We start from the raw sequence: 56,013 nt of genomic DNA on the forward strand, positions 1-56,013 counted from the left end.
CGCCACCGATTGTTCGACGTACTGCAAGGTTTTGCCGGTAAAAAGAGAACGGTCGGGGTCAGCGTGTTGAAAACAGGCCGACAAACCAATTTTGAGGCGAGAGTTGGCAGGCATCGTTTGTTTGTAACACCCTTGGCGCACGGCGTCTGTAGGAGGGTTTCTTTCTTGTCGTCTGGGGCTTCTTGCGCCTTGCCGCGGGGCTGATGCGTACTATTATCAGCAGAAAAAGGCCTGCGAAGCCTATGCCGGACTCCCGTTGCGGCATGATGTATGCCAGTGCCGTATCCATTTTCATTCCGGCCTCTGTGCCGGCCCATGCCAAAGGAGAATCCATGCAAGTTCAAGTACACACCGACGACAACATCCAGGGCGGCGAATCCCTGGCCCAATGGATTCAGGAAGAAGCCACTGCGCGCCTGGGACGTTTTCGCGAGCACCTCACCCGCATTGAAGTGTTTTTGACCGACACCGCAGCCGGTAAAGCCAGCGTGAACGACAAACGTTGCCGCGTCGAAGCACGTCCTGCCGGGCGCCAACCCGTGACCGTGACGGCAGACGCCGACAAAGTGGCCGACGCCTTCACTGGCGCACTAGAAAAACTGATGCGCGCTCTCGACGCTGACCTCGGTCGCCTCAAGGATCGCCACGCCCGCGAAACCATCCGCACGCAGGAACAGACCGAAGAGTAAAGCCCAGCGGTGCCGGTGGGCACGACACCGGCACCCCCGCTTCTCACTCACATTTCAAGAGCTGCCAGCACTTATCTCATAAGCCCTGGCAGCTTTTTTATGGGTGTTTTATGTAGGCAAAGCCGGGAGCACCACAAACTCCTGTCCAATGGCGCCATGGAATCCACCTCTGACACCGACCAGCGCCTTACCGAACTGGAAATCAAGGCCAGCTACAGCGAAGACTTGCTGGAGCAACTGAACATGGCCCTCTACCGCCAGCAGCTGCAAATCGACGCGCTGCTGCAAGAGTTGAAACAGATGCGCCAACAACAGTCCTACAGCAGCGGCGGCACGCCGCGCAACCTGCGCGACGAACTGCCGCCGCATTATTGACCCAGGTGTAGTGCCCCAGGCCCAGCCCTTGCGCAATGGCGGTCAGCGGCCACGCAGGTTGCCTTGGTCGTCGGCAATCACGATCTCGACGCGGCGGTTCATGGCGCGGCCATCCGCTGAGCCGTTATCGGCTACTGGATGGGCCTTGCCAAAGCCGCGTGCCGAGATGCGTGCGCTGTCCACACCACGCTGCACCAGGGCATCACGCACGGCTTGCGCACGGCGCTCGGACAGACTCAGGTTGTAGGCCTCATTGCCAACGCTGTCGGTATAGCCCTCGATCAGCATCTTGCGCTCTGGAAACTGCGTCAAAAAGCGCGCCAGCTTGTCCAGGCGCGGCGCTGCCTGGGCCGACAGCTCGGCCTTGTCAAAGGCAAACAGCACATCGCCCAGGGTGACCAGCAGACCGCGCTCGGTTTGCTGGGCTTCCATTTCCCGCAGCTGGGCTTCCAGAACGCCCACGCGCTCTTGCGCACTGCGCGCTGCCGCCTGCTGCTGCGCGGCGCGCTGCTCGGCGCTCATGGCCTGCTGCTGTGCCATCTGGGCGCGCTGCGTGGCCTGGTCGGCGCGCTGGGTGGCCTGGTCGGCGCGCTGGGTGGCCTGGTCGGCTTCTTGAGTGCGCGCCTGCAGGCGCAAGCGGTCAGTCTCGCTGCCCGATTGCTGGATTTGTGCATCGATCTGGCGGGCTCGCGCGGTGTTGCTGGCAATTTCTGCCCGCTGCTGCGCCAAATAGGCCAAGTGATTGACCTCGGACTCGTCCTTTTCATAAGCCCAGACATGGTCAGCGCGTGCCAGCGTGTCACGGGCGTCTTTCAATTCGATCTGTGCATACTGGCCCACGGCTGGGTCGCTGCTGGTGCGTTCAACGGTGCTGCGGGCCTCCTCGAGTGCGGGCAGCGGGCCGCGACTGGCACAGGCGGCCATCAAGCCGGCAGCGAGCAGGGCAGTGGCCAAAAGGGTGGTGCGACGAAAGGTCGGGTGCATGGTGCAAATTCCTTGAAAAAATAGAGAGAGCGGCTTAGCGGGGCGCGCGGCGTTTGATTTCTTCGTCCAGTGCGCGGATGCCGTCCTGCACCTGCTTGAGCGATGCGGCGCTGGTGGCGGCATCGGTCTTCGATTCAGCCAAGCGCGCATCGGCGGCGGCTTCGGTGGCCAAGCGGCGTGCCTGCACATAGTCCTTGTCGGTCATGGCTTTTTCTGCCTGCACCCACTTGTCGCGCGCCCGCTGCAGTTCGACTGGGGCGTCTGCGGCCACATTGGGCGCCGCCGAAATCCGTTGCAGGGTACTGCGCCCGACCGCCATTTCCTCTGTCGGCGGCGGTGTGGATGAACAGGCAGCCAGGGCGGCGGCTGTCAGCATGGCAAGGCAGGTACGGATCAGAGAAATGGTTTGCATGACAGGGGGTTCTTTCTGGAGTACATGGCTCCAAAAAGCAGAGCACATGCAGGTAGTAACAATCGCTTTCATTGTGGATAGCGCACCGCACCACGGGCGTAGGCTTTACCGACGCATGCGCGTGGGCCTTGTCTTACGGTCGCCGCTGGGGCGTGGGCCGTGACCGGCGCCAGCCCATCAACATGGCCTGCACCAAGACCACCAGTGACAGCACCATCACAGCCTGCCCCAGCACAGACGACGCCGCCAGTGCAGGGTTGGGGCCGGGGCAGGTAGGCGCCAACACGGCAGCGTCCGGGTGCGAGGCCGTAACGTCGGTGCCATCAGCCGCTACCTGTGCGCTGTGGTGCGTGGCAGCGACGGCCTCCACACCGCACTTGGAGCCGCGGTCATCGGCATAGACTTTGGTGAACTCGGCCCCCAGTAGAAAGATCTGCGCCGCGTAATACACCCAGGCCAGCAGCACGACCAACGAGCCAGCGGCAGCAAACGATTCGTTGACACCGCTTTTGCCCAGGTACAGGCCAATTAAAAATTTGCCCAGTTCAAACAACACGGCGGTAACGGCAGCACCCACCCAGACATCACGCCACGCAATCGGTACCGAGGGCATGAAACGAAAAATCATGGCAAACAGCACCGTGGTGATCGCCAGTGACAGCGCCATGTTGATGCCCTGCAGCAGCACCTCCCAACCCGGCAGCAGGCCGCTAGCCCAAGTGCCCATGGCCGAGATGCCGGCACTGACCGACAGCGACACCATCAGCAAAAATGCCACCCCCATGATCAGTCCGAACGACAACACGCGGGCGCGCAGCACGGCCCACAGGCCACTGGGCTTGGCCTTCTCGGGCACATGCCAGATACGGTCCAAAGCGCTTTGCAATTCAGCAAACACCGTGGTGGCGCCGATCAGCAGTACGCCGATACTGATCCCGCCCGCCCACAGCCCTTTGGCGGGCTCACTGGCACTCTTGATCAATCCTTGCACGGCCAGTGCACCATCGCGGCCAATCAAGCCCTGCAGCTGGCCGACGATCTCGCCCTGCACGGCTTCATGGCCAAACACGGCACCAGCCACGGCAATCACGATCACCAGCAACGGCGCCAGTGAAAACACGGTGTAGTAGGAAATGGCTGCACCCATGCTCGGTGCAAAATCATCCATCCAGGCCAGCACCGCTTTTTTGCAGAGCTCAAACAGGTGTTGGAAACGCATAGTGAAATAATTGAAAGAGGCCGCTAAAAAAGACACTTCCACTGTGCCCATCCTGGCCGCACCGGCCCATGCGCTGCGTGCGCCATCGCGTGTAGGCCAAAAGCTCCTTTCGGGCAGGCAAAAAAAAGCCGCCTGCGCAGGGCAGGCGGCTGGGACAGAGGCGAAGCTCAGAGCGTCAACACGCTCTTGCTCTTACTTGGCAGATACCACGCGCACCATGTCGAGGCACTTGTTCGAGTAGCCCCACTCGTTGTCATACCAGGCGATGACCTTCAGGAAGGTGTCGTCCAGGGCAAGGCCGGCGTCGGCGTCAAACACGCTGGTGCACGTCTCACCACGGAAGTCGGTGGCCACCACTTTGTCTTCGGTGTAGCCCAAGATGCCCTTCAGCGCGCCTTGCGACTGGGCCTTCATTTCGGCACAGATTTCGGCGTAGGTCGCGGGCTTGTCCAGTTCGACGGTCAAGTCCACCACCGACACGTCGGAGGTGGGCACGCGGAACGACATACCGGTCAACTTCTTGTTCAGCGCCGGAATCACCACGCCGACGGCCTTGGCAGCGCCGGTGCTGGACGGAATGATGTTTTCCAGAATGCCACGACCACCGCGCCAGTCCTTGTTGCTCGGGCTGTCCACGGTCTTTTGCGTGGCAGTCGCGGCGTGCACCGTGGTCATCAGACCGCGCTTGATGCCCCACTTGTCATTCAGCACCTTGGCGACGGGCGCTAGGCAGTTGGTAGTGCAGCTGGCATTGCTGATGATGGCTTGACCAGCGTAGGTTTTGCAGTTGACGCCATGCACAAACATCGGCGTATCGTCCTTGGACGGAGCCGACATGATGACCTTCTTGGCGCCGGCATCAATGTGCTTTTGCGCGGTTTCTTTGGTCAGGAACAGGCCCGTGGCCTCGATGACGACATCCGCACCGACCTCGTTCCACTTCAGCGCGGCGGGGTCGCGCTCTTGCGTCAGGCGGATCTTCTTGCCGTTGACGATGAGCATGTTGCCCTCGACCGACACGGTGCCCTTGAAGCGGCCATGCACCGAGTCGTACTGCAGCATGTACGCCAAATAATCGGGTTCCAGCAGGTCGTTGATGCCCACGACTTCGATGTCGCTGAAGTTTTGCACCGCAGCGCGAAACACCATGCGGCCAATGCGGCCGAAGCCGTTGATACCAATCTTGATCGTCATAACTGAAGTCTCTCCAAAGTTGATTACCAAAAACTCACTTGCACTTATTTGCGCTTGAGCGCTGCCTGCACGGTGGCAGCGACGTTTTCTGCGGTGAAGCCAAAGTGCTCAAACAGCACCGGCGCCGGCGCCGACTCGCCAAAGGTGTCGATGCCGATGACGGCAGCGCAGCCGTATTTCCACCAGCCGTCGGTCACACCCATTTCCACGGCCACACGCGGAATGCCGGCGGGCAAGACGGCTTTTTTGTATTTGACGTCTTCACGGTCAAAAGTGGTGGTACTCGGCATGGAAACTACGCGAACAGCTATCTTTTTAGCGGCCAGCAGGCGCTGTGCCTTCAGCGCCAGTTGCACTTCAGAGCCGGTGGCAATGAGGACGGCCTGGGCCTTGCCCTTGAGGCCAACGTCGCTCGGCTCGGACAGCACATAGGCGCCACGGCTGATGTCACCCAGGTCGCGCTTGGGGGCGTAGGGCAGGTTCTGGCGGCTCAGCAACATGGCGGTGGGCTTATTGCGGTTGGTCAGCGCTACCGACCAGGCGACGGCGGTTTCTGCCGTGTCCGCCGGGCGCCACACGTCCAAGCCCGGAATCAAGCGCAGGCTGGCAGCGTGCTCAATCGACTGGTGGGTCGGGCCGTCTTCGCCCAGGCCAATCGAGTCGTGCGTGAAAACGTGGATCACGCGCAGCTTCATCAGCGCGGCCATGCGGATGGCGTTGCGGCTGTAGTCGCTGAAGGTCAGGAAGGTGCCGCCGTAGGGGATGAAGCCGCCGTGCAGCGCCACGCCATTCATGATCGCCGCCATGCCAAACTCGCGCACGCCGTAGTTGATGTGGCGGCCGCCGACCATCTGGCCGTTGACATCGGTTTGCACCACGTCACCCGTTGGGTCAAAACGCAGCGCGGGGGTGCTTTTGGTGTTGGTCAGGTTCGACCCGGTCAGGTCGGCGCTGCCGCCCAACAGCTCGGGCAGCGCGGCGGTGAAGGCTTCCAGCGACAGCTGGCTGGCCTTGCGGCTGGCGACGGTGGCGCCTTCGGTGTGCGCGTGCACCACGGTATCGACCGCCGTCTGGGCAAATGCCGCCGGCAGGTCACCGTTCATGCGGCGCGTGAATTCAGCGGCCAATGCGGGGAAGGCTTTGCTGTAGGCGGCAAAGCGCTTGTCCCAGGCGGCTTCGGCCTTGGCGCCAGCAGTTTTGGCATCCCAGTCGCGGTAGACGTCGGCAGGAATTTCGAACGGGACATGCGTCCAGCCCAGCGCAGCGCGCGTCAGGCCGATTTCTTCCGCGCCCAGCGGCTCGCCGTGCGCCTTGGAGGTGCCAGCGCGGTTGGGTGAACCCTTGCCGATAGCCGTTTTGCAGACGATCAGCGTCGGGCGCTCGGACTGCGTCTTGGCCTGTGTCAGTGCGGCGGCAATGGCGCCGGCGTCGTGGCCATCGACGGCGTCGATGACGTTCCAGCCGCAGGCGGCAAAGCGCTGCGGTGTGTTGTCGATGAACCAGGGCGCGACCTGGCCGTCAATGCTGATGCCGTTGTCGTCGTACAGCGCAATCAGCTTGCCCAGCTTCCACGCGCCAGCCAGACTGATCGCCTCTTGGCTGATGCCTTCCATCAGGCAGCCGTCGCCCAGGAAGGTGTAGGTGTGGTGATCGACCACATTGTGGCGCGGGCGGTTGAATTCTTTGGCCAGCAGTTTTTCGGCCAGCGCAAAACCGACGGCGTTGGTGAGACCTTGACCGAGCGGGCCGGTGGTGGTTTCCACGCCCGGCGTGATGCCGAACTCGGGGTGACCAGCGGTCTTGCTGTGCAGTTGGCGGAAATTCTTCAGCTCTTGCATCGGCAGGTCGTAACCGCTCAGGTGCAGCACCGCGTACAACAGCATTGAGCTGTGGCCGTTGGAGAGCACAAAACGGTCGCGGTCAAACCACTGCGGGTTGACGGGGTTGTGCTTGAGGTTTTGACCCCACAGCGCCACCGCCATATCGGCCATGCCCATCGGGGCGCCGGGATGGCCGGAATTGGCTTGTTGAACAGCGTCCATTGCGAGTGCGCGGATCGCATTCGCCATTTGTTGTGAGTTGGCCATCAGGGCAGGTCCGGTGAGAAAGAAGAGAGAAAACCGCAGATTTTAACGGCGCCGTCACCAGCGCAGCCCAGCGCGCCCTCAACCGCCCCTGCGATCAACGCGATGTCCATCCGGTGCACTACAGTGCCGCCCATGCATCACCCGCCCACCGCCCCCCCTTTGCACGACGCGCCAGCGCCCACCACTATTGTCCCGGCCACTCTCCCCGCGTTACTGTTGGCCGCAGGGCGGGGCGAGCGGATGCGCCCCTTGACTGACACCACGCCCAAGCCTTTATTGCAGGTGCAAGGGCAGCCGCTGCTGCAATGGCATTTGCAGGCCTTGGCCCGTGCCGGGGTGACGCAAGTGACCATCAACACCGCTTGGCTGGGCACACAGATCAGCGATTACTTTGGCAGTGTTTTCAGCCCCCAGCCCTTGCTGGAATGGCGCCAACAGCTATCAATCGCATACTCGCACGAAGGCCAGGACTTTGGCGCAGCACTGGAGACCGCCGGCGGCATTGCGCGCGCGCTGCCGCTGCTGGGTGAGCTGTTCTGGCTGGCAGCGGGCGACGTATTTGCGCCCGATTTCGTCTTTGCCCCCGAGGCAGTGCAGGCCTTTGCCGCCAGCGACCAGCTGGCCCACCTGTGGCTGGTGCCCAATCCGGCGCACCATCCGCGCGGCGACTTCGGCCTCTCGCCCGGCGGCCTGGCGCTGAACCTGGCGCAAGACGATCCGGCGCCGCGCTACACCTACAGCACCATCGCCCTGCTGCGCACGCAGTTGTTTGCGCCGCCCTGGTGCGATATTGCGCCGGGCAACCCGCAGGGCGTGGCTGCGCCGCTGGCACCGCTGCTGCGCCGCGCCATGGACGCTGGCCGCGTCAGCGCCTCCCTCTACACCGGGCGCTGGACCGACGTCGGCACGCCCGAGCGTCTGCAGGCACTGAACACACCCTGAATGAGCGCCCACCGGGCGCCCTGCGCGGCGACACAGCCCCGGACTACACGTCCATGCGCAGTCATCCGACACAGCGAACCGAGCAAAAAATCACAATCGGCAGATGGGCGCTGATGGCTGCGCCTGCTTTGACGAGGAGGTCCACATGTTTGAATTTTTCAGCCTGGGCACCAAGGCCTACTACCGGCGCGCGGAAATCATGCTGCGCGAAGCCCGTTTTGCCCAACTCGAACATGAGGCCGCCGCCGAGCACCACCAAGCGCTGGCACGGATGTATGCCGAACGCGTCGCCCGACTGGAAGGCCGGCACAGCGAAGTGAAACAGAGCGAAAAAACGCCGCTGCCGCCCACGCCCATGGTGGAGAGCCAGCGCAGCGAACGTGCACCGTTTCGCGTGCTGACCCAAACACCCAACGGCACCCAGGGCGCCGTGTAAAAACGTGCTGCAGACGCCCTGTACCTGTCAGTACAGGCGCTGCCAATACCTGCTGGCGGCAGTACGATGCACGCATGAACTCTGTCTATGCTCAACGCCGCGCCGCTTTGGCGCAGCACCTTGGCCCTGGCGCCATTGCCATCATTCCCACCGCTCCCGAGCGCCAACGCAACCGCGACAGCGATTTTCTCTACCGCCACGACAGCTACTTTTATTACCTCACCGGCTTCACCGAACCACAGGCGTGGCTGGTGCTGACCGGCGACGGCCACAGCACGCTGTTTTGCCAGCCCAAGGACGTTGAGCGCGAAATCTGGGATGGTTTTCGCCTGGGTCCACAAGCGGCGATTGCCGCCTTGGGCGTGGACAGTGCTTGGTCGCTGGGCGAGCTGGACACACGTCTGCCGCGCCTGCTGGAGAACCATGCCAGCGTCTGGTACCCGTTCGCCACGCACAGCGGCTTGGCCGCACGCGTGGAAAGCTGGCTGGCACCAGTGCGCGCGCGCGTGCGTTTGGGCGCGCTGTGCCCGACGCAGCAAAACGATCTGTGCGTGCCGCTGGATGAGATGCGCCTGATCAAGGACGCGCAGGAACAGGACACCATGCGCCGCGCCGCACAGATCAGCGCTGGCGCCCACATCCGCGCCATGCAGCGCTGCGCCGCCATGCTGCGCGCCGGCCAAGAGGTGCACGAATACCATCTGGATGCCGAGCTGCTACACGAATTTCGCCAGCACGGCTCGCAATATCCAGCCTATGGTTCCATCGTCGCCGCCGGCGCCAATGCCTGCGTGCTGCACTACCGCGCCGACGCTGCACCGATCCGTTCGGGCGAACTGGTGCTGATCGACGCCGGCTGCGAGCTGGACGGCTATGCCAGCGACATCACACGCACCTTTCCGGCCAACGGCCAATTCACCGGGCCACAGCGCGCGTTGTACGAACTGGTGCTGGCCAGCCATGGGGCCGCGGTCGCTGCCACGCGCCCTGGCAACCGCTTCAACGACCCGCACAACGCCGCCGTGGCCGTGCTGGCACAGGGCCTGCTCGACCTGGGCCTGCTCGACAAAAATAAGCACGGCAGTGCGCAGGAGGTGATCGCCAGCCGCGCCTACTTCCAGTTCTACATGCACCGCACCGGCCACTGGCTGGGCATGGACGTGCACGACTGCGGCAGCTACGTCGAGCCCTCCGAGGTCGGCCAAATCAGTCAGCGCACGGATCCGCTGTCGGGCGACACCCTCGTCGATCGCCCCAGCCGCATCCTGCGCGCCGGCATGGTGCTGACCATCGAGCCCGGTCTGTACGTGCGCCCCGCGCCCGGCGTGCCAGAGCAGTTTCACCACATCGGCATCCGCATCGAGGACGACGCCATCCTCACAACCACCGGTTGCGAACTGATCAGCGCTGGCGTACCCGTAGCACCCGACGAGATCGAGGCGCTGATGCGCGGATAAAGCCTGCGGGGCTGATGTCGTGCGCCGCCTACGGACGTAAAAAACCCCGCGCTGCGGGGTCTGGCTGTTGCGGCTGACCGCACGGCACTTGTTTTTACTGCGCGTACTTGCGCTTGGCGTCGTCTACGCACTTGGACTGGGTGTCACCCGACAGGGCGTCGCAACGCTCCTTGGCCGCCTTGTAGTTGGCTTCGCGTTTTTCCTCAGCGGCGTCCTTCTTGACTTTGGCAACGTCGGCCTTCTTTTCTGCCATGTTGTCGGCTGGCTTGGCCTGGGCCTTGGCCACCTTGGCGTTTTCTACGGCTGTCACATGGGCCGCCTTGGCGTCCTTGTTGCAGACATCCTTGTCATTGCCGCTGTGGTCGTCGCACTTTTCCTTGGCCACAGCGTAGTCGGCATCGGCCTGGGCCTTGCGTGCCTTGTAGTGCGCCTTGTCAGTGGGCTTGTACTGGGCTGCCAGTTCGGCCTTGGCGACGTCTTCAACGCCCTTGGCTTGCTTGACGCAGACATCCTTGGCGTTGCCGCTCATGGCGTCGCACTGGTTCTTGCTGGCTTTGTATTCGGCGCTGATGCGTTGCTTGGCGGCGCTGTGTTCGGCCGCTGTCATGGCCATTGAGGCGGTGGCAAACAGGCCAGTGACCAACAAGGCCATCAGATTGCGATTGAAATGCATGGGCTTTTCTCCTAAATGGGAAAGGGGGACAAATCGATGAGAAAAAAACGCGTGGCAGCGGGCTGCCGCGCGCCCAGCCATCCATTCATCAATCGTCGAAATTGAACTCGGGATGGCGCTTTTGCCAGTCGCTCAACTGGGTTTCTGCCACGTCGCGGGCCAGACCCTGACGCTCTTGCAGTTTGCCCAGGAACTGGTCCCGCTTGCCTGCAATGACATCAAAGTCGTCGTCGGTCAACTTGCCCCATTGCTCTTTCATCTTGCCGGTGAATTGCTTCCAGTTGCCCTTGATACGATCTTCATTCATGGTGTTGTTCCCTTGTAAATATTCGCGCCAGCCCTCCACCCGTTATGTGTGGAACCAACTGCTTGGTGCGATGAATTCACTGTAGGGCGCAAGCCCGGTGCAGCGCGTCAGTGCAGACCTACTCGCATGGTCAGACAAAAGCGCTGGGGGCTACTGGTTCAGCGCCCCAGCTGCTCCAGCCACTGCGACAGTTGCTGCGCAGCCTGGGTGCTGGCCTCGGCCAAGGCGCGCGTACCGCCCGCAGCGTCGGCACTGCGGGCCGGCTGCTGCACCACGAACAGGCGCTGGCCACGCAGTTTTTCGCCCTCCGCCGTGGGCTCCAGCAGCGTGGCACGCAGGCGCACCAAGCCCACGCTGTCGTGTGCGCTGGTGAAGACCTGGCTGAACTCTTCCAGCCGCACACGCAGCACATCGGGCAGGCTGCCGCCCATGCCGTTGGCGCTGCCTTCGCGCGCTGCCGCCAGTCCGTCTTCGATGCGCAGCACGGCACGGCGCTGGCCCAGCTGGGCGCGCAAGTCCTGCGCCACCAGTTGCGCCGGCGGCAAGCTCCAGCGCGCCAGCTGGTAGGGGCGCAGTTGGCGTGCATCGGCATAGGCCAAGCGGTACAGCACAGCCGTGCTGGCATCGACATTGCCGGCACCCTCGACCTCGGCCAGGGCGATGGCAGGCAGTGGCGCAGAGGACGTGGCAGACGTGTTGGAGACAGGGGGGACCCTCGACGACACTGCCACAGCGCCCAGCGCGCCGGGACCAAAGTCGTACAGCACCGGGCGCGGTGGCGGCGCGGGCAGGGACGAGCAGCCTGCCACAAAAATAGCAGTAAAAACGGCTGTAATGCTTATGTGGCGTGCGCTTATAGCTATTGAATTAAAAGTATTCATGGGGTCTTTCCTGGCCCGGCAGAGGGCGCTGTGGGGGCGACAAAACCGCTTTCACCGGGACCGGGAAAGGCGTGGCCACTGCCATAAATGAGCGACTGCGGGTTGTCGCTCACCCCTTCGGCGACACGGCCAAACTGGCGCGCCGCGCGCGCGGTGGCGTCGCTGGCGCGCTCGATGCGCGGCAGGGTGCTGGTGTTCAGCCGGTCGGCGGCGCGGACCAGCGTCTGGGCGCCCACCCGGGCCTGCTCCAGTGCGCCGTCGGGGGCATTGAGGCGCTCGGCCGTGCGGCCCATTTCACGCGCCATGACCGAGACATTCGCGCCCGCTGACTGCATCGACTCCAGCGCCTTGTCGGCATTGCGCGCCAGCGCCGGGAACGCCGCCAACGCCGGATCCAGGCGCTGCGTAACGGTGGCTTGCAGGCTCTGGCTCAGGCTGTTGACGCTGCCTGCGGCTTGGCCCATTTGCGTCAATGCCTGGGTGAACAGCTGTTGGTTTTGGTCGCTCAGCAAATCGTTGAGGTGGCGCATGGCGGTTTGCACCTGGGCCAGTATTTCGGGGCCCTGGTCGGCCAGCTGGCTAAACGGCGAGGAGCGCAGCGGCAGGCGCGGGATGCCACTGGCACCGGGCGGCACAGCGGCCTGGGGCTCGCCAGCGTCGTTCAGCAGCACATAGGCCAGCCCGGTCACGCCCTGGTAACCCAGCACGGCAAAGGTGGTCGGCGTGATCGGCGTGCCATCTTCCACGGCAATGCGGATCAGCACATTGCCGCGCACCTGCGGGTCAAAGCCGATGTGCGTCACCTTGCCCACGGCCACGCCCTTGTAGCGCACCGCCGCTTGCGGTTGCAGGCCGCTGACACCTTCACGGCTGGTCAGTTCGTAGGAGTGGTAGCTGCCGTTGTCGCGTGTCAGCCACATGGCCAGACCGGCAGCCAGGGCGGCCATCAGAACGACAAAGAGACCGGCCACGAGGGCGTGTGATTTGTTTTCCATCAGCGTTCCTTGACGGCGGTGACCGGAGCCATGGCCCGGCGGCCACGTTCTCCCTGAAAAAATTGTTCGACGAAAGGGTGGTCAAAATCGGCTACCGCTTGCGGCGTGCCAGTGACGATGACCTTTTTATCAGCCAGTACGGCGACGCGCGAGGACAGCGCAAACAGCGTATCCAGATCGTGCGTCACCATCACCATGGTCAGGCCGAGGGCGTCGTGCAGCTCGTGCAGTAATGCGCAAAATTCGTCCGAACCATGCGGATCGAGCCCGGCGGTCGGTTCGTCCAGCAACAGCAGCGGCGGGTCCATGATCAATGCCCGCGCCAGCGCCACGCGCTTGATCATGCCGCCGGACAGATCGGCTGGCATGCGCATGGCGTGCTCGGGTTGGAGGCCGACCATTTGCAACTTGACCAGCGCCGCGTCGCAGACCAGGTCCTGGGGCAGCGTGCCCTGCTCGCGCAGCGCAAAGGCAATGTTGTCGAGCACGTTGAAGGCGGAAAACAGCGCGCCATGCTGGAACAACATGCCGACCCGGCTGGCCGCGCCGGGCCCGCACATCTCGGCCGCCGGGCGCCCGAGCGAGGTGACGCGCCCGCGCGTCGGCCGCATCAGCCCCAGAATTTGCCGCAGCAACACGGTTTTGCCAGTGCCCGAGCCGCCCACCAACGACAGCATTTCGCCGCGCTCCACGCGCAGATTCAAATCCTGGTGCACGGTGGTGGCCTGCGCGCCTTTGCCAAATACCGTCCACAGGCCCTCGATGTCGATCACGGCAGCCGTGTCAGTTGTAAGTTCAGCCATGTCAGATACCGACGTTCTTGAAGACGATGGCAAACAGCGCATCGACGACGATGACCATGGTGATCGACGTCACCACCGAGGCGGTCGTGCCGGCGCCCAGGCTTTGCGTGTTCGGTTTGACACGCAGCCCCCAGTGGCAGCCGACCAGCGCAATCAACAGGCCAAACACCACCGACTTGGACAGTGCCAGCGTCAGGTTGGCGGTATCGACGGCGCGCGGCAGCGCCTGGGCAAAGTAGGCCGGCGAGACGTCCATGGCGATGTCCGCCGCCAACATGCCGCCGGCCAGCGCCGCCAGCGTGGTCCACACCGCAATCAACGGCATGGCGATGGCCAGCCCCAGTGCGCGCGGCAGCACCAGACGAAAACCGTGCGGGATACCCATGACGCTCATGGCATCGAGCTCTTCGGTAACGCGCATCACGCCAATTTGCGCCGTGATGGCCGAGCCCGAGCGTCCGGCGACCAGAATCGCCGCCAGCATCGGCCCCAACTCGCGGATCAGTGAGATACCCAGGATGTTGACGATGAACGACTCGGCACCAAACTGGCGCAGCTGCAGGCTCATCAGATAAGCCAGTACCACGCCAATCAAGAATCCCACCAGCGCCGTGATCGGCAACGCCGTCGCGCCCATGCTGTAGAGGTGGCCCGAGATGTCGCGCCAGGGCGCGCGGCGCGGCGCACGCAGCAGGCGCAGCACATCCAGCGCCAACTGGCCCACCAGCTGCACGATCTGGCGCGCATGGGTCAGGCCGTGCAGCACCAGCACCCCCAGGCGGTCCACCTCATCGCCCATCTGCCAGGGCGCGGGCGGCGGCGGATCGCGGCTGAAGCGCTCGGCGCGCTCCAGCAGGTCGCGCTGACTGTCCTGCAACGCCAGCCGCTGCGGCCAAGCACGGCCCCAGTGGTTCCAGAGCAACTGCGCGCCGACATGGTCCAGCCACTCCAGCTCGCGCAAGTCCCAGCCCAACTCGCCACGGGCGGGCAGCGCCGCCAGTTGACGCTTCAGAGAACGCCACTGCGCCCGCTGGCCCATGTCGGCCGCACCCCAGCGCCCATGCAACTGCGCACACGGCCCCTCGGGGGTGTCAACGCGCAGGAGGCGGGGAGCGTGGTCTGGCATGGGTGAATGGGTAAAGCAAGCGCACTATCAGCCCGTGGCGGCAAAAAGAGGCCATGGTAGCGGCTTCACAGCGGCCACACCGCACAATCACCGCACCCAAGCCGCAGCAGACGGCCGCCACACCGGAGACACCATGGCCTCATCCACCCCCTCTAAGCCACCCACCACGGCCTTTGATTTCGTCATCATCGGCGGCGGCACGGCCGGCGCGCTGCTGGCCAATCGCCTCAGCGCCGATCCGCGCCACCGCGTCCTGCTGATAGAAGCCGGTACGCCGGATAACTACCACTGGATCCACATTCCCGTCGGCTACCTGTATTGCATCGGCAACCCGCGCACCGACTGGCTGTATCAGACCGAGCCGGACGCGGGGCTGAATGGCCGGCGCCTGCGCTATCCGCGTGGCAAGACGCTGGGCGGTTGCAGCAGCATCAACGGCATGATTTACATGCGTGGCCAAGCGCGCGATTACGACCAATGGGCGCAGCTCACGGGCGATGACACTTGGCGCTGGGACAACGTGCTGCCGGCCTTTCGCCAGCACGAAAACCACTGGCGCTTGGACACGCCTGCTCAGGCCAGCGCCGAGTTTGCGCGCCTGCACGGCCACCCGCGCAACGGCGGCTCGGGCGAGTGGCGTGTCGAAAAACAGCGCCTGCGTTGGGACGTGCTCGACGCCTTTGCCCAAGCGGCGCAGCAGGCCGGCATCCCGGCCACAGACGATTTCAATGGCGGCAACAACGAGGGCGTAGGCTACTTTGAAGTGAACCAAAAATCGGGCTGGCGCTGGAACACCGCCAAGGCTTTTCTGCGCCCGGTCTGCGACCAGCGCGCCAACTTCACGCTGTGGACCGGGGCCCAGGCGACGCAACTGGTACTGGAGACGCAAGCCGATGGCCGCCGCCGCTGCACCGGCGTGCAGGTGCGCCGGGGCCAGGAGATGGTCACCGTGCACGCGCGCCATGAGGTACTGCTGAGCGCTGGCGCCATCAACTCGCCGCAGCTGCTGCAGCTTTCGGGCATTGGCCCAGGCGCGCTGCTGCAGCAGCACGGCATTGCGCTACTGCAGGACACCCCCGGCGTCGGCGCCAACCTGCAGGACCATTTGCAGATCCGCGCCGTGTTCAAGGTGCAGGGCGTGCCCACGCTCAACGTCCTGGCCGGCTCGCTGTGGGGCAAGGCGCGCATCGGGCTGGAATACGCCACCAAGCGCACCGGGCCGATGAGCATGGCGCCGTCGCAACTGGGCGCGTTCACGCGCAGCAGCGCCGCTTATGCGCACCCGAACCTCGAATACCACGTACAGCCGCTGTCGCTTGATGCCTTTGGCGAGCCGCTGCACCGTTTCCCGGCGTTCACCGCCAGCGTCTGCAACCTCAACCCGACCAGCCGTGGCAGCGTGCAGATCAAAAGCGGCCGCTTTGAAGACGCACCGGCGATTGCACCGCACTACCTGAGCACGCCGGAAGACCGGCAGGTGGCGGCCGACAGCCTGCGCCTGACGCGGCGCATCGTGGCGCAACCGGCGCTAGCACCCTACCACCCCGAGGAATACAAGCCTGGTGTGCAGTTTCAAAGCGACGAAGAACTGGCAAGGCTGGCCGGTGACATCGCCACCACCATCTTTCACCCGGTCGGCACTACCAAGATGGGGCGGGACGGCGACCCGATGGCGGTGCTGGATGCACAGCTGCGCGTGCGCGACGGCCAGGGCGGCGTGATAGCAGGTTTGCGCGTGGTGGATGCCGGCGCCATGCCCAGCATCACCAGCGGCAACACCAACGCGCCGACGCTGATGCTGGCCGAAAAAGCCGCTGGCTGGATCTGTGCGCAATACACGCCATAAGTGCGCAAACACCGCCGATGCGCCACAAAATAAAACGTAACCACAGGAAAACCCCTATACGGACCGTTGGTATCTGCCCTTACAGTACGCCCACTCGAAAGCGCACTGCGGTGTGCAGAACGGGGGGCCGAGGAGACAACCAAAAGCCACAACCACTTTTCAAAGCATCCGATATGAGATGTTGATCTCTCCCAGGCGCCACCCTCGTGTTGGCGCTTTTTTTTGCCCATTTTTTGTTCAAAACAGCTGCTAGCCCAATAGGGACAAGCGCTTCAAGCTCTTAAAAAAATAGCGCAGCAATGCCACAATCACGCCCATGGAATGGATTGTTATCACGCTGGCCTCGCTGCTGGCCGGCTTTGTGGATGCCATCGTCGGCGGCGGTGGGCTGATTTTGTTGCCAGCCCTGTTTGCCACCTTCCCCGGCGCGCCGCCGGCGACGCTGCTGGGCACCAACAAGGCCGGCTCGGTCTGGGGCACGGCCATGGCCACCTGGCAATACAGCCGGCGCGTGCAGATTCGCTGGCACGCCATGTTGCCGGCGGCAGGGGCTGGGTTTGCCGGCGCCTTTGCCGGCGCCTGGGCCGTCACCGCCCTGTCACCCGATTTTTTGCGCAAACTGCTGCCGCTGGTGCTGGTGTGCGTGCTGGGCTACACGCTGGCCAAAAAGGAGCTGGGGCGGCACCACACGCCGCGTTATGCGGGCCGCACCGAATGGGTCGCCGCCAGCCTGATCGGCGTCACCATTGGTTTTTACGACGGTTTCTTTGGCCCCGGCACCGGCAGTTTTTTTGTGTTTTTGTTCGTCCGCCTACTCGGCTACGACTTCTTAAACGCCTCGGCCTCGGCCAAGCTGCTGAATGTCTCGACCAACATTGCAGCGCTGATTTTGTTCTCGCTCAAAGGCCACATCTGGTGGCACTTTGCTGTGCCGCTGGCGGTGGCCAATGTGCTGGGCAGCGTGCTGGGCACGCACATGGCTTTGAAGCACGGCACCGGGTTTGTCCGCGGCATTTTCATCACGGTGGTCAGTGTGCTGATTCTGAAGACGGGCTACGATGGCTTTTTGCGCTGAAGCCGCACCCCAAAGGAGGACTCCTTGACCCATCCATCCATCACTCTGATTGGCGCCCCCACCGACATCGGCGCCAGCGTGCTGGGCACCAGCATGGGGCCCGACGCACTGCGCATTGCCGGCATCGTCATGGCACTGCGGGCACGCGGCCTGGACGTCATCGACCGGGGCAACCTGGGTGGCCCGGCCAACCCGCAACAGGGCGTGCAGGACGGCTTTCGCCACCTGATCGAAGCGACAGCCTGGAGCCAGACCGTGTTTGCCGCCGTCAGCGACACCCTGGCTGCCGGGCGCCTGCCGCTGCTGCTGGGCGGTGACCACTGCCTGGCCATCGGTTCCATCAGCGCCGTGGCGCAGCACTGCCGCCTGCAGGGCAAGCGCCTGAAGGTGCTGTGGCTCGATGCCCATGCCGACGCCAACACCCCCGACACCACCCCGAGTGGCAACCTGCACGGCATGCCCGTGGCCTGCCTGATGGGCCACGGTCCGACCAGCCTGACCGAACTGGGCGGCGTCATCGCCCTGCAACCCGAGCACCTCCAGCTGATCGGCATACGCAGTGTCGATGCCGCAGAAAAGCGTTTTGTCCACGCCTTGGGTGTGCAGGTCTATGACATGCGCTACATCGACGAAGTCGGTATGCGCAGCGTGCTCGAACAAGCACTGCACGGCATCGGCCACGATACCCACCTGCACCTGAGCTTTGACATCGACAGCCTGGACCCGGACATTGCCCCCGGCGTCAGCACCGCCGTGCGCGGCGGCCTGACGTACCGCGAAGCCCAGCTGTTCATGGAGATGCTGGCCGACTCCAGGCAGTTGGGCTCGATCGATGTGATGGAACTCAACCCGGCGCACGATGTGCGCAACCAGACCGCCGAACTGGTGGTGGATTTAATGGAGAGCCTGTTTGGCAAGACCACCCTGATGCGCAGGCCAGCGGGCCGATGATCCGCACGTTTGCAGGGTTGTCACCATAGGTACCGGCACAGAGCGGCAATTTATAATCGCCTGCTTTTTTGACATTCCCTACACCCGCTACCTCGGGTGTGTCCCAGCCGCTCTTTTGGCGCCCGTTCCGGCTTCGTTGATCCACAAGCCGGTTTTTTTGTCCCTGACCATCCCACAGACAAGCCCCATGAAGTTCTTCAAAGCCCTCGCCACTGCCGCCGCCCTGTGCGCTGCCTTCTCCGTCCAGGCCCGCCCGATCGAGGCCATCCAGAAGGACGGCACCATCCTGCTGGCCACCGAGGGCCAGTTTGCCCCGTTCAACTACTTCAAGGGCAGCACGCTGACCGGCTTTGAAGTCGAAGTGGCCGAGCTGGTGGTCAAAAAAATGGGCCTGAAAGTCAAGTGGAAAACCATCGGTTTTGATGCCCTGCTCACCGGCCTGAAGCAAGACCGCTGGGATCTGGTGATTGCCTCGCACGGCATCACCGAAGAGCGCGCCAAGGCTGTCACCTTCACCGCACCGCACTACTGCTCGGGCGGCATGGTGATCGCCATGGACCCGGCAATTCGCAGCGCGAAAGACTTGGGCGGCAAAATCGTCGCTGTGCAGACCGGCACCAGCTACCTGGAGAACGTGCAAAAGGTCGCCACCATCAAGGAAATGAAGAATTTCCCGACCGACGTCGATGCCCGCAGCGCCTTGGTGTCCAAGCGCGTCGATGCCTGGGTGACGGATCGCTTCGTCGCCAAAGAAGTGGCTGCCAAAAACCCCGACGCCGGCTTCAAGCTGGGCGAGATGGTGTTCATCGAACAGATCGCTGCGGCCGTGAACAAGGGCAACACCGGCCTGGCCGACGCCTGGAACAAAGCCCTGGCCGCGACCATGGCCGATGGCAGCTACACCGCCATCTCGACCAAGTACTTCAACGAAGACGTGCGCTGCCATTGAGCAGGGACACCTGACCTTTTTTCATGCTCATCGCACTTTGGCCGCACCACTGGAGCCGCCAGCAACGCAGTAACGCCACGCTGGTCGCCGCCCTCCTGTTGATGGTGCTTGCGCTGGCCTGTTTAGGCCAGCTTCTGTCGTTTCTGCCCGAGCCGATTGGCTCCAACGCCCAGGCGTTCTCCGAAGGCGCGCGCGTCACGCTGTGGCTGACGCTGGTCAGCGGCAGCGTCGGCTTGGTGCTGGGCACCAGCGCTGCGCTGGGGCGCACCTCGCGCTGGCGCGTGCTGCGCTGGTTGGCGCGGTTTTACATCTGGCTGATCCGCGGCACGCCGCTGCTGGTGCAGATCCTGTTCGTTTACTTTGCCCTGCCGGTGCTGGTGCCAGGGCTGAACCTGCCCGACTTTGCCGCCGCCGTGCTGGCGTTGGGCCTGAACGTCGGCGCCTACAACGCCGAAGCCGTGCGCGCCGGCCTGCTGGCGGTACCGCGCGGCCAGACCGAAGCGGCACGCGCGCTGGGACTGGGACGGATGCATGTGTTTATGGACGTGGTGTTTCCGCAAGCCTTCAAGATCTCGCTGCCGCCGCTGGTCAGCAACTTTGTCGCGCTGCTGAAAGACTCGTCACTGGCCTACACCATTGGCGTGGTCGAACTGACCAACGTCGGCTACCGCATCCAGTCGGCCACCTTCCAGCCGATTGCCACGCTGTCCACCGTGGCCGTCACCTACCTGCTGCTGACCACGCTGGTGACGCAAATTTCCAACGCCGTGGAATACCGCTTTGACGTCGAAGGGCGCGGCCAATGAGCGTCATCCATCCGATCCCCGCCGTCTCGACCCCGTACATCGTGGCAGAGAAGGTCTGCAAATCCTTTGGCACGCACCAGGTGCTGCGCGACGTCTCCACGCACTTCAATGCCGGCGAGGTCACCGTCATCATTGGCGCCTCCGGCTCGGGCAAGAGCACTTTGCTGCGCGCCATCAACCGGCTGGAGCCGCACGACAGCGGCAGCATCCGTATCGATGGCGTCGAAGTCACCGATGACCCGCAGACGCTGCAACAGCAGCGCTGCGAGGTCGGCATGGTGTTCCAGCAGTTCAATCTGTTTGGCCACCTGAGCGTGCTCGACAACATCACGCTAGCGCCCCGGCGCATTCGCCGCACCGGGCGCGCGCAGGCCAACGAGCAGGCGATGGTGCTGCTGCGCCGCGTGGGTATGGAAGCGCACGCGCACAAGCACCCGTGGCAGCTCTCGGGCGGCCAGCAGCAGCGCGTGGCGATTGCCCGTGCGCTGGCCATGGCGCCCAAGGTGATGCTGTTTGACGAGCCGACCAGCGCCCTCGACCCCGAAATGGTGCAAGAGGTGCTGGACGTGATGCGCGAGCTGGCACGCGGTGGCATGACGATGATTGTCGTGACGCATGAAATGGGCTTTGCCCGCGAGGTCGGCGACCGCGTGCTGTTCTTCGACCAAGGCCGTATCGCCCACGACGCCGCGCCGGCGGACTTCTTCAACAACCCCGGCAACGACCGCATCCGCGCCTTTATCGGCAAGCTCGGCGCTTAACCGTCACCTCGTTGAACGCCTGCGGGCCCGACGCTTTTGCAGCGCCGGGCCTCTTTTTTTGTGGTTTATCTCTTTTGTCTGTGGGTTGGTTTGTTATGCGCCCTGAACGTCTTGGCCTGTTGGCCCTGCTCCTGGTCACCATGGTCTGGGGCACCACCTTTCCGGCAATGAAGCTGCTCTCGGGCCAGCTCGATGCCGTGCAAATCATCTGGCTGCGCTTTGCCATCGCCCTGCTGGTGCTGGGCCCACTGTGGTGGGGAATGCGGCGCGACGAACGTCTGTGGGGCGGCCTGCTGGGCGCGCTGCTGTTTCTGGCGTTTTGGCTGCAAATTGAAGGACTGGCGCGCACCAGCAGCAACCGCAACGCTTTTGTCACCGGGCTGAACGTGCTGGTAGTGCCCCTGCTGGCCATGCTGGTGCTGGGCCGACGCTACGGCTGGCGCCTGTGGATGGCCTGCGCCATGGCGCTGGGCGGCATGGTGATGATGTTCCACGAGGACGAACCGTGGAACACCGGCGACACACTGACGCTGTCCAGCACGCTGTTTTATGCCCTCTACATCTTGACGCTGGAGCAATGCGCGCAGCGCACCCAAGCGCGCCCGCTGCGCGCCACGCGCATGGCGGCAGTGCAGGCCAGCGTGATGTTCGCCGCCGCCAGCGTGCTGCTGCTACTGCGGCCCGGCGGCATGGACTGGATGGCGAAATTGGCAGAGTTGGGCACGCCGGCGTGGACGGCGCTGATCTACTTGGGACTGCTGGCCAGCGTACTGGTCGTCACCCTGCAAGCCTGGGGACAGCAGCGCGTAGACGCGATGCGCAGCGCCATCGTCTTTGGCCTAGAACCGGTGTTTGCCGCCCTGACCGCCTGGGTAATGCTGGGCGAACGCATGGGCGGGATCGCCGTAGCCGGCGCTGCACTGGTGGTGGCAGCGCTGGTGTTCAGCCAGATGGAGCCACCATCTGCAGCGACCGGCGCTATAGATATATGAGCGTTTAGCGCACGTATCTATTGGAATTCAGATTGTTTAACTACTGAAGTCGTTTAACCGCGTGCGCTGACAGCTATCATTTTTAAATGGCTAGCTGTTGCTACCGCGCTCGTTGACCTTGAACGCCCGCACCACATGCTCTAGGTTCTCGGCCTGCTGTTGCAGGGATTGCGCCGCTGCCGCGGCTTGCTCCACCAAGGCTGCGTTTTGCTGGGTGACCTGGTTCATGTTGTCGATGGCATTGCCCACACGCGCAATGCCGCTGCTCTGAGCGGCACTCGCCGCCAAGATTTCGGCCATGGTGTCCGTCACGTGGCCAATACTGTCAACGATGTCGTTCATGGTGCTGCCGGCCTGCTGCACCAGACTGCTGCCAGCGTCCACTTTATTCACCGAGTCGCTGATCAGGCCCTTGATCTCGTGTGCGGCATCGGCCGAGCGCTTGGCCAAGTTGCGCACTTCGGCGGCCACCACGGCAAAGCCACGGCCCTGCTCGCCGGCCCGGGCGGCCTCTACCGCCGCGTTCAGCGCCAGAATATTGGTCTGGAAGGCAATGCCGTCAATCACCGAAATGATGTCCACAATGCGCTTGCTGGAGGCATTGATGGAGGCCATGGTGTCAATCACCCCTGCCACCACCGTGCCGCCGCGCACCGCTACGTCCGAGGCCGACTGTGCCAGCTGGTTAGCGCGGCGCGCGTGGTCGGCGTTTTGGTTGACGGCGGCCGTGACCTCGGCCATCGAGATCGCCGTGTTTTCCAGCGTGCTGGCCTGCTCTTCGGTGCGGCTGGACAAGTCCAGATTGCCACTGGCAATGTCACTGGAGGCGCTGAAGATGGTGTCGGTACCGACCCGGACTTGCCGCACCACTTTCTCCAAACTGCCGTTCATCTCTTTGATGGCCTGCTGCAACTGGCCCATCTCGTTGTGTGAAGTCACTTGGACCTGTTGGGTCAGATCGCCGGCAGCGATGCCTTTGGCGACGGTAATGCAGTACTCCAGCGGCTGCGTCACCACCCGGCGGATGAACGGATAAATCAGCATCAGTACCGGAATGCAGGTGACGAGGGCCATCAAGATGGACTTCATGCGCTGGTCGGCCAGACTGGCATTGACCTTGTCCAACGACACCTTCATGCTGACCACGCCCAGCACCGAGCCCTCAGGCACCTGGTGGCAGGTGGTGCAATCTTTACCCAGCGAATTCTTGGAGGCCAGCGCCGGCCGCACCGAGCGCAGGTACTCACCGTCCTGGTTGGATTCGACCAGCGAGATCGCCTTGCCCGATTGCAACACCTGTTGCTCTAATGCATCCGGTTTGGCGTCGTCTTTTTCGGTGCCGGCCCCAAAGGCTTGGATGACGGCTTCACCGCGCAAGACACGCACATCCCGAATCGAGCCCAAACTTTTGATCTGGTCCAGAAACACATCACGCTGGCCGACGGTGCCGGTCACCATCATGCCGGTGAGGCCGGCCATCGTGACATCGTGCATGGTGCTGGAAAAATCGCTCGCCTGCTCCAGCGCCGCCTGCCGCGTGACGTGGCCTTGCCAGAGGATCACGCAGGTCCAAACCACCACCAGCGCGGCGCCAATCGTGCCCAGAAGCTGAATCCAAATTTTGTATTTGACAGTGTTCACAAATTTTCCTGGTAATAAAGCGGATCCCAAAGCCGACACACTTCTTCACCAGTTTAAGCTGCCCTCGGTTGAATTCGGGGCTGGATGACGCCGCCTTCTTTTTAACTGCTGCAGTGAGGGGCTGCCTGTCTGCGCTGAGCTAGCCGCAGCCAGTGGCGCGGGCACAGACCTTCAGCCAGATGGAGCCAGCGTGCGTCGCAGGCAGCGCTATTAATAAATGAGCTTATACCGCACGTATACAGTGGGTTTCATACTCTTTAATACCTGAAAACCAATAAATACTAGCGCTTTCAGCTACTATTTTTGAATGACTTCCAGGCTCTTTGCTTCACGGCACCGGGGCTTGTATTTGCATATCGACCACCCGGCGCGGTGTGCCGACCGGCGAAGAGGCCAGGCCTTTGCGCACGGCGATCATGTCTTCTTCGCTAGGGTATTGCCCCTGCAGCAGGTAGTCAAATACGCGCCGCGCAATGGGGGCGGCCACCCCAGCGCCCCAGCCGGCGTTTTCGACGATCACCGCCAACGCAATCTGCGGATCGTTGGCCGGGGCAAAGGCGATATAGACGGCGTGGTCGCGCTGATGCTCCTGCAGCTTGGCGCTGTTGTACTTGTCTTTTTGGCCAATCGTCACCGCTTGCGCCGTGCCGGTCTTGCCGCCCGAGAGATACGGCGCACCGGCAAATACCCGCGTCGAAGTGCCCTCTTGCGTCACGCCCACCATGGCCTTGCGCACTATGGCCATGTTCTCGGGCTTGTAGCCCAGGTTGACGGCCGGATCGCTCGGCACCGGCGTCATCACGCGGGTCACGGCATCTTGCGTGCCAATCATCAGGTGCGGCTGGTGCTTGACCCCGTTGTTGGCCAGCACCGCCGTGGCCTGCGCCAGTTGCAGCATGGTGAAGGTGTTGTAGCCCTGGCCGATACCGAGCGAAATGGTTTCACCGGCAAACCATTTTTTCTGCTCGGGGCGGCGGTAGGCCTTGCGCTTCCATTCCTGGCTAGGCAGCACGCCGCGCACTTCACCGTTCACGTCAATACCGGTGATCTGACCAAAGCCCAGCGGCGCCATGAAATCGTGCATGGCGTCCACGCCCATTTCATTGGCCAGCGAATAAAAGTAGACGTTGCTGGATTTGACGATGGCACGGTGCATATCCACCGGCCCCAGCGCGCTACCGTGGCTGCGAAAGGTGTGGCCGCCAAAGGTCCAGGTACCGCCGTCCTGGATGATGGCGCTGGGCGAGCGCTTGCCCGTCTCCAGCGCTCCCAGCGCCATGAAGGGCTTGTAGGTCGAGCCCGGCGGATAGGTGCCGCGCAGCGCACGATTGATCAGCGGGCGTTCCAGCGAGGTGTTCAGCGCCTGCCAGCTCTCCTGGTCAATGCCATCGACAAACAGGTTCGGGTCAAACGTCGGTTTGCTGACAAAGGCCAGTATCTCGCCATTTTTCGGGTTGATCGCCACCAATGCGCCGCGGCGATCACCAAACAGGTCTTCGACCATTTTCTGCAGGCCAATGTCCAGCGACAGCATCACCGTACTGCCCGGCGTGGCAGAAAAACCGCTCAGGCGGCGCACCGCACGCCCCCCAGCCGAAGTCTCCATTTGCTCCACGCCGGTCTGGCCGTGCAGCTGCGCCTCGTAGCTTTGCTCGATGCCCAGCTTGCCGATGTATTCGGTGCCGCGGTAATTGGCCTCGTTGTCGGTGTCCTGGATCTGCGTCTTTTCAGACTGGTTGATACGCCCGATGTAACCAATGGCGTGGCTGGCCACTTCGCCCAGCGGGTAGCTGCGAAACAGCCGTGCCTTGACATCGACGCCCGGAAAACGGTAGCGCTGTGCGCTCAGGCGCGCCACCTCTTCATCGGTCAGGCGCGTGCGAATCGGCAGCGAGTCAAAGTTGCGCGACTCTTCCATCAGGCGTTTGAAGCGGCGCCGGTCGCGCTGGTGGATATCGACCACCTCGGCCAGCGCGTCGATGGTCTCGTTCACGTTGTCCACCTTGGAGGGCGTGATCTCCAGCGTATAGGCGGCGTAGTTGGTGGCCAGCACGACGCCGTTGCGGTCGAGGATCAGCCCCCGGTTGGGCACGACCGGAATGATCGCGGTGCGGTTGCTTTCCGCCCGCTCGGACAGGGCGTCATAGCGCACCACCTGCAAAAAAACCAGCCGTGCCACCACCAGGCTAAAGGCCAGGAACACCACGATGCCGACCACAATGGCGCGCTGGCGAAAGCGTGCGGCATCGACCTCGATACTGCGCAGTTCGGTCATGGTCCGGGCCGACAGCGCGGGAAGCGTTCAGAACTCATAGCGGCCGATTTTTATCTTTGTCCGGTGGGCGCCGCTGCGGCGCCAGCAGCACCCAGCCTACCAGCGGCCACAGCATCGCCTCCAGCAGCGGCGCGTACAACACGTGCCAGCCCGGAAACAACCCGCCCGACAACAGCCGCACCAGTACCTGCAGCGCATGGACGGCGGCAAACAGGCCGATCATCTGCAGCGCCTGCACCCAGGACCCAAACCACAGCAGACGCCGGCGCACTTCCTGCACGCCAAACAGCAGCGCCGAGTAGGCCAGCGCATGCTGCCCCAGCAGCGCCGACTGGCTGACATCCATGCACAAGCCCAGCACAAAAGCCACGCCCATGCCAACGCGCGACGGCTGGTGCATGCCCCAAAACGCCAGCAACACCATCAGCAGGTCCGGCATCCACGGCACGCGCCCCAAAGGCAGCATGTTGAGCGCCAACCCGGCCACCAGACTGGCAACGATGAACACCGGATTGACCGGCATCAGCAGCGGTTGTCCACGCGGCATGATCATTTGCGCGCCCCCTTTTTGGCCGGCACCACCGAATCGGGCTGCGGACGCGCCGGCAGTTGTCCCGTCATGGCTTTGAGCAGCATGACGTGGCGCGTGCCCTCGATCTGGGCCATGGGGCGGCAGTAAATGCGCGCAAACGCCGAGTCGGCGCGGCGCTCGACATGCAGCACCCGTGCCACCGGAAAGCCGGGCGGATAGACCCCATCCATGCCGCTGGTGGTGAGCAGATCGCCTTCTTTCACATCCGCGTTGGCAGAAACAAAACGCAGCTCCATGCCACCGCCATGGCTGGCCACCGGGTCGCCATAAGCCACGCCGCGTGCGCCAGTGCGCACATTGAGCACCGGAATCGCCTGTTCACGGTCGATCAGCAGCGTGACTTCGCTCAAGTACGGATAGACGTGCGTCACTTGGCCCAAAATGCCGGACTCATCCATCACCGGCGAGCCCAGTTCGACGCCGTTGCTCTCGCCCTGGTCCACCACCACGCGGCGGCTATAGGGATCGGCGGTGTCATACAGAATTTGCGCCGCCTGGGCTGACGTGACCAGCCGCTCGCGCAAATCGAGCAGCTTGCGCAAGCGGTCGTTTTCCTGCATCAGTTGTTCGGCTTGGCTGGCGCGCTGTGACATCAGCACCAGCGCCTGGCGTGCGCCGGCCACTTCTTCCTGGGCTTTTTCCAGCGCCTGCAGATAGCCTGCGCCAAAACTCGTGAATTCGACCGGCTTGAGCATCAGCCACTGCACCGGATAGAGCACCAGCGCCACCACCTGGCGCAGCGGATCGGTGACCTTGAAACGTGCATCAGCCAGCATCAAAAACAGCGCCATTGCGCTGTACAAGACGATTTTCGATACCGCCGAAGGCCCCTGTCGCAAAAACGAGGGCGTGCGCCGGTCAAGCGTTCCAGCCGGGGGCATGGTTCAAGCGCTCAGGTAAGAAGATCGTCATACGGTTCGCCCGCACAGCTTGGCCAACGAACCGATCGGATCACTCGCTGGTGAAAATGCCAATAGCGCGGTCCAAGCTGTCCAGCGCAATCCCGCAGCCGCGCACCACGCAGGTCAGCGGGTCTTCGGCCACCAGCACCGGCAGGCCGGTTTCTTCCGACAGCAGACGATCCAGATCACGCAGCAGCGCACCACCACCGGTCAGCATCATGCCGCGCTCGGCAATGTCGGCGCCCAGCTCCGGCGGGGTTTGCTCCAGCGCGTTTTTCACGGCGGAGACGATCTGGTTCAGTGGCTCGGTCAGGGCTTCCAGCACTTCGTTGGAAGAAATGGTGAAGCTGCGCGGCACGCCTTCGCTCAGGTTGCGGCCACGCACCTCCATCTCTTTCACTTCGGAGCCGGGGAAGGCCGAACCGATTTTCTTCTTGATCGACTCGGCGGTAGGCTCGCCAATCAACATGCCGTAATTGCGGCGGATGTAGCTGATGATGGCTTCGTCGAATTTGTCGCCGCCGACGCGCACGCTGCCTTTGTAGACCATGCCGCCGAGCGAGATCACGCCGACCTCGGTGGTGCCGCCACCAATGTCCACTACCATCGAGCCCGAGGCCTCAGACACCGGCAAGCCAGCGCCAATGCCGGCGGCCATGGGCTCTTCAATCAGGTACACCGCGGTGGCGCCAGCCGCTTCGGCCGCGTCCTTGATGGCGCGGCGCTCGACCTGGGTCGAGCCGCAAGGTACGCAAATGATGATGCGCGGGCTGGGCGTGAACAGATTGCGCGGGTGCACCATGCGGATGAACTGCTTGATCATCTGCTCGGTGATGACGAAATCGGCGATCACGCCGTCTTTCATCGGGCGAATGGCTTCGATATTGCCGGGCACTTTGCCCAGCATGGCTTTGGCTTCACGGCCGACGGCTTGGATCACTTTTTTGCCATGCGGGCCACCTTCGTGGCGAATAGCGACCACCGAAGGTTCGTCCAGTACGATGCCCTTGTCGCGGGCGTAAATCAGGGTATTAGCGGTGCCAAGGTCAATGGCCAAATCGGTGGAGAAATACCGACGGAAAACTCCGAACATTCAAAAATCCTCTCGGGCACGGCATGCGCTTCGGCCTACCATCGCCGGGTTTATTGGGCCAAACGGGCTCTTTTTCGCACATTGACGAGGGTCGTCGAGGGTGTTGCGGCAAAGGCGGGATAATACCGCATCCCCTGTGAATAACTCTGCGCAGCTTGCGCCAGATCACGGCTTTACATCTCGTTTCCAAAGCTTTCTTCCTATGGCACTGACCTCCCAGGACATCGGCCGCATCGCCCATTTGGCGCGGCTTGAACTCAGCCCCGACGAGAGCGCACACATGCTGCAGCACCTCAATGGCTTCTTTGCCACCGTCGAACACATGCGCAGCATCGACACCCAAGGTATCGCGCCGCTGCCCCACCCGATCGCCGCGATCCAAAGCATGGCATTGCGCCTGCGCGAAGACATCGCCAGCGAACCCAACCAGCGCGAAGCCAACCAGCGCAGCGCTCCGGCCGTCGAGCGCGGCCTGTTCCTGGTTCCCAAAGTGATCGAATAAGCAAGGCCGCCCGCATGACGCTCTCCACCACCCCCTTGCACGACCTCAGTCTGGCCGCACTGGTCAGCGCCTTGCGCCAGCGCGATATCAGCGCCACCGAAACCGCGCAGTATTTTCTCGCCCGCGCGCACCGCCACACTGATCTCGGTGCCTACGTCGCACTGAACGAAACCGCGACGCTGGCCCAAGCCGCGGCCGCCGACGCCCGTTTGGCGGCGGGCAGCGCCGGCACCCTCGAAGGCGTGCCGCTGGCGCACAAAGACATCTTCGTCACGCGCGACTTTCCCACCACCGCCGGCTCGCGCATGTTGCTCGGCTACCAGTCGCCGTTTGACGCCACCGTGGTCACGCAGCTGGCTGCGGCCGGTGCGGTGACACTGGGCAAGCTCAACTGCGACGAATTCGCCATGGGCTCGGCCAACGAGAATTCCGCCGTCGCCCCCATCGGCTTTGATGCCCCGGCCCCGGTGCGCAACCCGTGGAACCGCGACCATGTGCCCGGCGGCTCGTCCGGCGGCAGCGCCGTCGCCGTCGCCGCGCGCCTGGTACCCGCCGCCACCGGCACCGACACCGGCGGCTCGATTCGCCAGCCGGCCAGCTTTTGCGGCATCACCGGCATCAAGCCGACCTATGGCCGCGCCTCGCGCTACGGCATGGTGGCGTTTGCGTCGAGCTTGGACCAAGCCGGCCCGATGGCCCGCAGCGCCGAAGACTGCGCACTGCTGCTCTCCGCCATGTGCGGCCCCGACCTCGACCGCGACTCGACCTCGCTGGACATGCCCGCGGAAGACTTCAGCCGTTCGCTGAACGATTCGCTGGACGGCCTGCGCATCGGCATCCCCCAAGAATTTTTTGGCGACGGCCTGGCGCCCGACGTGCGCGCCGCGGTCGATGCTGCCCTGAGCGAGTACGAAAAGCTCGGCGCCAAGCTGGTGCCGATCAGCCTGCCGCGCACCGAGCTGTCGATTCCGGTCTACTACATCATTGCCCCGGCCGAAGCCAGCTCGAATCTGAGCCGCTTTGACGGCGTGAAATTTGGCCACCGTGCCCACAATTTCACCGACCTAGAAGACATGTACAAAAAGACCCGCGCCGAAGGTTTCGGCCCCGAGGTCAAGCGCCGCATCATGACCGGCGCCTACGTGCTATCGCACGGCTACTACGACGCCTATTACCTGCAAGCGCAAAAAATCCGCCGCATGATTGCCGACGACTTCCAGCGCGCCTTCCAGGACTGCGACCTGATTGCCGGCCCGGTGGCCCCCAGCGTGGCGCGCCAGCTGGGCGAGAACGCCAGCGACCCACTGTCGGACTACCTGGCCGACATCTACACCCTGCCGGCCTCGCTGGCCGGTCTGCCCGGCATGAGCGTGCCCGCAGGCTTTGGCGACGGCGGTATGCCCGTGGGCTTGCAACTGATCGGCAACTACTTCCAAGAAGCGCGCCTGCTCAACGCCGCGCACCGCTTGCAGCAAGCCACTGATTTCCACCTACAAAAGCCACAGGGCATCTAAGCCATGACCGCCAAACTCATCCACGGCTACGAAGTCGTCATCGGCTTTGAAACCCACACCCAGCTGGCGACGAAAAGCAAGATTTTCAGCCGCGCCTCGACCGCCTTTGGTGCCGAGCCCAACACGCAGGCCTGCGCCGTCGATTTGGCGCTGCCCGGCACGCTGCCGGTGATGAACCGCGAGGCCGTCACCTGCGCTATCAAATTGGGACTGGCGCTGGGCTCCACCATTGCGCCCGAGAGCGTTTTTGCCCGCAAAAACTACTTCTACCCCGACTTGCCCAAGGGCTACCAGATCAGCCAGTTTGAGATTCCGGTGGTGCAGGGCGGCGAGCTGTCTTTCTTGCTGGGTGAAGAAAAGAAAACCGTGCGCTTGGTGCGCGCGCATCTCGAAGAAGACGCGGGTAAATCGCTGCATGAGGACTTCATCGGCCAGTCGGGCATCGATCTGAACCGCGCTGGCACGCCGCTGCTAGAAATCGTCACCGAGCCCGATATGCGCTCGTCCGAAGAAGCGGTGGCCTACGCGCGCGAGCTGCACAAGCTGGTGACATGGATTGGCATTTGTGACGGCAATATGCAAGAGGGGTCGTTTCGCTGCGATGCCAACGTCTCGGTACGCAAGCCCGGCGCCGAACTGGGCACCCGCCGCGAGATCAAGAACCTGAACAGCTTCAAGAACATGCAGCAGGCAATCGACTACGAAATCCGCTGGCAGATTGAAGAGATTGAAGATGGCCGCAGCATCCAGCAGGCCACGGTGCTGTTCAACCCCGACACCGGCGAAACCCGCGCCATGCGCACCAAAGAAGACGCCGCCGATTACCGCTACTTTCCCGACCCGGATTTGCCGCCGCTGGTGGTGGCCGCGGAGTGGGTTGAGCGCGTGCGCGCCGAAATGGCCGAACTGCCGCGCGTGATGGCCGCGCGCTTTGTGCAGAGCTACGGCCTGCCCGAGTACGACGCCACGTTGCTGACGCAAAGCAAGGCGATGGCGGCCTACTTTGAAACCGCCGCAAAAACCAGCGGCCAAGCCAAGCTGGTCAGCAACTGGGTGATGGGCGAAATCTCGCGCCGCTTGAATACGCAAGAAGCGGGCATTGAGACCGCCCCGGTCAGCGCGGCACAACTGGCGCACATGGTGGCGCGCATTGCCGACGGCACCATCAGCAACGCCGCAGCACGCCAAGTGTTTGAAGCGCTGTGGAGCGGCGAAGCCACCGATGTCGATGCCGTCATCGAGGCCAAGGGCTTGAAGCAAATTCAAGATACCGGCGCGCTGGAGAAAATCGTCGATGAGGTGATTGCCGCTAACCCCGGCAACGTCGAGCAGGTCAAGGCCGGCAAAGACAAAGCCTTTAACGCGCTGGTCGGTCAAATCATGAAAGCCAGCCAAGGCAAGGCCAATCCGCAGCAGGCCACCGACTTGCTGCGCGCGCGCTTGGGCGGCTAAAAACCGCCACCGCGGCAGCGCCTAGGCTGGTCAACAGCCGGCTGTGCTGCCCGGCTCCAACATGCCCCGGTCGATGATGAAATCCACCACCTGCGCCAAACCATCTAAGGTTTTGAGGTTGGTCATGACAAACGGCTTGAGCCCGTGGGCGTTGGTGCGCATGCGCCGGGTGTCGGCGTCCATCACGGCCAAGTCGGCGCCCACGTGCGGCGCCAGATCGGTCTTGTTGATGACGAACAAATCGCTTTTGGTGATGCCGGGGCCGCCCTTGCGCGGGATTTTTTCGCCCGCCGCCACGTCGATGACGTAAATCGTCAGGTCGCTCAACTCGGGGCTGAAAGTGGCCGCCAGGTTGTCGCCGCCGCTCTCAATAAAGACGATGTCGGCATTGGGAAACTGCACCAACATGCGGTCAATCGCTTCGAGGTTGATGGACGCGTCCTCGCGGATGGCGGTGTGCGGACAGCCGCCGGTTTCCACCCCCAGGATGCGCTCGGCAGGCAGCGCGCCGCTCACCGTGAGCAGGCGCTGGTCTTCCTTGGTGTAGATGTCGTTGGTGATGGCGATCAGGTCGTACTGCTGGCGCAGCGCTTTGCAGAGCATTTCCAGCAGCGTGGTCTTGCCCGAGCCGACGGGGCCACCGATGCCCACGCGCAGCGGTGGCAGGGGTTTGGTGCGGTTTGGGATGTGGTGCAGGGCGGTGGTCATGAGCGAAACAGTCGGGAGTATTGGGTTTCATGCTGGGCCGACAGGATGGCCAGCATGGGCGAAAAAGACTGGCGCTGGTCGTCTGTCAGCGCCAGCGCATGGTCGGCGGCGGCGGGAATGGCGGCGGCCAGGCGCGCCAAGATGCGCTGGCCGGCGCTCTGGCCCAGCGGCACCGCCTTGAGGGCGGCTTGCACCAGGTTCTCGGCCCAGCCAAAGGCGTAGGCCAGCAGCACGTCGCGCGCATCCGCTTCGGTGCTGGCAGCGGCCAGGGCGAAGGACACCGGGTAGGTCGGCGGCAGTGCTGCCAGCACGGCCACGTCGTGCAGGCGCTCAGGCGCATCGGCGTGCTGGTTGCGCAGCCAGTCGGCCAGGGAGCGGCCCATTTGCTCGGTCTGCAGGCGCATTTCGCTGCTCTCGCGCGTGTGCAGCACCCAGTCGTTCAGCGCGCGCACGGTGGCGTGGTCACTGCGGCGCCAGGCGGCCAGGGCCTGGGCCAGCACGGCCAGATCGGCGCGCGCCTGGGTCAGCCGCAGTTGGTCGATGAGCCAGTCGGATGCTGCACTTTCTGTAGCTACTCCCGCACGCTCCACGGCCACTTCCAGCCCTTCGGAGTAAGAAAACCCGCCCACCGGCAACGCCGGCGAGGCCAGCCAGATCAGTTGCAGCAGGCTGGCGGCGGGCAGGGGTGCGGGGGCGGTGGTCATCAATGGCCATGCGCGTGGGGATGGCCATGCCCATGGCTGACAGCGTGGTCGCCGTAGGCGCCGCTTTCGGGCTCGAACGCCGCCTGCTGCTCCTGCACCGTCAGGTGCATGGCGCGCAGCATGTCGGCCAGCACATGGTCGGGCTCGATCTGCAAATAGGCGGGGGTCAGCTCGATGGGCACATGGCGGTTGCCCAGGTGGTAAGCGGCGCGGGTCAGGTCGAATGGCGTGCCGTGCTGCGCGCAGGGCGTGATGCGCAGCACCGCCTGCGCCGCAGCGCGCACGCACACCAGCGCGCCGTCCTCGGCCACCAGCACGTCGCCGCCGCGCACCACGCTGCCGCGCGGCAAAAACACGCCCAGCGTGCGGCCCTGGCTGTCGGTGGCCTGGAAGCGGCTTTTCTGGCGCGTGTCCCAGTCCAGCACGACCTCGGCGGCGCGCTCAAGCAGCACCGGCGCCAAGCGCTGGCCACGGGGCAGTAGTTTGGAGACTTGGAGCATGGTGGTTCGGGGCCCAGGGTTCAAAACAAAAAGTAGCGCTGCGCCATCGGCAGGCTGGTGGCGGGTTCGCAGGTCAACAGTTGGCCGTCGGCGCGCACCACGTAGGTTTGCGCGTCCACTTCCATGCGCGGCGCGTAGTCGTTGTGCACCATATGCCGCTTGCCCAGGCCGCGAATGCCTTTGACGGCACTCAGCGTTTTGTGCAGGCCAAAGCGCCCGCCAATCCCCGCCGCCAGCCCAGCCTGCGAGACAAAGGTCAGCGAGGTCTTAGCGATGGCCCCGCCAAAGGCGCCAAACATGGGCCGATAGTGCACCGGCTGCGGCGTGGGAATGGAGCCGTTGGGGTCGCCCATGGCGGCCATGGCGATAAAGCCGCCTTTCAAAATCAGCGACGGCTTGACGCCAAAAAACGCTGGTTTCCAAACCACCAGATCGGCCCATTTGCCGACTTCGATGCTGCCCACCTCGTGGCCGATGCCGTGCGCAATGGCCGGGTTGATGGTGTATTTGGCGATGTAGCGTTTGATGCGGAAGTTGTCGTTGCGCGCACTGTCGCCGGGCAGTGCGCCGCGCTGCTGCTTCATCTTGTGCGCCGTCTGCCAAGTGCGGATGATGACCTCGCCGACGCGGCCCATGGCTTGGCTGTCGCTGCTCATCATGCTGATGGCGCCCAGGTCGTGCAGGATGTCTTCAGCGGCAATGGTTTCCTTGCGGATGCGGCTCTCGGCAAAGGCCAAGTCTTCGGCAATCGCCGGACTGAGGTGGTGGCACACCATGAGCATGTCCACATGCTCGTCCAGCGTGTTGATGGTGTAGGGGCGCGTCGGGTTGGTGGAGCTGGGCAGCACGTTGGCCTCGCCCACCACTTTCAAAATGTCGGGCGCATGGCCGCCGCCCGCGCCCTCGGTGTGGAAGGTGTGGATGGTGCGGCCCTTGAACGCCGCCACGGTGTCTTCGACAAAACCCGATTCGTTCAGCGTGTCGGTGTGGATGGCCACCTGGGTGTCGGTTGCTTCGGCCACGTTCAGGCAGTTGTCGATGGCGGCGGGGGTGCTGCCCCAGTCTTCGTGCAGTTTCAGGCCGATGGCACCGGCACTGATCTGCTCGTGCAGCGCCGCAGGCAGGCTGGCGTTGCCCTTGCCCAGCAACCCCAGGTTCATCGGAAAAGCGTCGGCGGCCTGCAACATGCGCTCCAGATTCCACGGGCCGGGCGTGCAGGTGGTGGCCAGGGTGCCGGTGGCCGGGCCGGTGCCGCCGCCGATCATGGTGGTCACGCCGCTGGTCAGCGCTTCTTCGATCTGCTGCGGCGCAATGAAGTGGATGTGCGTGTCCACGCCGCCTGCGTTGACGATGTGGCCCTCGCAGCTGATGATTTCCGTGCCCGGGCCGATGACGATGTCCACGCCCGGCTGGGTGTCGGGGTTGCCGGCTTTGCCGATGGCTGCGATGCGCCCGCCCTGCAGGCCAATATCGGCTTTGACGATGCCCCAGTGGTCAAAGATCAGCGCATTGGTCAGCACCGTGTCCATGGCGCCTTGCGCTCTGGAGCGCTGGCTTTGCGCCATGCCGTCGCGGATGGTTTTGCCGCCGCCAAACTTGACTTCTTCACCGTAGCTGCCGGCTTGCAAAGTGAAGTCTTGTTCGACCTCGGCGATCAGGTCAGTGTCGGCCAAGCGCACGCGGTCGCCCACGGTGGGGCCGAAAATTTGGGCGTAAGCGCGCCGTTCGATAGTGGCCATGGTCAGAGCTTTCCTTGGATGAGGGCGCGAAAGCCGAACACGGCGCGTTCGCCGGCGTAGTCCACCAGCGCGACGGTGCGCTGCTGGCCGGGTTCAAAGCGTACCGCTGTGCCGCTGGTGATGTTCAGCCGCATACCGCGCGCGGCCACACGGTCAAAGCCGAGCGCGGCGTTGGTTTCGGCAAAGTGGTAGTGCGAGCCGACCTGGATGGGCCGGTCGCCGGTATTGCGCACCACCAGGGTGAGCGTGCGCCGGCCGGTGTTGAGCAGGTGCTCGCCGTCGTCGATCAAGAGTTCGCCGGGGATCATGGTCGGCCTCACGCCATGCGCACCAGCAGCACCGCGCCCAACAGCGCGGTGGACATGCCCGCCACTGCGGCCCACCAGCGGTGGCGCGCCACCACCGCGTGGCCCAGGACGATGCCCGTGCCGTGCAACAGCGCCGTGCTGCACACCATGCCCGCCAGCGCCAGCCATTGGCCCGCACCACCCAGCTCGCTGCCGTGCGCCGCGCCATGGAAGAAGGCAAAGCCGCCGACCAGCATGGTGGTCAGCGCCAAGGGCAGCGGGCGGCGCTGCGCCAGCAACAGGCCCAGCACCAGCAGCGAAGCAGCGATCATCGGCTCCACGCCCGGCACCGCCACACCCACAAATCCCGCCACCGCACCCACGGCCAGCAGCGCCACAAAGGCCGCTGGCGCCAGCCACACCGGGCGCACCGCCAACGCGCTCCACACGCCCACAGCCAGCATGGCCGCCAGATGGTCGAGGCCGGTGAACGGATGCAGCAGGCCCGCCAGCAGGCCGCTGTGGCCGTGGGCGGCGTCGTCGGTATGGGCGCTGGCGAGTGCGGGCAGCAGGAACAGGGCGGCCAAGGCCATCGAATTTGCTTTATTTTTCATAGCTGTTAGCGTAGGCAGGTAAAGGGCTAGAGGCCTAAAAGGCTTGAAATTCAGACAATCGGCTGGTGCACGGTGACCAGCTTGGTGCCATCGGGAAAAGTGGCTTCAACCTGGATGTCGGGAATCATCTCGGCGATGCCGTCCATCACGTCAGCGCGGGTGAGTACGTTGCGGCCCGCGCTCATCAGCTGGGCCACGGTCTGGCCGTCGCGCGCGCCTTCCATCACGGCGGCGCTGATCAGCGCCACGGCTTCGGGGTAATTGAGCTGCAGGCCGCGCGCGCGGCGGCGCTCGGCCAGCAGCGCGGCGGTGAAGAGCAGCAGCTTGTCTTTTTCGCGGGGCGTGAGTTCCATGGAGGCTCCGTTGTGCGGGATGTGCAGATCTATCAGCAAACTTCGTGCCGACACGGGTGCCACCGGGGCATGGCATGAAAACTGCACCGGACAAGTCTGTGCCCCTACCGCTGCCCACCCCCCCACCCCTCCACCCAAGCGCCCCGCCCTCGGGTGCACCGCCGCAACAGGTGGTGAAGGTGCGCCGCGACTACAACCGCTGGGTGGCGACCGAAACCATGGAGGACTACGCGCTGCGCTACACGCCGCAGCGCTTTCGCCAGTGGTCTGAATGGCGCGTGGCCAATACCGCCTTTGGCGCGGCCTCGTTCCTGGTGCTGGAGGCGGTGGGCGCCACGCTGCTGGTGCAGTACGGCTTTGTCAACGCCTTCTGGGCCATCCTGGCCACGGGGCTGATCATCTTTTTGGCGGGACTGCCGATCAGCGTGTACGCCGCCCGCTATGGCGTGGACATGGACTTGCTGACGCGCGGCGCGGGCTTTGGCTACATCGGCTCGACGGTCACGTCGCTGCTCTACGCCACCTTCACCTTCATCTTCTTTGCGTTGGAGGCTGCGGTGATGGCCTACGCGCTGGAGCTGGCGCTGGACGTGCCGCCGCGCTGGGGCTACCTGCTGTGCGCGCTGGTGGTGATTCCGCTGGTGGCGCATGGCGTGTCCACCATCAGCCGGCTGCAGATATGGACGCAACCGCTGTGGCTGGTGATGCTGGTGGTGCCGTTCGTGTTTGTGCTGGTGCGCGATCCTGGTGCGTTTGCCGGTGTCACGCACTACGGCGGTGAATCGGGTCTGGCCACGGCGTTCAGTCTGCCCCTGTTTGGTGCAGCCCTCACCGTGGGCATTGCGCTGATCACCCAGATGGGCGAGCAGGCCGACTACCTGCGCTTTATGCCCGTGCACACGCCGGCCCATCGCTGGCGCTGGTGGCTGGGTGTGCTGGCGGGCGGACCGGGCTGGGTGGTGCTGGGCGTGTGCAAGATGCTGGGCGGCGTGCTGCTGGGCTACTTGGCCATCAGCCACATGGTGCCGGTGGAGCGTGCGGTGGACCCGAACCAGATGTACCTGGCGGCCTACGAATACGTGTTTCCGCACTACGGCTGGGCGGTGGCGGCGACGGCGCTGTTTGTGGTGGTATCGCAGCTCAAGATCAACGTCACCAACGCCTATGCCGGTTCGCTGGCGTGGAGCAACTTCTTCTCGCGCCTCACGCACAGCCATCCGGGGCGCGTGGTGTGGGTGGTGTTCAACACGCTGATCGCCTTCATGCTGATGGAGATGAACGTCTTTCAGGCGCTGGGCGAGGTGCTGGGCCTGTACTCCAATCTGGCGATTGCCTGGATCATGGCCGTGGTGGCCGACCTGGTCATCAACAAACCGCTGGGCCTGTCGCCCAAGGGCATCGAGTTCAAGCGCGCACACCTGTACGACATCAACCCGGTGGGCGTGGGCGCCATGGCATTGGCCTCGCTGCTGTCGATCGCGGCGCACCTGGGCCTGCTGGGGGCACTGGCGCAGGCGTTTTCGGCGGTGATCGCCATGGTCACGGCCTTTGTAGCGGCGCCGCTGATCGCCTGGGCCACCCAGGGCCGCTACTACCTCGCCCGGACATCGGCCTGCGCCGCGCAGCCGGCCAGCGAGCAGCGCTGCGTGGTGTGCGAGCGCAGCTACGAAGCGCCCGACATGGCGCATTGCCCCGCCTACCGCGGCGCCATCTGCTCGCTGTGCTGCACGCTGGATGCGCGCTGCGGCGACATGTGCAAGCTCCACGCCAGCCTAGCGGTGCAGTGGTCGGCCGCCTTGCATTGGCTGTTGCCACGGCGTGTATGGCAGTCGCTGGACAAGGGACTGGGGCATTTTTTGCTGCTGATGCTGGTCATCGCGCCGTTGCTGGCAGCGGTGCTGGGGCTGCTTTATCACCAAGAGTTGCAGACGCTGGCGCTGGCCCCGGCCGAGGGCACGGCGCAGCAGGCGCCGGTCACGGCCTTGCAATCGGGCCTGCTCAAGGCCTACCTGGCGCTGCTGCTGATTTCCGGCATCGTGGCCTGGTGGCTGGTGCTGGCGCACCAAAGCCGCCAGGTGGCGCAGCAAGAATCCAACCGCCAAACGCATTTGCTGCAGCGTGAAATCGCCCTGCACCGCCAGACCGACCAGGCCTTGCAGGAGGCGCGGCGCGTGGCCGACGTGGCCAACCAGGCCAAGAGCCGCTACATCAGCGCCATCAGCCACGAACTGCGCACGCCGCTCAACAGCATCCTGGGCTATGCCCAGCTGATGGGCGACGACGCCAGCGTGCCGCCGCACCGCCAGCAGGCGGTGAACGTGATCCGCCGGGGTGGTGAGCACCTGCTGTCGCTGATTGAGGGCACGCTCGACATTGCGCGCATCGAGTCCGGCAAGCTCACGCTGGACGTGCGCCCCCTGCGCTTGGCCGACGGCCTGCACGACATGGCCGAGCTGTTCGAGCTGCAGGCCGCAGCCAAGGGGCTGGCGTTTGTATTCGACGTGCAGGGCGTGGTGCCCGAGGTGGTGCGCGCCGACGAAAAACGCTTGCGCCAGATCCTCATCAACCTGCTGGGCAACGCCATCAAGTTCACGGCGCAAGGCAGCGTCACGCTGCGGGTGCGCTACGCCCGCGAGATGGCGCGCATCACGGTCGAAGACACCGGGCCGGGCCTGACGGCGGCCGAAATCGACCAAATATTTGAGCCGTTCGCGCGTGGCGGCAGCGCGCTGGCGGGCGCCAGCACCGCGCCGGCGGCGCCGGGCGCGGGCCTGGGGCTGACCATTGCGCGGATGCTCACCGTGCTGATGGGCGGCGACCTCACGCTGACCAGCCAGCCGGGTGTGGGCTCGGCCTTTCACGTCAAGCTGTTCCTGCCCGAGGTCCATGCCGACGCCGGGGGCAACGCCCCGGCCACAGGGCACATGGCACGGCCACGCCGCGCCTACGCCGGCGCACGCCGGCGCATTCTGGTGGTGGACAACGAAGAGACCGACCGCGAACTGTTGGTGCAACTGCTGGCTCCCCGGGGCTTTGAGTTGCGCCAAGCCTGCAGCGGGCACGATGCGCTGGACCTGCTGGCCACGGGCTACCGGCCCGACGCCCTGCTGCTGGACCTGGCCATGCCGGGCATCGACGGCTGGGAGACCTTGCGGCGCGTACGCCAGATGCCGCTGCACGGTCTGCGCTGCGCCATCGTCTCGGCCAATGCCTTTGACAAGGGGTTGGAGAACGCACTGGGCATCCGCCCCGAGGATTTCATCGTCAAGCCGATCCGCCACAGCGAACTGCTCGACTGGCTGGAGCGCGCGCTGGGGCTGGTGTGGCTCGATACGGCGCCGCCAGCCACCGTGCCGCCTCTCGCCCCGGCTGCCCTGGCAGCGGCTTTGTCGTTTCCGGGCGGCACGGCGTTGGTGACGCTGCAGCAGAGCGTAGCGCTAGGCTATTACCGGGGCATCCTGAATGCGCTGGACGAGATCGAGCGCGACCAGCCCGAGCACGCGGCCTTTGTGCAGGCCATGCGCGCGCTGGCAGCACAGTTCCAGTTCGAGGCCATGGAGCAGATTCTTCAACAGGTACCCCATGCACTCCCCCCTTCCCCTCCCTTGTGAGCCCGCGTTGGCGCCCTCGATCCTGGACCGCGCGCACAGCGACGTGGTGCTGATCGTCGATGACGTGCCCGACAACCTGGCCGTGCTACACGATGCGCTCGAAGAATCGGGCTACACCGTGCTGGTGGCCACGCGCGGCGCGGCAGCGCTGCAACGCGCCGCACAGGCACTGCCCGACATCGTGCTGCTGGACGCCTTGATGCCGGGCATGGACGGCTTTGAGGTGGCGCGGCGCCTCAAGGCGATGGCGCAGACGGCACACATCCCGATCATCTTCATGACCGGGCTGACCGAAACCGAGCACTTGGTGGCGGCGCTGGAGGCCGGCGGCGTGGACTACGTGACCAAGCCGATCAAGCCCAAAGAAGTGCTGGCGCGCATGAACGTGCACCTGCAAGGCGCACGCCGCGCCCGCCAAGAAGTGCGCCAGGCCGGGCAGGCACGCAATGCACTGGATGCCTTTGGCTACGCCAGCATCACGGTGCGCGTCAGCGATGGCCGGCTGATGTGGCAGACGCCGTTGGCGCGCGACCTGCTGCTCGACTACTTTGGCAGCAGCGCGCCCTATGCGCCCACCGTGGTGCTGGACTGGCTGCGCCAGCACCTGCCCGAGCTGGAGCGGCTGGCGCAGCAGCAGCTGGAGCCGCCGCGCCTGAGCGTGCAGCAGGGCGCACGCTGCCTGGGTTTTCGGCTGCACCGCCAGACCGGTGACGGCGAGGGCAGCGGCGACTGGCTGATCGTGATGCACGAGGTGTCTGACGCCGCCGTGATGGCCTCCCTGGGCTTGGGTTTTCGGCTTACAGCACGCGAGGCCGAGGTGCTGTACTGGCTGGTCAAGGGCAAGACCAACCGCGACATCGGCGAGATTCTGGGCAGCAGCCCGGCCACGGTCAAAAAACACCTGGAGCGGGTCTACGTCAAGCTGGGCGTGGAAACACGTACCGCTGCCGCCGGCATGGCGATGGCCCGCATTCGGCAGTCACACCCGCAGTTCGAGGGCTAGGGCTTATCCCTACCGAAGGCCAAGACCGGCAACGTGGCACAGTTTTTGCTTAACACAAAACTCTAGCCCACGGAGTTTCCATGCACGCATTGACCTTACCCGCTGCGGATCATTACGACGAGATGTTGCTGCCCAGTGGCGCCATCCGGCCGCATTACCAATCCTTTGCCAACTGGCTGCAGGCGCAAACGCCCCAAGCGCTGGCCAAAAAGCGCACCGAAGCCAATTTGTTGTTTCACCGGGTCGGCATCACCTTTGCCGTGCATGGCGACGAGGCCGGTGCCGAGCGGCTGATTCCGTTTGACACGGTGCCGCGCATCGTGTCCTCGAATGAGTGGAAGATGCTGGAGGCGGGCCTGCGCCAGCGGGTAACGGCGCTCAACCGTTTCTTGTGGGACATCTACCACGACCACCACATTATCAAAGCTGGGCTGATCCCCGCCGAACAGGTGTTCGCCAACGCCCAATACCAGCCGGCCATGCAGGGCCTGGACTTGCCGCACGGCATTTACGCCCATATCACCGGGGTCGATCTGATTCGCCATTCGGATGGCGGCTACTACGTGCTGGAAGACAACCTGCGCGTGCCCTCGGGCGTGAGCTACATGCTGGAAAACCGCAAGATGATGATGCGGCTGTTTCCCGAGTTGTTTGCCCACTACCCCATTGCGCCGGTGGCGCATTACCCGACCTTGCTGCTGGAGACCCTGCGCCACTCCAGCGAAGCGCAAAACCCCACCGTGGTGGTGCTGACACCGGGGCCGTGCAATTCGGCCTATTTTGAGCACGCTTTTCTGGCCCAGCAAATGGGCGTCGAACTGGTCGAAGGACAAGACCTGTTTGTCAAAGACGACTACCTGTATATGCGCACCACCGTCGGTGCCCAACGGGTCGATGTGATCTACCGGCGCATTGAGGACGCCTTTCTTGACCCGCTGGCCTTCAACGCCGACTCCATGCTGGGGGTGCCCGGTCTGCTGTCGGTCTACAAACAGGGCCACCTGATTTTGGCCAACGCCATTGGCACCGGCGTGGCCGACGACAAGTCGATTTACCCCTACGTGCCCGACATGATCCGCTTCTACCTGGGCGAGGAGCCGATCCTGCACAACGTACCGACTTGGCAGTGCCGCAAGCCGGGCGACCTGGCCCATGTGCTGGAACACATGGCCGAGCTGGTGGTCAAGGAAGTACATGGGGCCGGCGGCTACGGCATGTTGGTCGGGCCGGCCTCCACGGCGGCAGAAGTGGCCGACTTCAAAGAGCGGGTGCGCGACAACCCCAGCAACTACATCGCCCAGCCCACGCTGTGCCTGTCGAGCTGCCCGACGTTTGTCGAGAGCGGCATTGCGCCGCGCCACATCGACCTGCGCCCGTTTGTGCTCAGTGGCCGCGAGGTCTCGATGGTCGCGGGCGGCCTGACGCGCGTGGCCTTGAAACAAAACTCGCTGGTGGTGAACTCGTCCCAAGGTGGTGGCACCAAGGACACCTGGATTCTGGAGGCCTGAGATGCTGTCACGTACCGCTGCCCAACTTTTTTGGATGAGCCGCTACCTTGAGCGTGCGGAAAACCTGGTGCGTATGCTGGATGTGACGCACTCGCTGTCGTTGCTGCCGCAATCGCGCGGCGCCATGACCGAGTTTGCCGCACCGCTGGCCGTCACCGGCACGCTGGATCCGTACATGGCGCAAAACCGCAAGCTCGAAGGCGACGCGCTGTTTCACTACATGGCGCTGGATTTGGAAAATCCGGCCTCGGTGCTGTCCTGCCTGAAGTTGGCACGCGAAAACGCCCACGCCGTGCGCGGCAAAATCACCACCGAAATGTGGGAAGCGATCAACGCCAGTTGGCTCGAAGCGCGCGAGATGCCCAAGCTCGGCATCACCGATGTGTCGGGATTTTTTGACTGGATCAAAGAGCGCTCCCACCTGTTTCGCGGCGCCACCTTCGGCACCTTGCAACGCAACGATGCCTACTGCTTTATCCGTTTAGGCACTTTCATCGAACGCGCGGACAACACGGCCCGCTTGCTGGATGTCAAGTCCCAACTGATCGAGCCGGCCGTCGCTGGTTTGGCCCCGGTGAATCTGCCGCAAGAAAGTGCCTCCGAGTTCTATGCCTGGAGCGCCCTGCTGCGCTCGCTGTCGGCCTTTGAGGCCTACCACGAGGTGTACCGCGATGCGCTGGATGGTCGCCGGGTCACAGAACTACTGGTCTTGCGCCCTGACGTGCCGCGCAGCCTGCGCGCTTGCTGCGACGAAATACGCGCCATCCTGCCGGAAATCCAGGCCCTGCCAGGCTCTCTGGACGCGGGCCGCGAGGTCAAGATGCTGGCGGGAAAGCTGGCGCTGAAGCTGGAATATGGCGTGGTCGATGACATCCTGGACGCCGGCGTGCACCGCTGGTTGACCGAGTTTCTGGCCCAGTCGGCCCATTTGGGCGAAGCCATTGGCAAGGCCTACCTCGAAGCCAACTGAGTCTGTTTTAGTTACCCACAAGGAAACGATATGCACCTGCTCATCGCCCACGAAACCGTTTACCGCTACGACCGACTGCTCCAGCGCAGCACGCAGTACCTGCGCCTCACACCGCGCCCCGGCCACGGCTTGAAGGTGCTGTCCTGGCAGCTCACCCTGCCGGCACCAGCATCGCGCTGCCTCGACGCCTACGGCAACATCATGCATGTGCTGACGCTGGACCAGCCCACCAGTGAAATCCACCTGATGGCCCGGGGCGAGGTCGAGACCGACGACAGCCGGCCCACGCCCGACCCCGAAGACGCATTGCCCGCACAGCTGTTCCTGCGCGATTCCCCGCTGACGCGCGCCGACGCTGCGCTGCGCCAGTTTGCCCACGGGCACGCGGCGCAGGTGGCCTCCGACCCGCTGGCGGGGTTGTTGCAAATGATGCAGGCGCTGGTGGTGGTCATGCCCTACACGCCCGGCACCACCGACGCGGCCACCCCGGCGGCCGAAGCCTTTGCCAACAGAAACGGCGTTTGCCAGGACCACGCACAGGTTTTTGCCACCTGTGCGCGGCTGCTGCGCCTGCCCGCGCGTTACGTCAGCGGCTATCTGGCAGCCGATACCGAGCATGTGGCCAGCCACGCCTGGGCCGAAGTGCGCCTGCCCCAAGGCTGGCTGGGCTTTGACGTGTCCAACCAATGTCTGGCCGACGGACGCTACGTGCGCTTGGCTATCGGCGCCGACTATGCCGACGCCTGTCCGGTACGCGGTATGCGTCTGGGCGGGGGGGTAGAGCACCTGCAAACGGCCGTGCAGGTCAGCCACGGCGCCAAAGAGTCTGAACAGTGAGCCGGGCAAGGGATAATCCCGCCGATTCAACGCGCCCGCTCCTTTTTTCTCTCACACCATGACCTACTGTGTTGCCATGCGGCTGGATGCCGGCTTGCTGTTTGCCTCGGACTCGCGCACCAATGCCGGGGTCGATCACATCGCCACCTTCCGCAAGATGAGTGTGTTTGAAGTGCCCGGTGAACGCCTGATTACGCTGCTGAGCGCCGGTAATCTGGCGACCACCCAAAGCGTGGTCAGTTTGCTGCGCCAGCGGCTGGCACACCCTGGGGGGACTGAAAGGGAGCACTTGCTCAATCGCCCTTCCATGTACGACGTGGCCGAGCTGGTAGGGCGCACCATCAAGGAAACGGTGGCCCGCGATGCCAATGCCCAAAGCCTGGGGCAAGGGGTGGATTTTGGCGGCAATTTTCTGGTGGGCGGGCAGATTCGCGGCGAAGAACCCCGGCTGTTTCACGTCTATGCCCAGGGCAATTTCATTGAAGCCGGGCAAGACACGCCGTATTTCCAGATTGGTGAGTCCAAATACGGCAAGCCCATCATCGACCGCGTGGTGCGCTACCAGACCTCGCTGAAAGAAGCCGCCAAGTGCACGCTGATTTCGTTTGACTCGACGATTCGCAGCAACCTGTCGGTGGGTTTGCCGATCGACATGCTGCTCTACCGCACCGACTCCTTTGCCAAGGTCGAGCCCCACCGCATTGGCGCCGATGACCCTTATTTCAACAAGCTCAGTCGGGGATGGGGCGATGGGCTGCGGCGCGCCTTTGCCAAGCTGCCCGACGAAGACTGGTTTCGCTAACCGACGTGGTGCCGGGCCGCGCCAGCGCGGTGTACGCCACCTAGCGTATTGGCCGGACACCAGGGTGTCTCCAGAATCGGTGCATCGCTGATAAGACTGCCGCCAGCACAGCGCGGCAGACACAGCGACCCCTACCCTTTCACTTCCTGGAGCCGCTCATGCACCGTCGATCCACCCTCAAGGCACTGACTGCCGCCCTGGCCCTGGCGGGCCTGGCCTCCTTCTCCGCCCACGCCGCCGACACCATCAAGGTGGGCGTGCTGCACAGCCTGTCGGGCACCATGGCCATTTCGGAAACCGTGCTCAAAGACACGGTGCTGATGGCGATTGACGAAATCAATGCCAAGGGCGGTGTGCTCGGCAAAAAGCTCGAACCCGTGGTGGTAGACCCCGCCTCCAACTGGCCGCTGTTCGCTGAAAAAACCAAGCAACTGCTGGGACAGGACAAGGTCGCGGTGATCTTTGGCTGCTGGACGTCGGTCAGCCGCAAATCCGTGCTGCCGGTGGTGGAAGAAATGAACGGCCTGCTGTTCTACCCGGTGCAATACGAAGGCGAAGAGCTGTCGAAAAACGTCTTCTACACCGGCGCCGCGCCCAACCAGCAAGCCATCCCGGCGGTGGATTACCTGATGGGCAAGGACGGCGGCGGTGCCAAGCGCTGGGTGCTGCTGGGCACCGACTACGTCTACCCGCGCACCACCAACAAAATCCTGCGCGCCTACCTGAAAAACAAAGGCGTGAAGGACAGCGACATCGACGAGAAGTACACGCCGTTTGGCCACTCGGACTACCAGACCATCGTCGCTGACATCAAGAAGTTCAGCCAGGGCGGCAAGACAGCGGTGGTGTCCACTATCAACGGCGACTCCAATGTGCCGTTCTACAAAGAGCTGGGCAATGCCGGCCTGAAGGCCAAAGACGTGCCGGTGGTGGCCTTCAGCGTGGGCGAAGAAGAGCTGCGCGGTGTGGACACCAAGCCGCTGGTCGGCCACCTGGCGGCATGGAACTACTTCATGTCGATCAAGAACCCGACCAACACCGCCTTCATCCAGCAGTGGAGCGATTACGCCAAGGCCAAGAACCTTGCCGGCCACAAGGACAAGCCGCTCACCAACGACCCGATGGAAGCCACCTACATCGGCATCCACATGTGGAAGCAGGCAGTAGAAAAAGCCCAGAGCACCGACGTGGACAAAGTGATTGCCGCCATGGCCGGCCAGACCTTCACCGCGCCCAGCGGCATCGTCAGCAAGATGGACGAGAAGAACCACCATCTACACAAGAGCGTGTTCATTGGCGAGATCAAGGCCGACGGCCAGTTCAATGTGGTCTGGAAGACGCCCGGCCCGGTCAAGGCCAAGCCTTGGAGCCCGTACATCCAGGGCAACGACAAGAAGAAGGACGAGCCGCAAGGCAAATCCGCGCTGTGATAGCCCCGGCCCCGGTGCCCCGCGTTGCAGCGGGGGCCGGGGCCCGCATGACACCTACCGCGCACTGCGCCCCCGCCCCATGCCTTCCACCCTTCTTTATCGCTGGCTCGTCTGCCTGCTGCTCTGGTGCGCAGCCGTGCCGGCACAGGCCCTCACGCCCGAGGCGGCGCACGCCATGGCCACAGGCGATACCGACGCGCGCATCGCCGCGCTGCAACAAGCCACGGCCACGCCCGACGAGGCCACGCTGGCCTTCATCCGCGCCATGGCCGACGACGCCGTCAAGGTGGTGGGCGCGCGCGCCATCGTGATGCAGGATGGCAAAGGCCGCGACCCGGTGACCGGCGCCGAAGTGCCCGTGCCCGACGATGCAGCAGACATCGTCAACAACAACCGGATGCGCGGCGAGTTTGATGCCGCGCTGGCCGCGTTGCAATTGCGCTCGCCCGACACGGCCCAGCGCCGCGCCGCCATCGAGGCGCTGAAAGAAGACACCGACGAGGCGCGTTTGCCGCTGGTCGAAAAGGCATTGGCCCAAGAAAAAGACGCCGGCCTGCAAGGCCAGCTCCAAGCCATTCGCGCCCGCATCCTGCTGGCCAGCAGCGACGCCAGCCGCCGCCTGGAAGCCGCGCAGTATTTGGCCCACAGCGGCAACCCGGCCACGCGCACCGTGCTGCTGGAGCAACTGCGCCATGAGCCAGACCCGCAGGTCAAGGCCGCCATCCAGTCGGCCTTGCGCGCGGTGGAAGAACGACTGCAGTGGGGCGAAAAACTAGCCGCGCTGTTCTCGGGCCTCAGCCTAGGCAGCATCTTGCTGCTGGTGGCGCTGGGCCTGGCCATTACCTACGGGCTGATGGGCGTCATCAACATGGCGCACGGCGAGCTGATGATGATTGGTGCCTACGCCACCTACGTGGTGCAGGGCCTGTTCCAGCAATACCTGCCCGGCGCCTTTGACTGGTACTTGGTGGCGGCCCTGCCGGTAGCGTTTGGCGCATCCGCGCTGATGGGCGCGGTGCTGGAGCGCAGCGTGATCCGCTTCCTGTATGGCCGACCGCTGGAAACGCTGCTGGCCACCTGGGGCATCAGCCTGGTGCTGCAACAACTGGTGCGCAGCGTGTTCGGCGCGCAGAACGTCGGCGTAGAAAACCCCGCCTGGATGAGCGGCGGTGTGCAGCTCATGGACAACCTGCAACTGCCCTGGAACCGCGTGCTCATCGTCGCCTTCGCCTTCGCCGTGCTGGCGGGCGTGGCCTTTCTCATCGGCCAGACGCGGCTGGGCCTGTTTGTACGCGGCGTGACGCAAAACCGGCCGATGGCCGCGTGCATGGGCGTCAACACCGCGCGCATCGACACCTACGCCTTCGCGCTGGGCTCGGGCATTGCTGGTCTGGCCGGTTGCGCCTTGAGCCAGGTCGGCAACGTGGGCCCCGATTTGGGCCAAAGCTACATCGTCGATGCGTTCATGGTGGTGGTGCTGGGCGGTGTCGGCCAGTTGGCGGGCACGGTGTACGCAGCGCTGGGACTGGGCGTGCTGAACAAATTTCTTGAAGGCTGGACGGGCGCCGTGCTGGCCAAGATCGCCGTGCTGGTCTTCATCATCATCTTCATCCAAAAGCGCCCCCAAGGCATCTTTGCCATGAAAGGCCGCAGCGCGGAAGCCTGAGCATGACCCCCTCCTCCTCTCCCTCTCTTGCCGCTGGCGCACCGGCATTGCAGCTCCCCACCCCGGCGCCGCTGCTGACGCGCGCCGGCTGGTCGGCTTTTATCCTGGCGCTGGTGGTGGTGTGCGCAGTGGCGCCGCTGCTCAATCTGTGGGTGCCCGCAGGCAGCCCGCTGCACCTGAGCGACTACGCCGTGGCGCTGCTGGGCAAAATCATGTGCTACGCCATCTGCGCGCTGGCTATGGATTTGATCTGGGGCTACACCGGCATCCTCAGCCTGGGCCACGGCCTGTTCTTTGCCCTGGGCGGCTACGTGATGGGCATGTACCTGATGCGCCAGATTGGCCGCGACGGCAACTACCACAGCGACCTGCCCGACTTCATGGTGTTCCTGGACTGGAAGGAGCTGCCCTGGCACTGGGCGCTGTCCGACAGCTTCGTTGCCACGCTGATTCTGGTGCTGGCCGTGCCGGGCGTGATCGCCTTTGTGTTTGGCTACTTTGCCTTTCGCTCGCGCATCAAGGGCGTGTACTTTTCCATCATCACGCAGGCGCTGACGTATGCCGCCATGCTGCTGTTTTTTCGCAACGAGACCGGCTTTGGCGGCAACAACGGCTTTACCGATTTCAAGCGCATCCTGGGACTGCCGCTGGCCACGCAAAACATGCGCATGACGCTGTTTGTGCTGACCGGGCTGGCGCTGCTGGGCTTCTTTTTGCTGGCGCGCTGGCTAGTGCGCAGCAAGTTTGGCCGCGTACTGCAGGCGGTGCGCGACGCTGAAACACGGGTGATGTTCTCGGGCTATGCGCCGCTGCCCTACAAGCTGACCATCTGGACCATCAGCGCCATGATGTGCGGCGTGGCCGGAGCGCTGTATGTGCCCCAGGTCGGCATCATCAACCCCGGCGAGATGAGCGCCGCCAACTCCATCGAAATCGCCGTCTGGGCGGCCGTGGGCGGGCGCGCCACGCTGATCGGGCCCATCGTCGGCGCCTTCATCGTCAACGGTGCCAAAAGCTGGCTCACCGTCACGGCGCCCGAGTTCTGGCTGTACTTTCTGGGCGCGCTGTTCATCGCCGTGACGCTGTTTTTGCCCCACGGCGTGGTCGGCCTAGTGAAAAAACTCCAGAACAAAACCAGCCAAGGAGACGCGCAATGACCCCCGATCTGATGGAGGAAGGCGCCCGGCGATGGCAGAAGACGCGGGCAGCCGTGGCCACCGGCCAGACCGCATCCGGCGGCCGCACCGCAGGCTTTTCGCGCATCGCCACACCCGGCGAAGTGGACGTGACCCACGGCCGCATCCTGTACCTGGAAGACGTGCACGTCAGCTTTGACGGCTTCAAGGCCATCAACGGCCTGCACCTGGACATTGCACCCGGCGAGCTGCGCTGCATCATCGGCCCCAACGGCGCCGGCAAGACCACCCTGATGGACATCATCACCGGCAAGACCCGGCCTGACAGCGGCAGCGTGTTCTTTGGCAGCACCATCGACCTGCTGCGCCACAACGAGCCCGAGATTGCCAGTCTCGGCATTGGCCGCAAGTTCCAGAAACCCACCGTGTTCGAGCAGCTCACGGTGTTTGAAAACCTGGAGCTGGCGCTCAAAACCCACAAGGGCGTGGCGTCCAGCATGTTTTTCCAGCTCGACTCAGCGCAGTCCGACCGGCTGGCCGACATCCTGCACACCATCCACCTGGCGGGCAGCGTGGCGCGCATGGCGGGCAACCTGAGCCACGGGCAAAAGCAGTGGCTGGAGATTGGCATGTTGCTGATGCAAGAGCCCCAGTTGCTGCTGCTGGACGAGCCCGTGGCCGGCATGACCGACGACGAAACCGCGCGCACCGCCGAGCTGTTTTTGACCCTGAAGGGCCAGCACTCGCTGATGGTGGTGGAGCACGACATGTCGTTCATCCGCACCATCAGCGAGAAAGTCACCGTGCTGTGCGATGGCGCGGTGCTGGCCGAGGGCACGCTGGATCAGGTGCAGGCCGACGAGCGGGTGATCGAAGTCTACCTGGGGCGCTGAATTTTGCTATTAACCCAATAGCTGCTAGCGCTTACAGATAAAGGGCTAGAGGCCAAAAACACTTAAAACTCCATGCTCACCGTTCAGAACCTCCACCAGTACTACGGCGGCTCCCACATCCTGCGCAACGTGGGCCTGAGCGCCACCCCCGGCAAAGTCACCGTGCTGCTGGGTCGCAACGGCGTGGGCAAGACCACACTGCTCAAAAGCCTGATGGGTTTGGTGCCCATCCGCAGCGGCAGCATCACCTGGAATGGCCAGCCCATACAGCACCAAACGCCCTACGAGCGCGCCCGCAGCGGCATCGGCTTTGTGCCCCAAGGCCGCGAAATCTTTGGCCGCCTCACCGTCGAAGACAACCTGCGCATGGGCCTGGCCTACAAAAGCGGCTCCACCCCCATCCCCGAGCACCTGTACACGCTGTTCCCGGTGCTCAAGCAGATGCTGAAACGGCGCGGCGGCGACCTCTCGGGCGGGCAGCAGCAGCAGCTGGCGATTGCCCGCGCGCTGGCGCCCAGCCCCCGCCTGCTGATCCTGGACGAGCCCACCGAGGGCATCCAGCCCAGCATCATCAAAGACATTGGCCGCGTCATCCGCCAGCTGGCCGACCACGGCCTGGACGGCCACCCGGTGGCGGTGCTGCTGTGCGAGCAGTACTACGACTTTGCCGAAGAGCTGGCCGACGAGTACCTGGTGATGGAGCGCGGCGAAGTCATCGCCCACGGGCCGGGCAACGAGATGCAGGAGAAAGGGATTCAGCGGCTGGTGGCGATTTGAGGCAGCGCGCAGCCCGCCTTACACGCCTTACACCACGCACGGCCCCAGCCACACGCCGCTGCGCAGGCGCTCGGGCGCTTGCTGCGCCCACACCTGGGCGCTGGCGTCCCAGGTGTCCACCTGCACATGCAGCCCGGCAAACACGCCGTAGCCCGCGCCGGCGCAAATATCCTCGCCAGCAGACAGGCTCTCGCCGGCCTTGATCGAGCCGTTGACATGGATGCGCTCACCCGCCTTGATGCCCCAACCCGCTTCCAGGTGCTGCACGCCGGTGATGGCGCCGCCGACCCAAATGCCCTGCCCGACGCGCAGGCTCTCGGCACCCGTCAGGTGCCCGCCGACGCGCACGCCCTTGTCGCACGCCACGCTGGCGTGGGCGATCAGGTCTTGCCCGACAAACGCGCCGCCCTTCAGCGCCAGCTTGCCGTGGCACACCACATCCCAGCCGGCGCGCAGATCGCCACCGCAGCGGATATCGCCCTGGGCCTCCACGCCCCAGTCGGCGCGCACATCACCGCCCACTTGCAACAAACCCCGGCTGACGACGGCACCCGCGACACGCAGGTCCTCGCCCACCACGATCGACTCTCCGGCCCGCAAACCACCACCCGCCCGGATGGAGCGGCCCGTCTGCAACACGCCCGACACCTCGACATTGCCGCGCACCACCAGCGTGCCGGCAAAGACGATGGCATCGGCCTCCAGCTGGTCTAGCGTCAGCACCTCATTGGTCGGGCCAAACTGCGACAGCAACCAGCACGCATCGCCCACGCGCCCGGCGTTGACCAGGGTGTCCAGCGCCTCTTGGTAGCCGCTGCCGTCCTCGACATGGCGGCTGAACCAACGAAAACCGTCCGCGCAGGGGTTCTTGGCGCGCAAGAATTTTTTGGTGAATTCCATGGCCATCACCCCTGGCATGGCCGCGCTAATGCGGGCGGTGGATGGACAGGGTACGAACAGATGGGCGTAGGCCCACCAACAAAATCTGGGTGCATGGGACATCTCCGAAGGGAGCGGCCCAGGCTGGTGCATGGAAGAGCACATCAGCCGGCCGCCATCGCGCTGGGCGGGTGCCCGGCGATGGATGTTCTGCGCAGAGGGGGGAGGAAGGGTTATCGCCGGGCGGAGGAATGTGCGACCGGCTTGTAGGGCCAGATCTCACGCGCCACCCCGCCCCAGCCCACGATCAGGCCGCCGCGCAAGGGGCTTGGCTGGAAGTGCATGGAGGGCTGGGAAGGCATAGGGGCGCGATCGTAGCAGCGAGGGGGTATCGCACTGGGGTGGGTGGGTTTTGGCGGGGCGGGGGAGTGCCGTCGGGGGTATGCGATGTTGGAGCGTTACGGAATGGCTGGATTCGGCCAGGAGCAGTGATCAGCCAACGACTGCTGCTGAAGGGCTTCACGCTCGATTTTTGTCGGATTTATTTCTGACATTTTTTGACTTTGAGCTGATGCGTCTACCTAGATTAGAGGCAGTATTCGCGACCGTTGGCAAACGTATTACCTGCAGAAACTGCTGCAGGGAGCGCGATTGCTATCCAATTTGCGCGACCGTTTCGGGGACGGTCATCGAGGTCCCTTTTTTGGATGCTCTGCCAGCGAGTAGCGCAGCCGCAGCCTCTCCAGAACCAGCTGGGCTCGGGCCGATAGCGGCCACTCCGCACGGTGCAGCAGCCACAACGTATCGACGACCTGCGGGGCCCCGTCTACGACCTGGATATCTTCGGGTCGTGAGAAGCCTAGTCGGGCAAACTGTGGCAACACACTGAAGCCCAAACCGCGGGCAACCGGCTCGAGGATCAGACTGATCTGGTTGATGAACCCGTGGCACGGCAGGCTTCGCACGCTGGGCTTGCCGGGGAATCGGCGGCTTAGCAGGCGCCCAGCCATGGCCAGACCGTCAGGGTGGTCAATGAATCCGAGGCGCTCAAGGTCGATCCATCCTTTGACGGACTCGCCGGCCGGCGCCACCAGCTCCAGGGGTTCTTCGGCGAATCGGCTGACTTGCAAGCGTGGGTCCTCCGGCCGGAGGGTCACCAGGCCCAGCTCGAACTGGTTCTCCAGCACGGCCGCCAGTACCTCGCTGTCGGGGGCGAAGCGGTGGCGGATGCTCAGGCCAGGGTGTGCATGCTGAAGGTCTAGCAGATCCGGGTAGAGCGCCAGGCCGATGCTGCCGGGCGTGATCAGGCTGACTTCACCTTGCTCTGCTTCGCCTGCGGTCAGTTGCTGTTGCAAGCGATGGTCGGCTGCCGCGACTTCGGCGCAATAAGCGAGCAGTGCATGGCCCGCCGGGGTCAGCTCGAGCTGGCGCGGACGCCGGATCAGCAGGGACCCCAAGCGTTCTTCGAGGCGCTGCACATGTTGGCTGACAGCGGCCTGCGTGATATCCAGGCGCTCGGCGCAGCGGGTGAAGCTGCCGAGCTCGGCTAGATTGGCAAAGCTTCGCAGCCATTGGGGATTCAACATCACGATATCTTATCGATACGATCACTCAGACGTCATTGTGTTTATGGATGAGCATTCTTAGACTCGGTCTCATCCACCCACACAAGGAATTTCAATTGATACCTAACGTCTACCCCCGCAGCTTTTCTCACATCGGCCTGTCGGTCACTGATCTCGACGCCGCCGTGAAGTTTTACACCGACGTCATGGGCTGGTACCTGATCATGCCGCCGACCACCATCAGCGAAGACGACTCGGCCATCGGTGTGATGTGCACCGACGTGTTCGGGGCGGGCTGGGGCTCTTTCCGCATCGCCCATCTCTCCACCGGTGACCGTATCGGCGTAGAAATTTTCCAGTTTCGCAACGCCGAAAAACCGCAGAACAACTTCGAATACTGGAAGACAGGGATCTTCCATTTCTGTGTGCAGGACCCCGATGTCGAAGGATTGGCGGCGAAGATCGTGGCGGCCGGCGGCAAGCAACGCATGCCAGTGCGCGAATACTTCCCCGGCGAGAAGCCCTACCGCATGGTCTACATGGAAGACCCGTTCGGCAACATCCTGGAGATTTACAGCCACAGCTATGAGCTGACCTACGCCGCGGGCGCGTACGAGAAGGCGCCATTGGCTACGCACGTTGGCTGAGCTTTCGACAGATCGGTATCGGTTTGCACCGCTTGCGGGACGAGGTCTTCACTGGACCGCGCAAAGCACTTGGGACTGGCCTGCGCAGATGGCGAGCTCGACCCTGAGGGGCCCAGCGACGGCTTTCAGGCATCCACGCCGAGAGCCTGTGTGGCTGCAATGGGTAGATACCGCTAGTCCAGGTGCCGGCGAAGCGGTCATTGGCGCGGAGCTAGTCGGGCCGCAGAAGCCCGAAGACCGCTGTACCTCGTACAGGCGCCATACAGACCCGCGCCGGCCACCTTGCCCAACGGCCGCTTCAAGGTAGTCAGCGAGAGCATGCCTGGCAGCACCCACCGGCGGCTGTCGCTGCATAGCAGTCATTGATTTGCGCGATGCGACTGACTGCAACGGGTCGAAACCAGCCCACCAATCACATCGCCCAAATCCGCAACCTCTGCGCTTCCAACTGCCAGAAATGCGCCCGCCACGCGGCCCAGACCTGTTGCAGCAGGGCCATAGCGGGCTCCACCATCGGGGCCAGGGCGCGCACCACCACCACTTGCGGGTTCGGGCTGGTGGCGCCTGCGGTGGCTGCCAGCGGGTGGGCGTCGATCACGGCGCGGGCCAAGTCCAGGGCGGTGTCGCGCCGGGTGCGCTCCAGCGTCGATCCGGTGATGAAAAAGATCGACGCCATGCAGCGCTGCCCGGCCAGTCCCAGCGGGCTGTTCAGCAGCAGGTGGTCGGCGGCGTCGATGCTGCCGCGCTCTAGCCACACGCCAGGCACTTCGATGTGCTGCACAAAGCGGCCCGCCGCAAAGGGCTGGTCGGCGTGCGGCAGGCCCAGGGCGGTGGCGTCCCAGCCCAGGAATTCGGCGCCCGGCGCCAGCTCCAGCGTCAGGCGGTTTTCGGCCTCGCAGTCGCTGTAGGCAATCGCTTCCAGCGGCAGCCATTCCAGCCGGGCGCCTGCGTCCAGCACGGCGTGGGTGCGTTGCAGCGCCAGTTCGCCCGTGGAGCGGTAAAAGCGCGTGGCCCCCGGCGTGGTGACCAGGGCGTGCGCGCCGCTGGCCACCTGGGCGTGGATGTCCAGCGTGTCGCCGCCGACCAAGCCGCTGGGCGGGTGCACCAGCACGTTGTGACAGACCGCGTCGCCTTCGGGGTACAGGCTTTTCAGGACGCGCAACGGGCCGTTGTGCTGGTGGCGCACCACGGTGCGGGCGCTTTCCAGGCGGTAATCAAGTTGGAGGTGGGCGTGCCAAGACATGGGCAGCAAGTGTAGGGGCGCCCGCTGGCCCTGGGCATCAGCAGCTATTCACGGTGGTAGGTAAGGAGTGGCTGAACGGTGAACAATGGCGCCATGACTACACCCCACATTCCTCCCACCCTGCGCGTCGACTTCGTCTCCGACGTCTCCTGCCCGTGGTGCGCCGTCGGCCTGGGCGCATTGCAGGCGGCGCTGGCTAACGTAGCGCCA

54 protein-coding genes and 1 pseudogene (2 of these 55 cut by a window edge) are annotated in these 56,013 nt (G+C 64.1%); 28 read left to right on the forward strand and 27 right to left on the reverse strand.

Going from position 1 to position 56,013, the window contains the following annotated elements:
- Positions 1-114, reverse strand: partial view of a gamma-glutamyl-gamma-aminobutyrate hydrolase family protein gene (locus tag Q390_RS0102215; protein WP_027994611.1) — the 5' portion only. 759 nt of this gene lie to the left of the window's left edge; the window shows 114 of its 873 coding nt (coding positions 1-114); its start codon is at positions 112-114; the stop codon falls past the left edge of the window.
- Between the two features lie 218 nt (positions 115-332).
- Between Q390_RS0102215 and Q390_RS0102220 the strand changes: the two genes are divergently transcribed.
- Entirely contained in the window at positions 333-689 is a 357-nt protein-coding gene (locus Q390_RS0102220; RefSeq protein WP_027994612.1) for an HPF/RaiA family ribosome-associated protein, read from the forward strand.
- Between the two features lie 156 nt (positions 690-845).
- Positions 846-1,064 (forward strand): SlyX family protein, encoded by a 219-nt coding sequence (locus Q390_RS0102225; RefSeq protein WP_027994613.1) that lies wholly within the window; start codon positions 846-848, stop codon positions 1,062-1,064.
- Between the two features lie 42 nt (positions 1,065-1,106).
- Here the strand turns inward: Q390_RS0102225 and Q390_RS0102230 are convergent, their stop codons facing one another.
- The 5 genes from Q390_RS0102230 to tkt all read right to left on the reverse strand — a co-directional run bounded on the left by Q390_RS0102230 (position 1,107) and on the right by tkt (position 6,960).
- Complete coding sequence (locus Q390_RS0102230) at positions 1,107-2,048, reverse strand: OmpA family protein (protein ID WP_027994614.1); 942 nt, start codon at positions 2,046-2,048, stop codon at positions 1,107-1,109.
- A 34-nt stretch (positions 2,049-2,082) separates the two neighbouring features.
- On the reverse strand, positions 2,083-2,460 hold the full coding sequence (locus Q390_RS0102235) for a DUF4398 domain-containing protein (RefSeq protein WP_027994615.1): 378 nt from the start codon (positions 2,458-2,460) through the stop codon (positions 2,083-2,085).
- A 133-nt stretch (positions 2,461-2,593) separates the two neighbouring features.
- Entirely contained in the window at positions 2,594-3,679 is a 1,086-nt protein-coding gene (locus Q390_RS17260; RefSeq protein ID WP_084153734.1) for a YihY/virulence factor BrkB family protein, read from the reverse strand.
- A 192-nt stretch (positions 3,680-3,871) separates the two neighbouring features.
- Entirely contained in the window at positions 3,872-4,873 is a 1,002-nt protein-coding gene (gene gap, locus Q390_RS0102245) for a type I glyceraldehyde-3-phosphate dehydrogenase (protein WP_027994616.1), read from the reverse strand.
- 44 nt (positions 4,874-4,917) lie between these two features.
- The gene (tkt, locus tag Q390_RS0102250) at positions 4,918-6,960 is read right to left on the reverse strand and encodes a transketolase (RefSeq protein ID WP_027994617.1); all 2,043 of its coding nucleotides are present in this window, start codon (positions 6,958-6,960) and stop codon (positions 4,918-4,920) included.
- A 132-nt stretch (positions 6,961-7,092) separates the two neighbouring features.
- Here tkt and Q390_RS0102255 point away from each other — a divergent pair, with 132 nt between their 5' ends.
- From Q390_RS0102255 to Q390_RS0102265, 3 genes are all read left to right on the forward strand, one after another.
- Positions 7,093-7,902 carry a nucleotidyltransferase family protein gene (locus Q390_RS0102255; RefSeq protein WP_084153735.1) on the forward strand — a complete coding sequence of 270 codons (810 nt, stop codon included), beginning with the start codon at positions 7,093-7,095 and terminating at the stop codon, positions 7,900-7,902.
- A gap of 145 nt (positions 7,903-8,047) precedes the next feature.
- Positions 8,048-8,338 carry a hypothetical protein gene (locus Q390_RS17265; protein ID WP_156949807.1) on the forward strand — a complete coding sequence of 97 codons (291 nt, stop codon included), beginning with the start codon at positions 8,048-8,050 and terminating at the stop codon, positions 8,336-8,338.
- Between the two features lie 74 nt (positions 8,339-8,412).
- Positions 8,413-9,795, forward strand: coding sequence for an aminopeptidase P N-terminal domain-containing protein (locus tag Q390_RS0102265; protein ID WP_027994619.1), 1,383 nt, complete (start codon positions 8,413-8,415; stop codon positions 9,793-9,795).
- Positions 9,796-9,889: 94 nt separating this feature from the next.
- On the opposite strand, the gene Q390_RS0102270 is transcribed toward Q390_RS0102265, so the two are convergent.
- The 6 genes from Q390_RS0102270 to Q390_RS0102295 all read right to left on the reverse strand — a co-directional run bounded on the left by Q390_RS0102270 (position 9,890) and on the right by Q390_RS0102295 (position 14,580).
- A complete protein-coding gene (locus tag Q390_RS0102270) occupies positions 9,890-10,468 on the reverse strand; it encodes a hypothetical protein (RefSeq protein ID WP_027994620.1) in 579 nt (192 codons plus the stop codon).
- Between the two features lie 88 nt (positions 10,469-10,556).
- Positions 10,557-10,775, reverse strand: a complete 219-nt coding sequence (locus tag Q390_RS0102275; RefSeq protein WP_027994621.1) for a CsbD family protein — start codon at positions 10,773-10,775, stop codon at positions 10,557-10,559.
- Positions 10,776-10,933: 158 nt separating this feature from the next.
- Entirely contained in the window at positions 10,934-11,656 is a 723-nt protein-coding gene (locus Q390_RS0102280) for an ABC-type transport auxiliary lipoprotein family protein (protein ID WP_037472010.1), read from the reverse strand.
- Positions 11,653-12,651: an MlaD family protein gene (locus Q390_RS0102285; RefSeq protein WP_027994623.1), complete on the reverse strand. Its 999-nt coding sequence runs from the start codon at positions 12,649-12,651 to the stop codon at positions 11,653-11,655. The genes Q390_RS0102280 and Q390_RS0102285 overlap by 4 nt, the downstream gene beginning before the upstream one ends.
- Positions 12,651-13,454, reverse strand: coding sequence for an ABC transporter ATP-binding protein (locus Q390_RS0102290; RefSeq protein ID WP_027994624.1), 804 nt, complete (start codon positions 13,452-13,454; stop codon positions 12,651-12,653). Before Q390_RS0102290 ends, Q390_RS0102285 begins: the two co-directional genes overlap by 1 nt.
- A 1-nt stretch (position 13,455) precedes the next feature.
- Positions 13,456-14,580 (reverse strand): MlaE family ABC transporter permease, encoded by a 1,125-nt coding sequence (locus Q390_RS0102295; protein WP_027994625.1) that lies wholly within the window; start codon positions 14,578-14,580, stop codon positions 13,456-13,458.
- 133 nt (positions 14,581-14,713) lie between these two features.
- On the opposite strand from Q390_RS0102295, the gene Q390_RS0102300 reads away from it, so the two are divergent.
- From Q390_RS0102300 to Q390_RS0102330, 7 genes are all read left to right on the forward strand, one after another.
- Positions 14,714-16,426: a GMC family oxidoreductase gene (locus Q390_RS0102300; RefSeq protein ID WP_027994626.1), complete on the forward strand. Its 1,713-nt coding sequence runs from the start codon at positions 14,714-14,716 to the stop codon at positions 16,424-16,426.
- Between the two features lie 316 nt (positions 16,427-16,742).
- Entirely contained in the window at positions 16,743-17,501 is a 759-nt protein-coding gene (locus tag Q390_RS0102305; protein ID WP_027994627.1) for a sulfite exporter TauE/SafE family protein, read from the forward strand.
- 24 nt (positions 17,502-17,525) lie between these two features.
- A complete protein-coding gene (gene rocF / locus Q390_RS0102310) occupies positions 17,526-18,452 on the forward strand; it encodes an arginase (RefSeq protein ID WP_027994628.1) in 927 nt (308 codons plus the stop codon).
- A 187-nt stretch (positions 18,453-18,639) separates the two neighbouring features.
- The gene (locus Q390_RS0102315; protein ID WP_027994629.1) at positions 18,640-19,401 is read left to right on the forward strand and encodes a substrate-binding periplasmic protein; all 762 of its coding nucleotides are present in this window, start codon (positions 18,640-18,642) and stop codon (positions 19,399-19,401) included.
- Positions 19,402-19,424: 23 nt separating this feature from the next.
- A complete protein-coding gene (locus tag Q390_RS0102320) occupies positions 19,425-20,207 on the forward strand; it encodes an amino acid ABC transporter permease (RefSeq protein ID WP_027994630.1) in 783 nt (260 codons plus the stop codon).
- The gene (locus Q390_RS0102325) at positions 20,204-20,968 is read left to right on the forward strand and encodes an amino acid ABC transporter ATP-binding protein (RefSeq protein WP_037472011.1); all 765 of its coding nucleotides are present in this window, start codon (positions 20,204-20,206) and stop codon (positions 20,966-20,968) included. Before Q390_RS0102320 ends, Q390_RS0102325 begins: the two co-directional genes overlap by 4 nt.
- A 95-nt stretch (positions 20,969-21,063) precedes the next feature.
- Positions 21,064-21,960 (forward strand): DMT family transporter, encoded by an 897-nt coding sequence (locus tag Q390_RS0102330; protein ID WP_027994632.1) that lies wholly within the window; start codon positions 21,064-21,066, stop codon positions 21,958-21,960.
- A gap of 90 nt (positions 21,961-22,050) precedes the next feature.
- Here the strand turns inward: Q390_RS0102330 and Q390_RS0102335 are convergent, their stop codons facing one another.
- The 5 genes from Q390_RS0102335 to Q390_RS0102355 form a co-directional block, all read right to left on the reverse strand.
- Entirely contained in the window at positions 22,051-23,601 is a 1,551-nt protein-coding gene (locus tag Q390_RS0102335) for a methyl-accepting chemotaxis protein (RefSeq protein WP_027994633.1), read from the reverse strand.
- 328 nt (positions 23,602-23,929) lie between these two features.
- On the reverse strand, positions 23,930-25,876 hold the full coding sequence (gene mrdA, locus Q390_RS0102340) for a penicillin-binding protein 2 (RefSeq protein WP_027994634.1): 1,947 nt from the start codon (positions 25,874-25,876) through the stop codon (positions 23,930-23,932).
- A gap of 34 nt (positions 25,877-25,910) precedes the next feature.
- Positions 25,911-26,429: a rod shape-determining protein MreD gene (mreD, locus tag Q390_RS0102345; RefSeq protein WP_027994635.1), complete on the reverse strand. Its 519-nt coding sequence runs from the start codon at positions 26,427-26,429 to the stop codon at positions 25,911-25,913.
- Positions 26,426-27,349, reverse strand: a complete 924-nt coding sequence (mreC, locus tag Q390_RS0102350; RefSeq protein ID WP_027994636.1) for a rod shape-determining protein MreC — start codon at positions 27,347-27,349, stop codon at positions 26,426-26,428. The genes mreD and mreC overlap by 4 nt, the downstream gene beginning before the upstream one ends.
- Before the next feature lie 70 nt (positions 27,350-27,419).
- The gene (locus Q390_RS0102355) at positions 27,420-28,463 is read right to left on the reverse strand and encodes a rod shape-determining protein (RefSeq protein WP_027994637.1); all 1,044 of its coding nucleotides are present in this window, start codon (positions 28,461-28,463) and stop codon (positions 27,420-27,422) included.
- 202 nt (positions 28,464-28,665) lie between these two features.
- Between Q390_RS0102355 and gatC the strand changes: the two genes are divergently transcribed.
- Genes gatC through gatB form a run of 3 tightly spaced genes read left to right on the forward strand, consistent with a single transcriptional unit; the run spans position 28,666 to position 31,931 of the window.
- Positions 28,666-28,965, forward strand: coding sequence for an Asp-tRNA(Asn)/Glu-tRNA(Gln) amidotransferase subunit GatC (gene gatC, locus Q390_RS0102360; RefSeq protein ID WP_027994638.1), 300 nt, complete (start codon positions 28,666-28,668; stop codon positions 28,963-28,965).
- 14 nt (positions 28,966-28,979) lie between these two features.
- Positions 28,980-30,479 (forward strand): Asp-tRNA(Asn)/Glu-tRNA(Gln) amidotransferase subunit GatA, encoded by a 1,500-nt coding sequence (gene gatA, locus Q390_RS0102365; protein ID WP_027994639.1) that lies wholly within the window; start codon positions 28,980-28,982, stop codon positions 30,477-30,479.
- Between the two features lie 3 nt (positions 30,480-30,482).
- Positions 30,483-31,931 carry an Asp-tRNA(Asn)/Glu-tRNA(Gln) amidotransferase subunit GatB gene (gene gatB, locus Q390_RS0102370; protein WP_027994640.1) on the forward strand — a complete coding sequence of 483 codons (1,449 nt, stop codon included), beginning with the start codon at positions 30,483-30,485 and terminating at the stop codon, positions 31,929-31,931.
- Positions 31,932-31,961: 30 nt separating this feature from the next.
- Here the strand turns inward: gatB and ureG are convergent, their stop codons facing one another.
- From ureG to Q390_RS0102405, 7 genes and pseudogenes are all read right to left on the reverse strand, one after another.
- Positions 31,962-32,639, reverse strand: a complete 678-nt coding sequence (gene ureG, locus Q390_RS0102375; RefSeq protein ID WP_027994641.1) for an urease accessory protein UreG — start codon at positions 32,637-32,639, stop codon at positions 31,962-31,964.
- Positions 32,636-33,343 carry an urease accessory protein UreF gene (locus Q390_RS0102380; RefSeq protein WP_027994642.1) on the reverse strand — a complete coding sequence of 236 codons (708 nt, stop codon included), beginning with the start codon at positions 33,341-33,343 and terminating at the stop codon, positions 32,636-32,638. Before Q390_RS0102380 ends, ureG begins: the two co-directional genes overlap by 4 nt.
- A gap of 2 nt (positions 33,344-33,345) precedes the next feature.
- Positions 33,346-33,843, reverse strand: a pseudogene (ureE, locus tag Q390_RS17270) (urease accessory protein UreE); the annotation flags it as partial.
- Positions 33,844-33,863: 20 nt separating this feature from the next.
- Positions 33,864-35,582, reverse strand: coding sequence for an urease subunit alpha (gene ureC / locus Q390_RS0102390; RefSeq protein ID WP_027994643.1), 1,719 nt, complete (start codon positions 35,580-35,582; stop codon positions 33,864-33,866).
- Between the two features lie 2 nt (positions 35,583-35,584).
- Positions 35,585-35,890 carry an urease subunit beta gene (locus tag Q390_RS0102395; RefSeq protein ID WP_027994644.1) on the reverse strand — a complete coding sequence of 102 codons (306 nt, stop codon included), beginning with the start codon at positions 35,888-35,890 and terminating at the stop codon, positions 35,585-35,587.
- Positions 35,891-35,898: 8 nt separating this feature from the next.
- Complete coding sequence (locus tag Q390_RS0102400) at positions 35,899-36,483, reverse strand: HupE/UreJ family protein (RefSeq protein ID WP_027994645.1); 585 nt, start codon at positions 36,481-36,483, stop codon at positions 35,899-35,901.
- 50 nt (positions 36,484-36,533) lie between these two features.
- Positions 36,534-36,836 carry an urease subunit gamma gene (locus Q390_RS0102405; RefSeq protein WP_027994646.1) on the reverse strand — a complete coding sequence of 101 codons (303 nt, stop codon included), beginning with the start codon at positions 36,834-36,836 and terminating at the stop codon, positions 36,534-36,536.
- A gap of 74 nt (positions 36,837-36,910) precedes the next feature.
- Here Q390_RS0102405 and Q390_RS17275 point away from each other — a divergent pair, with 74 nt between their 5' ends.
- The 11 genes from Q390_RS17275 to urtE all read left to right on the forward strand — a co-directional run bounded on the left by Q390_RS17275 (position 36,911) and on the right by urtE (position 51,469).
- Entirely contained in the window at positions 36,911-40,447 is a 3,537-nt protein-coding gene (locus tag Q390_RS17275) for a hybrid sensor histidine kinase/response regulator (protein ID WP_037472012.1), read from the forward strand.
- Positions 40,419-41,450 (forward strand): response regulator transcription factor, encoded by a 1,032-nt coding sequence (locus Q390_RS0102415; protein ID WP_027994647.1) that lies wholly within the window; start codon positions 40,419-40,421, stop codon positions 41,448-41,450. Before Q390_RS17275 ends, Q390_RS0102415 begins: the two co-directional genes overlap by 29 nt.
- A 122-nt stretch (positions 41,451-41,572) precedes the next feature.
- Positions 41,573-42,958 carry a circularly permuted type 2 ATP-grasp protein gene (locus Q390_RS0102420; RefSeq protein WP_211250410.1) on the forward strand — a complete coding sequence of 462 codons (1,386 nt, stop codon included), beginning with the start codon at positions 41,573-41,575 and terminating at the stop codon, positions 42,956-42,958.
- 1 nt (position 42,959) lies between these two features.
- Positions 42,960-43,928: an alpha-E domain-containing protein gene (locus Q390_RS0102425; protein WP_027994649.1), complete on the forward strand. Its 969-nt coding sequence runs from the start codon at positions 42,960-42,962 to the stop codon at positions 43,926-43,928.
- Between the two features lie 30 nt (positions 43,929-43,958).
- Positions 43,959-44,765: a transglutaminase family protein gene (locus Q390_RS0102430; protein ID WP_027994650.1), complete on the forward strand. Its 807-nt coding sequence runs from the start codon at positions 43,959-43,961 to the stop codon at positions 44,763-44,765.
- 58 nt (positions 44,766-44,823) lie between these two features.
- Positions 44,824-45,567 (forward strand): proteasome-type protease, encoded by a 744-nt coding sequence (locus Q390_RS0102435; RefSeq protein ID WP_027994651.1) that lies wholly within the window; start codon positions 44,824-44,826, stop codon positions 45,565-45,567.
- Between the two features lie 158 nt (positions 45,568-45,725).
- Complete coding sequence (gene urtA, locus Q390_RS0102440; protein ID WP_027994652.1) at positions 45,726-46,997, forward strand: urea ABC transporter substrate-binding protein; 1,272 nt, start codon at positions 45,726-45,728, stop codon at positions 46,995-46,997.
- A 79-nt stretch (positions 46,998-47,076) separates the two neighbouring features.
- Positions 47,077-48,663 carry an urea ABC transporter permease subunit UrtB gene (gene urtB / locus Q390_RS0102445; protein ID WP_027994653.1) on the forward strand — a complete coding sequence of 529 codons (1,587 nt, stop codon included), beginning with the start codon at positions 47,077-47,079 and terminating at the stop codon, positions 48,661-48,663.
- Positions 48,664-48,665: 2 nt separating this feature from the next.
- A complete protein-coding gene (urtC, locus tag Q390_RS17280) occupies positions 48,666-49,820 on the forward strand; it encodes an urea ABC transporter permease subunit UrtC (RefSeq protein ID WP_051602995.1) in 1,155 nt (384 codons plus the stop codon).
- Positions 49,817-50,692 carry an urea ABC transporter ATP-binding protein UrtD gene (gene urtD / locus Q390_RS0102455; protein WP_027994654.1) on the forward strand — a complete coding sequence of 292 codons (876 nt, stop codon included), beginning with the start codon at positions 49,817-49,819 and terminating at the stop codon, positions 50,690-50,692. Before urtC ends, urtD begins: the two co-directional genes overlap by 4 nt.
- 72 nt (positions 50,693-50,764) lie before the next feature.
- Entirely contained in the window at positions 50,765-51,469 is a 705-nt protein-coding gene (urtE, locus tag Q390_RS0102460; protein ID WP_027994655.1) for an urea ABC transporter ATP-binding subunit UrtE, read from the forward strand.
- Between the two features lie 27 nt (positions 51,470-51,496).
- Here urtE and Q390_RS0102465 read toward each other — a convergent pair whose 3' ends face one another.
- Positions 51,497-52,369, reverse strand: coding sequence for a hypothetical protein (locus tag Q390_RS0102465; protein WP_027994656.1), 873 nt, complete (start codon positions 52,367-52,369; stop codon positions 51,497-51,499).
- A 665-nt stretch (positions 52,370-53,034) separates the two neighbouring features.
- On the reverse strand, positions 53,035-53,934 hold the full coding sequence (locus Q390_RS17285; protein ID WP_037472013.1) for a LysR family transcriptional regulator: 900 nt from the start codon (positions 53,932-53,934) through the stop codon (positions 53,035-53,037).
- Between the two features lie 95 nt (positions 53,935-54,029).
- On the opposite strand from Q390_RS17285, the gene Q390_RS0102475 reads away from it, so the two are divergent.
- Positions 54,030-54,560 carry a lactoylglutathione lyase family protein gene (locus tag Q390_RS0102475; RefSeq protein ID WP_211250404.1) on the forward strand — a complete coding sequence of 177 codons (531 nt, stop codon included), beginning with the start codon at positions 54,030-54,032 and terminating at the stop codon, positions 54,558-54,560.
- 412 nt (positions 54,561-54,972) lie between these two features.
- Here the strand turns inward: Q390_RS0102475 and Q390_RS0102480 are convergent, their stop codons facing one another.
- On the reverse strand, positions 54,973-55,803 hold the full coding sequence (locus Q390_RS0102480) for an urease accessory protein UreD (RefSeq protein ID WP_027994658.1): 831 nt from the start codon (positions 55,801-55,803) through the stop codon (positions 54,973-54,975).
- Between the two features lie 93 nt (positions 55,804-55,896).
- Between Q390_RS0102480 and Q390_RS0102485 the strand changes: the two genes are divergently transcribed.
- Positions 55,897-56,013, forward strand: the beginning of a protein-coding gene (locus Q390_RS0102485) for a DsbA family oxidoreductase (RefSeq protein WP_027994659.1). The gene runs 576 nt beyond the window's last position; only the first 117 of its 693 coding nucleotides appear in the window; its start codon is at positions 55,897-55,899; its stop codon lies off the right edge, out of view.

This window comes from Simplicispira psychrophila DSM 11588 (assembly GCF_000688255.1).
Taxonomy (GTDB): Bacteria; Pseudomonadota; Gammaproteobacteria; order Burkholderiales; family Burkholderiaceae_C; genus Simplicispira; species Simplicispira psychrophila.

Bases quoted from the DNA above. Each gene is read 5' to 3' on its own strand.
- Q390_RS17260 (WP_084153734.1), bottom strand. From the start codon at position 3,679: ATGCGTTTCCAACACCTGTTTGAGCTCTGCAAAAAAGCGGTGCTGGCC.
- urtB (WP_027994653.1), top strand. From the start codon at position 47,077: ATGCCTTCCACCCTTCTTTATCGCTGGCTCGTCTGCCTGCTGCTCTGG.
- Q390_RS17265 (WP_156949807.1), top strand. From the start codon at position 8,048: ATGTTTGAATTTTTCAGCCTGGGCACCAAGGCCTACTACCGGCGCGCG.
- Q390_RS0102415 (WP_027994647.1), top strand. From the start codon at position 40,419: ATGCACTCCCCCCTTCCCCTCCCTTGTGAGCCCGCGTTGGCGCCCTCG.
- ureC (WP_027994643.1), bottom strand. From the start codon at position 35,582: ATGGCCACTATCGAACGGCGCGCTTACGCCCAAATTTTCGGCCCCACC.
- Q390_RS0102420 (WP_211250410.1), top strand. From the start codon at position 41,573: ATGTTGCTGCCCAGTGGCGCCATCCGGCCGCATTACCAATCCTTTGCC.
- Q390_RS0102295 (WP_027994625.1), bottom strand. From the start codon at position 14,580: ATGCCAGACCACGCTCCCCGCCTCCTGCGCGTTGACACCCCCGAGGGG.
- Q390_RS0102315 (WP_027994629.1), top strand. From the start codon at position 18,640: ATGAAGTTCTTCAAAGCCCTCGCCACTGCCGCCGCCCTGTGCGCTGCC.
- tkt (WP_027994617.1), bottom strand. From the start codon at position 6,960: ATGGCCAACTCACAACAAATGGCGAATGCGATCCGCGCACTCGCAATG.
- Q390_RS0102275 (WP_027994621.1), bottom strand. From the start codon at position 10,775: ATGAATGAAGATCGTATCAAGGGCAACTGGAAGCAATTCACCGGCAAG.
- Q390_RS0102305 (WP_027994627.1), top strand. From the start codon at position 16,743: ATGGAATGGATTGTTATCACGCTGGCCTCGCTGCTGGCCGGCTTTGTG.
- urtA (WP_027994652.1), top strand. From the start codon at position 45,726: ATGCACCGTCGATCCACCCTCAAGGCACTGACTGCCGCCCTGGCCCTG.
- Q390_RS0102380 (WP_027994642.1), bottom strand. From the start codon at position 33,343: ATGACCACCGCCCCCGCACCCCTGCCCGCCGCCAGCCTGCTGCAACTG.
- Q390_RS0102400 (WP_027994645.1), bottom strand. From the start codon at position 36,483: ATGAAAAATAAAGCAAATTCGATGGCCTTGGCCGCCCTGTTCCTGCTG.
- Q390_RS0102285 (WP_027994623.1), bottom strand. From the start codon at position 12,651: ATGGAAAACAAATCACACGCCCTCGTGGCCGGTCTCTTTGTCGTTCTG.
- Q390_RS0102395 (WP_027994644.1), bottom strand. From the start codon at position 35,890: ATGATCCCCGGCGAACTCTTGATCGACGACGGCGAGCACCTGCTCAAC.
- gatA (WP_027994639.1), top strand. From the start codon at position 28,980: ATGACGCTCTCCACCACCCCCTTGCACGACCTCAGTCTGGCCGCACTG.
- Q390_RS0102355 (WP_027994637.1), bottom strand. From the start codon at position 28,463: ATGTTCGGAGTTTTCCGTCGGTATTTCTCCACCGATTTGGCCATTGAC.
- Q390_RS0102405 (WP_027994646.1), bottom strand. From the start codon at position 36,836: ATGGAACTCACGCCCCGCGAAAAAGACAAGCTGCTGCTCTTCACCGCC.
- gatC (WP_027994638.1), top strand. From the start codon at position 28,666: ATGGCACTGACCTCCCAGGACATCGGCCGCATCGCCCATTTGGCGCGG.
- Q390_RS0102300 (WP_027994626.1), top strand. From the start codon at position 14,714: ATGGCCTCATCCACCCCCTCTAAGCCACCCACCACGGCCTTTGATTTC.
- Q390_RS0102230 (WP_027994614.1), bottom strand. From the start codon at position 2,048: ATGCACCCGACCTTTCGTCGCACCACCCTTTTGGCCACTGCCCTGCTC.
- Q390_RS17285 (WP_037472013.1), bottom strand. From the start codon at position 53,934: ATGTTGAATCCCCAATGGCTGCGAAGCTTTGCCAATCTAGCCGAGCTC.
- Q390_RS0102290 (WP_027994624.1), bottom strand. From the start codon at position 13,454: ATGGCTGAACTTACAACTGACACGGCTGCCGTGATCGACATCGAGGGC.
- Q390_RS0102270 (WP_027994620.1), bottom strand. From the start codon at position 10,468: ATGCATTTCAATCGCAATCTGATGGCCTTGTTGGTCACTGGCCTGTTT.
- Q390_RS0102325 (WP_037472011.1), top strand. From the start codon at position 20,204: ATGAGCGTCATCCATCCGATCCCCGCCGTCTCGACCCCGTACATCGTG.
- Q390_RS0102320 (WP_027994630.1), top strand. From the start codon at position 19,425: ATGCTCATCGCACTTTGGCCGCACCACTGGAGCCGCCAGCAACGCAGT.
- Q390_RS0102425 (WP_027994649.1), top strand. From the start codon at position 42,960: ATGCTGTCACGTACCGCTGCCCAACTTTTTTGGATGAGCCGCTACCTT.
- gatB (WP_027994640.1), top strand. From the start codon at position 30,483: ATGACCGCCAAACTCATCCACGGCTACGAAGTCGTCATCGGCTTTGAA.
- mreC (WP_027994636.1), bottom strand. From the start codon at position 27,349: ATGCCCCCGGCTGGAACGCTTGACCGGCGCACGCCCTCGTTTTTGCGA.
- Q390_RS0102280 (WP_037472010.1), bottom strand. From the start codon at position 11,656: ATGAATACTTTTAATTCAATAGCTATAAGCGCACGCCACATAAGCATT.
- Q390_RS0102465 (WP_027994656.1), bottom strand. From the start codon at position 52,369: ATGGAATTCACCAAAAAATTCTTGCGCGCCAAGAACCCCTGCGCGGAC.
- Q390_RS0102330 (WP_027994632.1), top strand. From the start codon at position 21,064: ATGCGCCCTGAACGTCTTGGCCTGTTGGCCCTGCTCCTGGTCACCATG.
- ureG (WP_027994641.1), bottom strand. From the start codon at position 32,639: ATGACCACCGCCCTGCACCACATCCCAAACCGCACCAAACCCCTGCCA.
- Q390_RS0102435 (WP_027994651.1), top strand. From the start codon at position 44,824: ATGACCTACTGTGTTGCCATGCGGCTGGATGCCGGCTTGCTGTTTGCC.
- urtC (WP_051602995.1), top strand. From the start codon at position 48,666: ATGACCCCCTCCTCCTCTCCCTCTCTTGCCGCTGGCGCACCGGCATTG.
- urtD (WP_027994654.1), top strand. From the start codon at position 49,817: ATGACCCCCGATCTGATGGAGGAAGGCGCCCGGCGATGGCAGAAGACG.
- urtE (WP_027994655.1), top strand. From the start codon at position 50,765: ATGCTCACCGTTCAGAACCTCCACCAGTACTACGGCGGCTCCCACATC.
- Q390_RS0102225 (WP_027994613.1), top strand. From the start codon at position 846: ATGGAATCCACCTCTGACACCGACCAGCGCCTTACCGAACTGGAAATC.
- Q390_RS17275 (WP_037472012.1), top strand. From the start codon at position 36,911: ATGAAAACTGCACCGGACAAGTCTGTGCCCCTACCGCTGCCCACCCCC.
- Q390_RS0102430 (WP_027994650.1), top strand. From the start codon at position 43,959: ATGCACCTGCTCATCGCCCACGAAACCGTTTACCGCTACGACCGACTG.
- Q390_RS0102480 (WP_027994658.1), bottom strand. From the start codon at position 55,803: ATGTCTTGGCACGCCCACCTCCAACTTGATTACCGCCTGGAAAGCGCC.
- mrdA (WP_027994634.1), bottom strand. From the start codon at position 25,876: ATGACCGAACTGCGCAGTATCGAGGTCGATGCCGCACGCTTTCGCCAG.
- Q390_RS0102255 (WP_084153735.1), top strand. From the start codon at position 7,093: ATGCATCACCCGCCCACCGCCCCCCCTTTGCACGACGCGCCAGCGCCC.
- gap (WP_027994616.1), bottom strand. From the start codon at position 4,873: ATGACGATCAAGATTGGTATCAACGGCTTCGGCCGCATTGGCCGCATG.
- mreD (WP_027994635.1), bottom strand. From the start codon at position 26,429: ATGATCATGCCGCGTGGACAACCGCTGCTGATGCCGGTCAATCCGGTG.
- Q390_RS0102235 (WP_027994615.1), bottom strand. From the start codon at position 2,460: ATGCAAACCATTTCTCTGATCCGTACCTGCCTTGCCATGCTGACAGCC.
- Q390_RS0102220 (WP_027994612.1), top strand. From the start codon at position 333: ATGCAAGTTCAAGTACACACCGACGACAACATCCAGGGCGGCGAATCC.
- Q390_RS0102265 (WP_027994619.1), top strand. From the start codon at position 8,413: ATGAACTCTGTCTATGCTCAACGCCGCGCCGCTTTGGCGCAGCACCTT.